The organism is Myxococcus sp. CA023, from assembly GCF_010998615.1.
In the GTDB taxonomy this organism is placed as follows: Bacteria; Myxococcota; Myxococcia; order Myxococcales; family Myxococcaceae; genus Myxococcus.
Genome location: NZ_JAAEAH010000018.1, coordinates 1 through 56,976 on the forward strand (window position 1 = coordinate 1; position 56,976 = coordinate 56,976).

A 56,976-nucleotide genomic window follows, 5' to 3' on the forward strand; every position below is an offset into this window, starting at 1 on the left:
CATGTCCCCCACTCCCCTGGCCGGAGCGGCCTCCACCGAGGCCCCCCTCTCCGCGACTCCACCCGGCGTCTCCGCGCCCCGGCATGCGTTCGCGCTGGCCGGGCTCACGGGGGTGGCGCTGGTGGCGCTCCTCGGCGTCGAGGGACCGGTGGCCACGCGCACGGTGCTCATCGGCGGTGCCTGTCTGGTGCTCTGGCTGACGGAGGTGGTGCCCTCGTTCGTGCCCACGCTGTTGCTGCTGGGCGCCACGCCCGTCCTCCTGGGGCCGCTGGACCGTGCCTATCAGCTGCCGTCGGTGCTCGCGTGGTGCGCGGACCCGGTGCTCGTCCTGTTCCTGGGTGGCTTCACGCTGGAAGTGGCCGCCATGCGGCACGGACTGGATGCCTCGGTGGCGCGGCACGTGATGCGGCTGTCGGGTGGACGGCCGCGGCGGCTGGTGTTGCTGGTGATGGCGGGCGTCGCCTTCCTCTCCATGTGGATGTCCAACGTGGCCGCGGCGGCGATGATGCTGGCCGCGCTGCGTCCCCTGCTCCAGGCCATGCCCGCGGGCGCGCCGCTGCGGCCCGCGCTGCTGCTGGGCGTGGCCCTGGGCGCCAACGTCGGCGGCATCGCCACGCCCGTGGGCAGCGGTCCCAATGCGCTCGCCGTATCCGCCGCGTCCGAGCATGCGCAAGTCACCTTCGCGAAGTGGATGTCCTTCGCCCTGCCGCTCACGCTGCTCCTGCTGCTGGCGGGATTCGGTCTGGTGCTGCTGCGCTTCCGCGTGGGCGGCAGGCTGACGCTGCCCACCGAAGCACCCGTGTCCCTGGCGCGCTCGGGACGCCGCGTGCTCTGGGTGAGCGCGGCGTGCGTGGTTGCCTGGCTGTCGGAGCCGCTCCACGGTGTGCCCGCGCCCGTGGTGGCGCTGGCCGCCACCGCGCTGCTCTTCGGCAGCGGCCTGCTGAAGCGCGAGGACCTGGGACGGTTGGACTGGGCCACGCTGCTGCTCATCGCCGGCGGCATCGCCCTGGGCCGGCTGCTGGAACACTCCGGGCTCATCGCTCGCGCACTTGCCGGCGCGGACCTCGCGGGCTGGCCGGTGACGGTGCAACTGGGGGTATTGGTGGCCGTCGCGGCGGTGCTGTCCGCGCTGATGAGCAACACCGGGACCGCGGCGCTCCTCATCCCCCTGGCCACACAGCTGCATCCCGCCGCTTCGACGCCCATTCTCGTGGCCCTGGGATGCTCGCTGGGCATGCCCTTCGTCATCAGCACCCCGCCCAATGCGATGACGGTGGGCGAAGGGCTGGCCTCCTCCGAGCTGATGAAGTTGGGGGTTCCCCTGATGTTGGGCGGCTGTCTGCTGGTTAGCCTCTCGGGACCTGCCGTGCTGCGCCTCTTTGGGTTGCCATGAGTTTCTCTCCCCGCCTGCGCGGCACCACGGTACGAACGCGGCGTCCCGGAAGAAGCAGTCGCGCGGCATGCGCGTTGAAGGGGCACTGCTTGCTCAGGCTTCGGCGGAGGTGAGCCCGTGACGAACGTGACCATCACTGAGTATGAAACGCGCCTCTACTGGCAGGGGGAGCGCGGCGCCGTGCTGACGAGCGACCGTGCGCCGCCCGTGCCCATTGGCCAGCCGCTGACCGGGCAGGACACCGTGGCCGTGGGCCCATGGTCCCCGGAGGCCCTGCTCGTGGGCGCGGTGGAGGGACGCACCCTGCTGGCGTTCCTGGAGCAGGCGCGGGAAGCGGACGTGCGCGTGCTCTTCTACCAAAGCTCCGCGGTGGCCCGCGTGGTGTGTGGCGCGGACCAGCCGCCGCACCTCACGGACCTCATCGTGCGCCCACACGTGGCCGTGGCCACCGAGGCCGACGCGGAGGCCGTCCGGCTCATCTTCACCGAGCTCCCCGCTCAATGCTTCCCCAGCTCCGTCGTCAACATCACTCCGCGCATCGAACCGGTGGTCGAGACGTGGCACGCTCGTAGCAGTGGTCGAAGCGTACCCGCCGCGATTGCCCCCGCATCCTGACCTGACAGCAAAGGCTCCACCCCTCCATGTCCCCACAGCGCATCCTGGTCGTCGACGATGAGGACAATGCCCGCCGGGCAATTGCCACCATCCTGAATGAGGAAGGCTACGAAGTGGCCGAGGCCGCCAACGGCGCCGAGGCCCTGGCTCGCATCGGCGAGTTCTCCCCCGCGGTGGTGCTCACCGACGTGCGCATGCCGCAGATGGACGGCCTCACGCTGCTGAAGACGGCCCGCGAGCAGGGCAGCGACGCCACCTTCGTGATGATGACGGCGTTCGCCAGCGTGGAGACGGCCGTGGAGGCCATGAAGTCCGGCGCGGACAACTTCCTGCTCAAGCCGTTGGACGCGGACCAGGTGCTCGTCACCCTGGGCAAGGTGCTGGAGAAGCGCAGCCTGCGCCAGGAGGCCGAGGCGCTGCGGGATCAGGTGCGCTCGCGCGTCCGCCGCTTCCACGACATCATCGGCGAATCGCCCCAGCTCCAGGGCATCTACGACGTCATCCGGAGGGCGGCGGGCACGCGCGCCACGGTGCTCATCCTGGGCGAATCGGGCACGGGCAAGGAGTTGATTGCCCAGGCCCTGCACCAGGAGTCGCCACGCAAGGACAAGCCCTTCATCCGTGTGCACTGCGCGGCCCTGTCCGAGAACCTGCTGGAGAGCGAGCTGTTCGGCCACGAGAAGGGCTCATTCACGGGAGCGCTGGCCCGGAAGGAAGGCCGCTTCGAGCTGGCGGACGGCGGCACGCTGTTCCTGGACGAGATTGGCGAAATCTCTCCCGCCGTGCAGGTGAAGCTGCTGCGCGTCCTCCAGCAGCGTGAGTTCGAGCGCGTGGGTGGCACCCAGACGCTGAAGGTGGACGTGCGCATCGTCGCGGCCACGCACCGGGACCTGGTGGCCGAGGTGAAGGCGGGGCGGTTCCGCGAGGACCTCTACTACCGGCTCAACGTGGTGAGCGTGACGCTACCGCCGCTGAGGGACCGCAAGAGCGACGTCCCCGCGCTGGTGAACCACTTCCTGGAGAAGTACAGCGATTCATACGGCAAGCAGGTGCGAGGACTGGCGCCCGGGACGCTCCAGGCGCTGCTGTCCCATGACTGGCCGGGCAACATCCGCGAGTTGGAGAACGCCATCGAGCGCGCGGTGGTGCTGGCGCAGGGACAGGAGCTGACCACCGATGACCTGCCGCCCGTGCTGCGCGGCCCCCGGCCGCATGGGACGTCCACGGGCGCGCTCATCCCGGGAGCCACGCTGGCAGCCATTGAGCGTGAGGCCATCCTGCGCACGCTGGAGATGGTGCAGGGCTCCACGTCCCGGGCCGCCGAGGTGCTGGGCATCAGCGTGCGGAAGATTCAGTACCGGCTCAAGGAGTACAGCTCGCCGGATGGCGCGCCGCTGAAGGTCGTGGCCGACGAGGCGGATGACCTGGCCGCGGAGTCGTAGCGGTTTGATGGGTGGGCTGGGGCACTGCTACCGTGCCCTGGATGAGATGGCGTTCGAGGCGAGCCTCGGTTCACCGGGGCAACGTGCTGCTGCGGGTCCTGGTCTGGGGTGCGAGCGGAATCCTGCTGCTCGCCATGTTGGCCCTCGCGGCCTTCCACGTCTGGTCTCACCGCCAATATGGCCCCGCCATCGGGCAGTTCCGGGCCGACGTCACGGCGCAGGTGGAGTTCTTCTGCGAACAACAGGCGCTGGTGGGCGCGGAGCCGTGGTTCCACGAACCGCGGGGCTCGGGCGATGCGGGCCCGCTGCTCAACGATTGGCTCCGCGTGGCTTCCGGCCCGCCCGGTCTGGAAGAGTCACCCCTTCGACTCCCGGCACACCTTCTGTTGCTCCAGAAGGCCGAGAGCATGGAGGACTGGATAACGGCGGACCTGGACCTCTCCAGCCTGGACTTCGGCTGGATGCGCCAGATGCATGCGTTCGACCACTGGAATGCCATTCCCCGTGCGTCCATCGCACCGGGCAAGCCTTTCGACTTGATGTCCGCGTCCTTTCCGGAGTTCTCGCGCCTGGTGCTCTGGTCGAAGTTGCGGCTCCGGCATGCGATTGAACAGGGGACGCCGCTGGAAGCCGTGCGCGACGTGAGGCAGCTCGCGTGGCTGGCCTACCGCACGGACACGCTGTTGGGCGGCATGGTCGCCCTCTCATTGCTCACCGTCGAACACAGGATCCACGCCACCTTGGAGAATCCCCCGCCTGACTGGCGGCCCATGAGCCTCGAACAACAGAGGCGCTTCAAGGCCGTGCTGTGGTCCGCCTCTGCCTTTTCGAGCATCGCTTCTCCCGTGGAGGTCAGCGAGAAGGCACGCGCGTGTGAGCCGGCGATTGGCCGCTGTATTGGCCTGGTGGAAGCCGCCCTTCGCGGCCGTTACCTGGAACCCTATGCGAAAGGCACGCACCAGCAGGCGTACCTGGAACTCAAGACAGCCAGCGCGGCGGGCCACTGCCCCACGCAACTGCTGGCGTCCATCTGGGAGCAAGGGTTCACGGTGACGGATGACGATACAGGGCTGGGTGTAGGGGACGAGCGTCCCCTGGCGGCGCGGCTGATTCCCACGAGCGCCCTCAGGGGCCCCTTCGCACTCCAAATCCTGGCATCCTCGCTGACCACCCTCGACCCGCTCCGCGAGCTCAAAGCCCTGTCCCCCGCCCCATAGCAAGGGCAATGCCTCCAGGGACGGACATCTACGACGGGCGTCGTTGACTCTTACGACGGCCGTCGTAATACTCCGCGAGATGACCACCCACGCCCTCCCGCAGCCGACGCGTGCCGAGCTGGCCATCCTCCGCGTGCTCTGGAAGCAGGGCCCCAGCACCGTCCGGCAGGTGCACGAGCTGCTCCGGGGCACCCAGGACAAGGACACCGGCTACACCACGGTCCTCAAGCTCCTCCAGAACATGACGGAGAAAGGCATCGTCCAGCGTGACGAGAGCGAGCGGACCCATGTCTATGAAGCCGCCATCAGCGAGACGCGCACCCAGCGCGACCTCCTGCGCGACTTGATGGACCGGGCCTTCGGGGGGTCCGCCACGTCGGTCGTGGCCCAAGCGTTGTCCATGAAGCGCGCGTCCGCCGAGGAGCTGGCGGAGATTCGCAGGCTGCTCGACGCACACGAAAAGCGGGGGAAGTGATGGACGCGCGTTATCTCCACGCCCTGGAACAGGCCCTGCTCGGCTTCCTGTGGCAGGGCGCGGTGGTGGCCCTGGCTGTCGCGGGTATCCTGTCCCTGACGCCGCAGCGCGCCGCGCGGACGCGTTACGCCACCGCGTGTCTGGGGATGGTGGCCATGGCCGTGTTGCCCGTGGTGACGTTCCTGACCGCGCTGGCGGAGGCCTCGCGCGCCGTGACGTTCGGCGCCTTCGAGTCCCTGACCCAGTCCAGCATGCTGACCGTAGTCACGACGGAGACCGCGTTCCTGGCGGATCCGCACTGGACGGAGGTGCTCCGGCCCTGGCTGCTGCCGGCATGGTGCTGCGGTGTGCTCCTCCTGTCGGCCCGGACCGTGGCCGCATGGATCATCACCCACCGGATGGCCCGGCAGGAGACGCAAGCCCCCTCGGCCCCCTGGCGAGAGGCGCTGACCCGTGCGTTGCGCCACGTCCGCCTGTCCCGGCCCGTGCGCCTGCTGGCCTCCGCCCGCGTCGACGTGCCCATGGTCATTGGCCTGTGGCGCCCCCTCATCCTGGTGCCAGCGGGTGCCATCACCGGGCTGTCCGCCGCGCAGTTGGAGGCCATCCTCGCCCACGAGTTGGGCCACATCCGGCGCCACGACTACGTGGTCAACCTCCTCCAGTCCTTCGTGGAGACCCTCCTGTTCTACCACCCGGCCGTCTGGTGGCTGTCTCACCGCATCCGCGAGGAGCGTGAGCACTGCGCGGATGACCTGGCCGTCCAGTGCTGCGGGGATGCGCTGCTCTACGCCCGCGCCCTGGCCCACATCGAGGAGCTGCGCCTGGCCCCATCACCCCACCCCGCCCTGGGCGTCAGCGATGGCTCGCTGCTGATGCGCGTGCGCCGGCTGCTGTCCGCGTCCGAGGACATGACGCCGCGCAGGTCCTGGCGGCTCGCCAGCGGACTGGGCAGCGCCGTGCTCGCCGTGGCCCTGGGGTCGTCGCAGCTGCCGGAGACGGCCCACGCCACGGAGCCGGTGAGCGCGCCGCCCCTCCACGTGGAGGCCACCTCCGGCACGGTGCAGCGACTGTCCAGCACCACGCCCATGCACCATCTGCTCGTGGCCCCGGCGGCCTTCTCCGCCCAGGCCCGGCAGGCCCCCGCGCCCCTCGAGCGCCCGAAGGCGGCGGCGAAGCCAGCGCGAGCACCCGCGGCGAAGCCCCGTCCCACGCGGCCCGCCCCCCTCCTCATCCCGGACACGGGGACGATTGCCCGCACGGAGCTGTCGCGCGTGCCCTACTCGCTCGACGGTGAGCCCGCCGCGCCCGTCCTGCTCGAGGACACCTCCCAGGAGTCGCCCGAAGCCGCCCTGGCCGAGGCGGCCTCCGCGCACGCCGACGAGCACGCCACCGAGCTGCCCCGGGTGGTCGTCTCCGCGCCGGCGCCCTCGCGAGCCTCCGCGTTCGACGCCGTCTACAAGGCCATGAAAGCGTCGGCTCCCGTCAAGACGCTCCGGCCCGGAATCACCCCGCCCCGGTTCCTCTCGGGCGAGCGCATCCACCTTCCCAATATCGTCTACGGGATTCAGTCCCACTTCGGAGGCTTCCCCAAGGGCGCGGTGGTGGCCCGCTGCATCATCACCGCGCAGGGCTCCGTCACCGATTGCCAGCCCATCCAGGGCCTGCGGGGCCTGGAGGAAGGCGTCATTCGCACGCTCTCCACATGGCGCTACGAGCCCGCCACGCTCAACGGGAAGCCCGTGGCCGTGCGCTACGTCTTCGACATCTGGTTCACGAATGAGCCGGGCGGCGGAACGAACGAGTCCCGGCAGTTCGCGGGCCTCGACCTCTCCGATGTGGTGGGCGCCGCGACCCCAGGGACGTGCGACGACTGCGACGCCTTCGAGTTCCACAGCCCGACGGCGCAGCGGTAGCGCATCCCGCCTTCCGCTGACGGGCCCTACCCCGCCAGCGGCATCCGGAGGATGAAACGAGCGCCCCCACCGGGCGCCGTGTCCACCTCCAGCGAACCGCCATGCTGCGTGACGATGGCATGGACGATGGACAGCCCCAGCCCCGAGCCCTGAGCCTTCGTGGTGAAGAAGGGCTCGAAGATGCGGTCCCGGACCTCCTGGGGAACACCCGGGCCGCTGTCGTCCACGGTGAGCCACACGCGCCCGCCCTCGTGCCCCGCGGACAACGTCACGGTGCCTCCCGCTGGCGTGGCCTCCAGCGCGTTGAGGCACAGGTTGATGAGCACCTGACGCAGCCGCTCCTCCTCGCCCGCCACCGACGGCACCGGCGCCTCGCGTGGCGAGACTTCCAGCGACACCTTGCGGGACGCGGCCTGTCCGCTCAGCAGGTCCACCACCCGCCGCAGCAGCTCGTTCACATCCACGGAGGCGGGACGGAACTCGCGAGGCCGCGCGAACTGGAGGAAGTCCTCCAGGATGTGGTCCAGGCGGCGAATCTCATCGCGCACCAACAGCAGCGGCTCCAGCAAGGGCGCCTGCTGCCCATCCGGAAGACGCCGTAGACGCCGCTCGAGGACGGAGAGCTGGAGCGCCGCCGCGTTCAGCGGGTTGCGGATTTCGTGGGACAGGCCCGCCGTCATCGTCCCCACCGCCGCCAGCTTCTCCGTCATCTGGGCGCGCCGTGCCAGCTCGCGCTTCTCCGCGTGCAGGCGAACCTGCCGCATCGCCTGCTCCAGCGTCAGCAGCAGCTCCTGCGGCGCGCAAGGCTTCATCAGGTACGCACACGCGCCCGCCCGCACCGCGGCCACCGCCGTCTCCAACGTGGCGAAGCCCGTGAGCAACACCACCTCCGAGTCCGGCGACGCGGCCTTCAGCTCGGCGGCCAGCGCCGTCCCATCTCCGTCTGGCAGGCGCAAATCCACCAGCGCCACGTCGAAGCCCTCCCGGACCCGCTCGCGCGCCGCCTTGCAACTGGACGCGCCGCGGACGGCGTAGCCCGCATCCCCGAGCAACTCCTCCAAGTTGTCCAGGAAGGCCGCGTTGTCATCCACCACCAGGACGGACGGAAGGGACGGAGGGGTGGGCTCGCTCATGAGGCGTGGGTGGGGCGCGCCGCGTGCGCCGTTTCCAGCACCTCCATCAGCGCGCCTGGGTCGAAGGGTTTGGAGAAGACGCCCGTGGTCCCGTCAAGCGGGGCCGCGTCGGGATAGGCGGTCATGACGAACGTGGGCAGGTGAGGAAAGCGCGCGCGCAGCCGTCGCAGGGCCTCACCATCCGGCCCACCGGGAACGCGCAGGTCCACCAGCGCGGCGAAGGGCTGCGCGCAGAGGATTCGGTCCGCGTCCAGCACCGAGGCCGCCGTCACACAGGAGAAGCCGCGCCCGCGCAGCAGCTCGGCGATGTTGTCGCTCAGCGCCGGGTCGTCCTCCACCAGCACCACCAGCCCATCCCGGCGAGCACCGGACAGCAGCTCCACCAACGTGGGGATGGGCACGGGCTTGGGCAGCACCGCGAGCAGACCTTCGCGCCGGGCCGTCTCCAAGTCATCCTGGCGTGGGTGCGCGGTGATGACCACCGCGGCCAGGCCCGGGTCCACGCGGCGGAGGTGGTGCACGGCATCCGCGCCGCTCATGCCGGGCATGCGCATGTCGGTCAGCAGGACGTCGAAGCGCGTGGTGCGCGCCAGCCGCACGGCCTCGTCACCGCTCGTGACGACAGTGGCCGCGTCCCCGCCGTCGCGCAGAATCTCCGCGAGGTTCTCCGCGAACGCCAGGTTGTCATCCAGCAGGAGGTACTGGCGCATGCGTCTCCTCCGAAGCGACGAGGGAAAGCCGAATCACGAAGCGCGCTCCCGCTTCGGGACGGGGGACATACGCGATGCTCCCCCCATGCCGCTCCACGATGCGCTTGACCAGCGGGAGCCCGAGCCCGATGCCGCGCGCCTTCGTCGTAATCAGCGGCTCGAAGAGGCGGCGGCGGATGACGTCGCTGACGCCCGGCCCGGAATCCTCCAGCACCAGTTCCACCATCCCCGGCTCGCGCGTGGCGGCGGACAGTGACACCGTCCCGCCCGTCTCCTCCAGAGCCTGGACGGCGTTGTCGAGCAGGTTCACGAACACCTGGCGTAGCTGCCCCGCGTCTCCCTGAACCGCGGGCAATGAGGTCAGTCCCTCCGCGCTCACGGCGACAGTGTCGGGCCGCTGCACGGCCTTGAGCGCTTCCTGCCAGACCTCGTCCAACCAGACCTCCTGCCGGTGCAGGGGCCGGTCCCGAATCATGTCCAGCAGGTCGGAGACGATGCGGTTGGCGATGCCCACCTGGTCGCCAATGCGGTCCAGGTGCTTCGTCGTGCGCTCGTCCACGGCCCCCGGGCGCCCCCGGAGGATGTAGAGCGACGTCTCGATGACGCCCAGCGGATTGCGCAGCTCGTGGCCGATGGAACCCACCAATTGGCCAAAGGTGGACAGCCGCTCGCTGCGCGCCTGCTGCGCCAGCAGATCTTCCCGGTACGTGTGGAGCATGATGGCCAGCTCCAGGTCGAGAATCTTCCCCACCGCGGAGCGGGCCGCGCGGAGCGCCGCGGGCTCCTCCAGGTAGGTGGCGTCGATGTGGCTGTTGAACTCCTGCCGCAGGATGTTCATCGCGCCGAACATGTAGTGCTGCGGCAGGGCGATGCGCACGTGCATGCGGCCAATGCGGCAGCGCAGCGCGTAGTAGGCCTCGTCCCAGGGGCCGCGGAGGAGCTGGTCCATCCACACCTGCAGGGTGCCGCGCAGGTGGCCCACCTGGCTCTCGCCCCCTTCGAGCGCCTGCCGAGCCCCTTCATGCTCCAGGATGCGGTCGTAGAAGACGCGAGCGAAGCGCGCGAAGTGGGGCTTCGCGGTGGCGTGCAAGGTCACGAGAGCCTGCTCGTCCGCCGAGCTGAACCCCACGTACCGCTTCAATTCCTCGAACAAGGTTTCCGCCATGAGTCCTGGGGTAAGAGCCTATCCGCGCTGAACGCATGAGCGCAGGAACTTCCTCCCCCGCTTCGCGCTGGCTCGGCACGCCGCCCAGGGGCCACGGCCCGCGAGTCCAAGGACTCCGCCGGGGACATGACAGGGACCGCCTGTGGCGCACCACGAATGGTCATGTAGGCTCCTGGAGCCCGGCCACTCCGGCCCGGCGAGAACTCTTCAGCAAGCCCCAGGCCAGTGCATGTGCACGGAGGGTAGCCCAAGGAGGCGTGCAGGAAGTGCGCGCATCCCTCCTCCGGATTCAGCAGGCGCAAGGTTTGCACGCGAACATGGGTTCACGGCGAATCCCCACAGCCCCCAGACTGCACTCCGTTCTGGTATCGCGCCTGCTCCCCCATGACACGGGGGTGCCGTCATTCTCCCCCACCGAGCAGGTACTCCAGCAACTCACGAACAGGAGATGACAGGCCGTCCCAGTCCTGGAAACAGACACAGAGTCGGCGCTGGGCCCAGGTCTCCGAAAGGGGCACCTTCCGATAGGCGCCCTCCCGCTGATGCCGATTGGCAACGCGCTCCGGGACGATGCCCAGTCCCACGCCGTGAGACACCATCTCGCACAGCCCCCGGAAGCCCTTCATCCGGACGCGGAAGGACACGTCGAATCCCGCGCGACGTGCGTGCCCGTCAATGTGCTCCTGCAAGGCGCTCTCGGCCGACAGGCCGATGAAGGGCTCCCGATACACATCACGGAGCGCGAGGCTCTTGGATGCAGCCAGCGGGTGCCCGGCGGGGATGATGAGCACCAGCGGGTCGGGCTCCACCGGGCGGACTTGAAGCGTGCCCGTCTCCACGGCGTCCGAAATCAGTCCGGCCTCCGCCAAGCCTGCCTCGACCGCCTTGACGATATCCGCGCTGGTTCGCTCTCTCAGGTCGATGTTCAGCCTCGGGTGCCTGGCAAGCCATGGCGCCAGCTTCTCGGGCAGGTACTCGGTCAGCGCCGCGGTGTTGGCATAGAGGCGAATGGTGCCGCGCCGGCCTGAAACAAACGCATTCAACTCATCCTTCAACAACTCCTGTTGATGCAGGATCAACCGAGCGTGGTGCACGAGTGCGTCACCCGCCTCGGTCGTGACCACGCCCCGAGGCCGCCTCTCGAGCAGCTTGACGCCCACCGCATCCTCGATGCTTCGCAGACGCTCGCTCGCGGATGCCAGCGTCAGGTTCGCGCGTTGGGCACCTTGCGTGATGCTCCCCGCATCCACGATGCAGAGGAACAAGCGAAGATCCGCGAGGTCGAGCCGCATCGCGCCTCCTGCGCACGCTGCCTCCGGCGCGTCCGAAGGGAGTCACGAGACGCTCCGCATTGTGCCAGAGCACGCCGGGTGGTCCAGTCGGCGCACGTCGCGCGCCTGGAGCGCGCCCACTGGAATCGCCATGCCCCAAGACGACGGAAAGCGGGTCGCCAGCATCGCCAGCGCGGTCATGACCTTGCGAGGCGCGCAAGCCGAAGGGCGGTGAAGCGCCTCAACCGGACCCAGGGAGTGAGGTGCACGAAGTCGTCGTATGGCGTGGTTCCGGCCTACCACGGCCATCGAGTAACAATTGCCACATGCCCTTTCCTCGCGCGGTGTTCGTCTCGCTCGCCTTGGTCCTCCTCGGATGCTCCGGGTCGTCGAACGACTTGGAAAGGGAGGCGCCACCGAATGACGCGGAGTCCACAAAGGCGGAAGACGGTCTCGCCGGACTGACTCGCATCGCGACCGCCGAGTACCAGGCGTTCTATCTGGTGGATGGGCAGGTGCTGGGTATCGGCTCCAACCGCGCTGGACAGCTCGGCGTGGGGCATTCCATTCCCGGCAACCACGTGCCCCCCATTCGAATCTCACTTCCGGAGCACCTGCGATTCAAGGACGTCGCGGGCGGTGGGTTCCAGAGTCTGGCGCTCGACACCCAGGGGCGCGTGTGGACGTTCGGCCAGAATCTCTACGGCCAACGCGGGGATGGCACCACGAACGACTACCCCAACACGAGCACGACTCCGAACAACGGCCAGCCCTACCTCATCCTCACCGACGCCACGGGAGCGGTGTTCGACAATGTCGTCGCGGTGCGCAGCGCGATGCTCTTCAACATGGCCTTGAAGGCAGACGGCTCCGTCTGGGTCTGGGGCATGAGCGGCACGGCGATTGGCAACACGCTGGGCATTGCCGGCGATGGCAACACCAGCGCGCGCAACATCACCCGCCCCACACGCGTCCCCCTGCCCCCAGGCGTGCGAATCACCTCATTCACCACCAACGACAACACCCTCTTCGCGACGGATGACGCGGGAACGGTGTGGGCCTGGGGTGGTGGCACCGCCGCGGGGGAGACATTGGGCACGGGCAGGCACAACGACTATGCGCGGCCGAATCCGGTGAACATCCCCGTCAAGGTGACGGAAGTCGCCGCGGGCGGCAGTCGCTGGGTGGTGGCGCTGGACGAGCATGGCGACCTGTGGGGCTGGGGCATCCAGGGCACCTATCTGGGCCTGGGCAATCCCGCGGGCGGCTGGTACCCGGTGGCCACGCCCGTGAAGCTGTCCTTCCCGGCGTTCGGCTCACGCAAGGTCACCCACGTGTCCGCGAACGGCCACGCCACCCACGCCATCCTGGACGACGGCTCGCTGTGGGGCTGGGGCGACAGCGCGATGGGCGAAGTCGGCAACGGGGTGATGCTGGACTTCGCCACCTACCACACGCCCTACCGTTGGGACTGGTCGCAGTATCAGATGATGGTCTTCGACCCCGTGCGGATTGCCCCGGGCGTCACCTTCAGGGCCCTGCACAACACCGCGCAGTCGTTCTACGGCTACGCCACGGCCACGGATGGGACCATCTACTCCTGGGGCCGGAACAAGACGGGTGTGCTGGGCAACGGCGTGCTGCCCACGGGTGACCTGGCCAACCGGCCGGACAGTTGGAACGTGGCAACCGCCACGGCAGTGCCCGCGCACCTGCTCGACTTCGCCATCCCGACGCCGTCGAAGTAGGCCACCGCGGCGCGGCGAGGGGCGCAAGCGCTGCTTCAGCGCTTGCGCTTTGGAGAGGGCGGCGGAATTGAAGCGCCGGGGCCGGCACCGCCTAGTGAGTGAGGGGGCCCCGGGACTCCATCCGCCGGGGCGCGACCTGCTCGCGCGTCACCGTCTCACGGCCGGTGGCCCTTCCCCGCTCCAGCAGCGACTTGAAGCGCAGCAGGTCGTCATCCATCTGCTTCTTCGGGTCCGCGCCCAGCAGCCTCGCGAAGGCATGGCCAATGGCCCCGGCCGGCGGGTTGTAGGACAACCGGATGTCCACCCGAGTGCCGCCGCGCGGCGTGGACTCGAAGTGGATGACGCCCAGGTTCTCCACCGCCGTGCCCTCCACGCTCTTCCAGGCCAGCACCTTGTTGGGCACGAACTTCGTGACGACGGCGTCCCATTCGAAGTGCAGCCCCGCGGGCCCGCGCACCTTCCAGTGCGAGCGGCCCTCGACGCCCGGAATCACTTCATCCACGTGTGTCATGAACCGGGGGAAGTTCTGCATCTCCCGCCAGAAGGCGAACACCTCCTCTACCGGCGCGTTCACGTTGATGTCCTTGTGAAGGGTGATGGCCCGCCGTCCTGCCCCCATCCCCGTGAGCCGCCGCAGCCCCAGGTTCGTGAAGGCCCGCGTGCCCAGCATCATGCCGCCCAGGGCCGCCAGGGTTCCCATCAGGCCCCGGCGCCCCAGCCCCCAGGCCGTCAGCGTCATGCCGCCCAGCGCCCCGAAGAGCCGTTCGGACGGCGACCAGTGCTCCTGGAAGAAGGGCCTCGACTCACCCGAGCGCATGCTGCCTCCTTGCAGCGCCGAGTGCGCTGAGCCCTCCGCATACGGAACAAGCTGGTTGTCCAGCCCATGCACCCCCTGCACCTTGCCGATGCGGGGCAGCACGCGCCGGAGTTCCTCGCGAAGGATGGGGCCTTCCAACCGAACCAGGCCATCCCGAGCCATCACGCGAATCGCCCCGGGATGCGAGCACACCCGGCCCAGGGCCGAGCGCACCCGTTCCTCCAGGACAAGGTCCTCCACCGGTGCCCGGTGCAGCTTGCGCATCGATTCGAAAAAGACGCCGCGCGAGCGCTGCGAAAGGTCCCGGGCGACGACGCCTACCGCGCCTCCCGCCTCATGCGCCGCGTGGACGGCCTTCCCCTGCAGATGGGACCTGCGCCAGCGGCCACTGCGTGGATCCGTCCAGTACATCAGCCCCAGGCCCAGCCCAGCGCCACCGATTCCCCATAGGGCAGCTTTCATCGTCCGCCTCCTTCTGGCTCGTGTCCTTCGCTCCACGGAACGTGAAGGCGGCGATGGCGCGGTGCAGCAGACGGGAAGGGGCTGCCTCGCTCGCGTCCACAGGGGATGCCTGACCACCAACCGGGCGGCCCGGGGCCCGGAGGTCCTCACGTTGACCGGGCAACGAGGAGGTGCCAGCGCGAACGCCCGTCCCGTTCCATGAGGCCACCGGCGTGGCCAGCTTTCTCCTGACGAGCGCCCGTTCCATTCCAGGGAGCGGCGAGGAGTGGCGGCATGCGAGAGCCCGAATTCCAGGACCGCTATGAGGGAGGCCGCGTGCTCGCGGACCACCTGCGGCGCCACGCGCGGCAACCCGGCACCCTGGTGCTGGCGCTGCCACGGGGCGGCGTGCCCGTGGGCGCCGAAGTCGCGCGGAAGCTCGGAGTGCCGCTCGATGTCTTCCTGGTCCGCAAGCTGGGCGCGCCCGGCCATGAGGAGCTGGCCATGGGCGCCATCGCCTCCGGGGGCGTGCGGGTGCTCAACCGCGAGGTCGTGGACGAGCTGAACATCGGCCGCGAACAGATTGAAGCCGCGGCCCGCCGCGAGGCCGTGGAGCTCCAGCGGCGTGAAGAGAGCTACCGGGAAGGCCGGCCGCTCCCCGACGTGCGTGGGCGCACCGTCCTCCTGGTGGATGATGGGCTGGCCACTGGAACGACGATGCGGGCGGCCGTGGCGGCGCTGCGGCTCCTGGAGCCCGCGGCCATCATCGTGGCCGTGCCCGTGGCCGCAGCCGAGTCCTGCGAAAGCCTGGCCCAGGTGGCGGACGAGGTCGTCTGCGTCCGCATGCCCGAGCCCTTCTATTCCGTGGGCCTCTGGTACCGCGACTTCGCGCAGACGGAGGACGACGAGGTGCGCGCCCTGCTCGCCGAGGCAACCCGGGAATGGGCTGCCAGCGAAACACAGCCCTCCGCCTGAGCCTGGCGCCTCGCGGACCTCAGCCGCGCGGAGCCGGCCTCCATGTGCGCATGGACGTCCGCCCCACCATGATGTCCACCAACCGCTTCACGCGGCGGAAGACGCTCTCCTGCGTGTAGGGCACGCCGTGCTTCTCGCACAGCGCCTTCACCTTGGGCTGCGCCTGCCGGTAGCGCGTCATGGGCAGGCTGGGCCAGAGATGGTGCTCGATCTGGTAGTTCAGCCAGCCGTGGAGGAAGTCCACCACGTCGTTGCCGGTGGCGTAGTTCGCCGAGCCCACCACCTGCCGCACGGAGAACTCCGCGCCGCTGCGCGCCCGGCCCTCGAAGCGGTAGAGGTCATCCCCCGCGTGGTTGGGCGCGATCAGCACGAAGCTCTGGATGTTGGTGAGCACTTCCGCGAAGACGCTGTTGGCGAAGACGCTGAGGACGGCCCACGCGCCCAGTGGCGCGAAGAGCGCGGGCAGCAGCACGAAGCGCAGGCCCGCGTAGGGCAGCAGGCACGTCCACCAGAAGGCACGGCCTTCGACGGTGAACGGGTTGAAGGCGGTGATGAGGGGCAGCGTGCCGGATTCGTCCGGTCCTCCCGCGCGCTTGCGTTCGAAGCGCCGCCACTCCAGGAACGTGTTGGGCGCGTAGTACGTCACCTTCCACGTGCAGGCGAAGAACGCGACCAGCGCGTACTTGGCCAGCATGGGCATGCGCGATTGGCGCAGCCACTCCGTGTTCATCTCCACCAGATCCGGGTCCGCCGTCTCACCCGTGTGTCCGTGGTGCAGCACGTTGTGCTCATGCCGCCACGCCTGGGGATGAATCCAGTCCGGCCAGTCCAGGAAGCGGCGCCACCCGGTGGCGAAGCGCTTGCCCGTGTAGTGCGCCGGCACGCCCGGCACCTTGTCGTAGCCCCGGTGCGTGACGTGATGGGCCATCATCGTCCAGCGCGCCGTGTTGCCTTGCGCGATGAGCAGCGCCGACACGAGATTGGGCATCAGCCACGCCGTCGCGTAGCCCAGCGCGGAACAGGCCCGGCCCCAGCGTTCAATCTTCCGCGCGTGCGCCAGGTCCGCCTCGCCGAGTGAAGACTCCAGCTCCTGCTTGAGCGCCTGAAGGTCCTGGGCGAAGGCTTCCGGCTCGGCGAGTACGTGGGGGTGGGAGGTGGGAAGGGACGTCCGCGGCACTTCGTCGACGAGCAGGGGGACTGCCAGGGTCATGATGGGATCGGCATCTCGGTGAGGGCATCCAGGGTGGCGGCCACCAATCGAGTTCCAGTCCCTGATATTCCGGATGGGGAAGTCCATGGGCCTGTTCACTCGCCCGCCACACCACCAGTGCGGCACGCCAATGCCAGACGAGCCACCGTCCGACCGAGGATTGCGGTTAAGCTCCCGAGCTCGCCGCCCACCGCATGCACGAGTTTCCTTCCCGTCGACAGTTGCTGCTGGCCGTCCTGGTGGCCACGATTCTCTCCGCGGCCGTCGAGGGGGTCTGGAGCTCCTCCGGGGCGGTGAGCCCCTCTGCCCGCGTCCTCCTCACCGCCGCGGTGGGGCTGCTCATCAGCGGCACCCTGGCGCTGTTGCTCCTGCGAACCCAGGAGCGCGCTCACCGCGCACGAGACGCCGCCCTGCGCAGCGCGGATGACGCCAGCGCGCTTCGCGAAGCCGTCATGGACGTGACGCCCGTGGGCTTCGCCTTCTTCGACCGCGAGCTGCGTTACGTTCACATCAACACGGCCCTGGCGGCGATGCATGGCCTGCCCGCGGAGCGGCACCTGGGCCGACACGTCACCGAGGTGATGCCCGACCTGGGCAAGCTCATCGCGCCGCGCCTCCAACTGGCGCTCAGCACGGGGGCCTCCATCCAGGACACCCTGCTCCAGGTGGAGACGCCCGCCGCGCCGGGCGAGAGCCGCTTCTGGTTCGGCAGCTATCTGCGCGTGTGCGGCGCGAACGGCGAGGTGCTGGGCGTCATCGCCGCGATGTCCGAGCTCACCGAGCGCATGCGCGCGGAGAAGAGCCTCCAGGAGCATGAGGGCCGGCTGGACGTGCTGACGCGCTCGCTGCCGGACTACCTGTGGGGCGGCAAGCTGCGCGGCGGGAGGCTGCGCGACTTCTACTGCACGCCCGTCATCGAGCGCACCACCGGCTATGCCGCCTCCGCGTTCGTCCAGCCCGCGCCGGATGGCGGACCGCCGCCGCTGTGGGCGGAGATGATCCACCCCGAGGACCGCGCCCGCTACCGGGCCAGCATCGAGGGCCTGGCCCCCGGCGCCGAGGCGGAGCTGGAGCACCGGCTCATCTGCGCCGACGGCCGCGTGCGTTGGGTGCGCAGCCGCGCCGCCGCTTCCGCGTTGGATGCGGAGGCTGAGCTGCATGTCGGCTGCGTCGTCACCGACATCACCGACCGGCGACTCGCGGATGACCTGCGCCAGCGCCTGCATGACAGTTTCCGCCGCTCCGCCCAGGAGTGGCGCCGCACCTTCGACGCGGTGGCCTCGCCGCTGATGGTGTTGGGGGCGGATGGCACCGTCCAGCGTCTCAACGCCGCCGCCATCGCGCTCTTCGGAGGCATGGACCCGTCCGGCCAGCCGCTGTTCACCGCGGCCAGTGCCCCACCCTGGTCGCACGCACTGCCGTTGGTGGAGCAGCTGCGCCGCACCCGCGCCAGCGCCACCCGCGAGCTGAGCGACCCGGGCTCGCGCCGCACGTGGGAGGTGTCCGCCACCTGGGTGGAGGAAGCGGGCGGCGAGGACTCGCGCATCATCCTGGTGGCCACGGAGGTGACGCGTCTCCTGGAGCTCCAGGCCAGCCTGCGACGCAGTGAGACGATGGCCGCCATGGGCGCCATCGTCGCGGGCGTGGCCCACGAGGTCCGCAACCCCCTCTTCTCCATCTCCGCGGTGGTCGACGCGGTGGAGGCGACCTTCGGCGCGCGCGCGGAGCTCCAGCCCTACGTCGACGTGCTGCGCGGCGAGGTGAAGCGCCTCAACCACCTCACGCAGGAGCTCTTCGAGTACGGCCGCCCCACCCGCGGCGAATGGGTGGAAGGCCCCGTGCTCCCGGTGATGGAGGATGCACTCTCCGCGTGCGCCCTGGCCAGTGAGCGAGCCGGTGTGAATGTGAATCGCGAGTTGGCGGCACAGCTGCCCCGCGTTCGCATGGACGCCCGGCGTTTGTTTCACGTGTTTCGCAACGTGGTGGAGAACGCGGTGCAGCATTCACCGGCGGGCAGCGCGGTGCGGGTGACAACGGAAGAAGTGGAAGAGGCGGGCCGGGCCTGGGTGCGGTGCACCGTGCGCGACGGTGGGCCGGGCTTCCGCGCGGAGGACCTGTCCCATGTCTTCGAGCCCTTCTTCAGCAAGCGGCGCGGCGGCACGGGGCTGGGCTTGTCCATCGTCCAACGCATCCTGGAGGAGCACCAGGGTATCATCCGCTTGCGCAATCACCCGGAAGGCGGCGCGGAAGTCACACTGCTGCTTCCTGCTGTTTCTTCGCGTGTATCAACCCAGCACGTAGACTCCCTGACCTCATGACGCGTACCCGAATCCTTCTCGTGGATGACGAGCCCGGCATCCGACTGGGCATGAGAGGCTTCCTCACCGCCCATGGGTTCGACGTGGACGAGGCCACCAGCCTCGCCGAGGCGCAGGAGGCGTTCCGCACCTCGCGTCCGGACGTGGCCGTGGTGGACTACCGGCTCACGGACGGCACCGCGCTGGAGCTGCTGCCGCGCCTCAAGGACATCGACGCCTCGGTGCCCCTGGTGGTGCTCACCGGCCATGGCTCCATCGAACTGGCCGTCCAGGCCGTGAAGGAAGGCGCCGAGCAGTTCCTCACCAAGCCGGTGGAGCTGGCCGTCCTCAAGGTGGTGCTGGACCGGCTGGTGTCGCAGCGCCGCGAGCGGCAGCGGCTGCTGGCGGAGCGTTCGCGCATCGCCCGTGGGACGGTGAACCCCTTCATGGGTGGCAGCGCCGCCATCCGCGCGCTCCAGGCGCAGGCCGAACGCATCATCGAAAGCGACAGCCCGGTGCTCGTCACCGGCGAGACGGGCAGCGGCAAGAGCGTGCTCGCGCGGTGGCTGCATGAAGGCGGCCCGCGCAAGGACGCGCCCTTCGTGGACCTCAACTGCGCGGCGCTCTCCAAGGACTTGCTCGACTCGGAGCTGTTCGGCCACGAGAAGGGCGCCTTCACCGGCGCGGTGGCCGCCAAGCAGGGCCTGCTGGAGGTCGCCGACCGGGGCACTCTCTTCCTGGACGAGATTGGCGACATGGACTCGGCCGTCCAGCCCAAGCTCCTGAAGGTGCTGGAGGAGAAGCGCTTCCGGCGGCTGGGCGACGTGAGGGACCGCCGCGTGGACGTGCGCCTCATCGCGGCCACGCATCAGGACCTGGCCGTGGCCGCCCGGGACAAGCGGTTCCGCAGCGACCTCTACTTCCGCGTCAGCACGCTCATCCTCCATGTCCCCCCGCTGCGTGAGCGGCCCGAGGACATCGTCGGGATGGCGCACCAGTTCCTGGCGGAGCTGGGCGCGGCGCGAGGCCGCGGCGGCGTGGGGCTGCAACCCGACGCGGAGACGGCACTCACCCGCTACGCATGGCCTGGCAACATCCGCGAGCTGCGCAACGTGCTGGAGCGCGCGGTGCTGCTGTCCGGCGGCGGGCCCCTGTCCCGGGGGGACTTGCGCTTCGAGGCCACCGCCGGCGAGCCCGCCTCCGACGCCGACGACCACCTCACCCTCGAGGAGCTGGAGCGCCGCCACATCGAGCGCATCCTCCGCCGCGAGCACGGCCACGTGGAGCGCGCCGCCGCGCGGCTCGGCATCCCCCGGTCGTCCCTTTACGAGCGGCTGAAGCGCCTGGGCATCAACCGGTCCGGATTCCAGAAACCGGATCCGTAGCCTGGACACAGCAAGCAGTTTTGAGCCGGGGCGCGGGAGCAAGCACCGGAACTTACTTGGAACCGAGATATGCCTGTCTCTGGCCCTGAGCTTGCTTGCGGGCCCGCTCCGTGGCCCAGAACATCCTGATCGTCGACGACGAGTCTTCCCTCTGCTGGGTGTTGGGCCAGTTCTTCTCCGGGGCCGGCTACCGCGTGGACTCGGCCGGCGCGCTGGACGAGGCCCTGGACCTGATGACGACGGGCCGCTACGACCTGGTCATCAGCGACCTGCGCCTGAGCGGAACGCTCTCCGAAGAAGGGCTGATGCTGGCGGACTTCGTGCGCCGCTACACGCCCCAGACGCGGGTGGTGCTGCTGACGGCGTTCGCGACCCAAGAGCTCACTGACCGCGCGCAGGCGCTGGGCGTGGACCTGGTGCTTTCCAAGCCGCAGCCGCTGCCCGCGCTGGCCGAGCACGTCTCACGCCTGCTCGCCGCCGCCGCGGTGTAGTTCGCGCCCCCGCCGCCGCGTGCGAGTCCCCCAGGCTCCGCGCGACGACGCGTCATCGAGTTGCATGTCGCCGGGACGGACCCGAACAACTGGGACACCGACGGCTCATCGTTTCTTGAGTCGGTCATCCGCCGGTGAGAACCTTCGCGGCTCCTCGGCGGGGCCTGTCCCAGCCTCGACCATTCATGCACCTTCCTCACTTCACACCGTCCTCACCGCGCAACTTCCTTCGCCGCGTGACACGGCTCGCCGCCCCGTTGTTGCTGGTGGCTTCGGCCACCGCCAGCGCCCAACCCGCGGCGTCGCAGGCCATCGACGTGCAGCAGTACAAGCCGGCTCCGGGTGCCTATGACGTGCTCGGCATGCACGGCGCGCGCATCGCGCCGCACCTTTCCTGGAACCTGGGCGCGTCGCTCAACTACGCGAATGATCCGCTCAACCTCGTGGACCCGCGAGCGGACCGGTTCCTCTACCGCATCGTGGACAGCCAGCTCACGCTGGACCTGATGGGCGCCATCTCCCTGTTCGACCGGGTGGAGATTGGCGTCGCGCTGCCCATCTCCCACACGACGTCGGAACCCGCCGCCGCGGTGGCGCCGGACCTGTCGAACGGCGTGGGGACCACGGGCGTGGGTGACCTGCGGCTGGTGCCGAAGGTCCGCCTGCTCTCCACCGACAGCGGCATCCACCTGGCGGTGACGGCGCCTTTGACGCTGCCCACGGGCGGCGGCTCGAAGTTCCTGGGCTCGGACACGGTGACGTTCCAGCCGCGCTTCGTGGCGGAGTGGGCCACCACCGCCGTCCGCCTGCTGGCCAACGTGGGCTTCAACGTCCGCCGCGAGGAGCAGCTGCGCAACCTCCGCGTGGGCAACGAGTTCGCCTACGCGGTGGGCGCCGAGGTGCCCCTCACGCAGGCCCTCACGGCGCAGGCCACCCTGGCGGGCGCGCTGGGCCTGAAGGAGACGAGCGCCGAGGAGCGGCCCATGGAAGTCCTGGCCGCGCTGAAGTACCGCTTCACTCCGGGGTTGGCCGCGCATGTGGGCGCGGGCCCGGGCCTGTCGCGGGGCTATGGCACCCCGTCCTTCCGCGTGCTCGCGGGTGTGGCCTGGACGCCGTTCGAATCCAAGGGCGGCCCCGCCTCCGCCGCGCCGGTCTGCGACCTGGGGCCCGAGGACTTCGACGGATTCCAGGACGACGACAACTGCCTGGACCCGGACGATGACGGTGACGGCATCCCCGACGTCACCGACGTGTGCCCCACCGAGCCGGAGACCTTCAACGGCTTCCAGGACGAGGACGGCTGCCCGGATGACCCGAACGCCCACCAGCCGCCCACCGAGGCGGGCCAGCCCGCACCGGCCCCGGCGCCCCTGGCGCTGCCGCCCGCGCCGGTGGATACCGACAAGGATGGCGTCGTCGACTCGGAGGACCTGTGCCCGGCCGAGCCGGAGGACATGGACGGCTTCGAGGACGAGGACGGTTGCCCCGACCCCGACAACGACCAGGACGGCATCCCGGACGCCGTGGACCAGTGCCCGCTGGAGGCGGAGACCATCAACGGCGTGAAGGATGACGACGGCTGCCCGGACCAGGGCAAGGCGCAGGTGCGCGTGGAGGGCGCGCGCATCGTCATCCTGGACAAGGTGTACTTCGGCACGGGCCGGGACGTGATTCTGGCCAGGTCCCACGGTCTGCTGCGGCAGGTGGCCTCCACGCTCAAGGCGAACCCGCGGATCCTGGTGGTCCGTGTGGAAGGCCACACGGATGACCAGGGCGACGACACGAAGAACCTGGACCTGTCCCAGCGGCGGGCGAAGAATGTGGTGGCCTTCCTGGTGAAGGAAGGCATCGCGGCGCAGCGGCTGGACGCGGTGGGCTATGGTGAGGCGAAGCCGGTCGACACCAACGAGACGGACAAGGGGCGCGAGAACAACCGGCGCGTCGAGTTCAACATCGTGAAGGTCGCCGAGCCTTCGACGGGAGGAGGCACGCGGTGATGCGGACAGCCCCTTGGATGATGGCGGTGATGCTGGCGAGTCCACCCGCGCTCACCGCGCAGACGCAGGCGCCGTGCGGCGGGCTGCGCTTCGAAAACGGCCGGATGGTGTTCGGCAGGCCGCTGTCGCCCCAGGGCGCGGAGACGGACGCGTGCCTGGCGCACGTGGCCCAAGCGCTCCTGGCGCGCCCCGCCATCCGTTCCGTGACGGTGGCGGCGAAGCTCCCGGACGCGGACCGGCTGGACGGCCGGGGCCTGGCCGCGGCGAAACGGGCCGCGGATGTGCTGGTGGCGGCGGGCGTGCCCCGCACGCGCGTGTCCGCCATGGCGCCGCCGTCCGTGGAAGGCGAGCCCGCACAGCTCCAGCTCGCCTACGTGGAGCGGCCCGCCCAGCCCGCGGTGGCCCGGCTACGGGCGGCCAGCGGCGCGGTGGAGGCCGGCGCGACGGAAGCCCAGCTCCTCGCGCGGACGGTGGGAGACTCGCTCTACCCGGGCGAGCTGCTGCGCACCGGCGCGGACGCCCGGGCGGAGCTGGCCCTGGCGGACGGCAGCACGGTGCGCGTGGTGGAGAACAGTCTCATCAAGGTGGGCGCCATCGAGCTGATGGCGAACCTCCAGCGCAAGGTGCAGTTGGACTTGCTGCGAGGCACCGTGGAGACGGACGCGGCGCCGGGTGGCGCGGGCTCCATCTTCGAGGTCCGCACGCGCGGCGCGGTGGCCGGTGTGCGTGGCACCCGGTTCCGCGTGTCGGCCCAGGACGACGGCACCAGCCGGCTGGAAACACTGGAAGGCAAGGTGGCCCTCATCGCGGAGCAGGCCGAGGTCGAGGTGTCGGGCGGACATGGCTCGCGCGCGAAGCCGGGCTCGCCTCCGGAGCCGCCTCGCCCGCTGCTGCCGGCGCCCACGCTGGTGGGCCCTCGGGGGGGCGCGTTCGCCTCGGCCCCGAAGGTGTCCTGGCGGACGCTGGCGGGCGCCGCGACCTACCGCGTGGAGGTGGCCCGCACGGCCGACTTCGCCGCGAGTGTCCAGACGTATGACAGCGCCAGCGCGGAGCTGGCGATTCCCGGGCCCCGCCAGGGCAAGTGGTTCTGGCGCGTGATGGCCGTGGACGGAGACGGCTTCGTGGGCTTCCCCTCGAAGATCTACGCCTTCGACGTCCAGCCCTGAGACTGTTGCGTTGCGTGCGCCCATGGACTCCAGTCCCGCCGAGCCCCACCGCCGCGACGGCCTCCGTCTGCCCTCGCCCGCCATGTTGCGGGTACTGGGTGCGTGCGTAGGCATCGCGCTGGCGGGGGTGACGGCGGCCACCGGTGGCGCACCGGGATTCCTGGAGCGCTCGCTCTACGACCAGGCGGTGAGCCGGCTGCTGCCCGCCGTGCCGCCGAGCGCGGACCTGGTGCTGGTGGAAGTGGATGACCGCGCCCTCGCGACGCTGAGCGAGCGTTGGCCGCTGTCACGCACCACGTGGGCCCGCGCCTTCCATGCGCTCGCCGCCCAGCGCCCCTCCGCAGTGGCGGTGGACGTCGTCTTCGACCAGCCCGGGCCGCGTGACGCGCTGGAACTGGGTGAGGACATCCTGGAGGCGCTCCGCCGCTCCGGGCTGACGGAGCAGCCCGCGGGTGAAGCCTTGGCGGCGGACCTGGAGGCACGGCTCCGCGCGCGCGACGGCGATGCCCGGCTGGCCGAAGCGATTTCGGAAGGGCACGGTGTCGTCCTGGGAGCCGCGGCGCTCACGGACGACGTCCCGGGGATGGCGCCCCTCCAGGATGGCGTCCTGGGCACGCCGCTGGCCCTGCCCGCCCACGCGCTGCGGCTCCAGGCCCAGGAGGTGGCGGGGAGCATCGCGCCCCTGCGCATGGCGGCTCGGGGCAGTGGAACCCTCAACATGCTGGTGGACGGTGACGGCGTCATCCGTCGATATCCCTACGCCGTGGGCGTGAGCGGACAGGCCTGGCCTTCGCTGGCACTGGCCACCGCGCTGCACCTGACGCCCGAACGGGCGGAGCCTCTGCGCGAGCTGGCGGCATGGGACCGCGGCGCTCCGTTGATGCGGCTGCCCGCGCCCAACTGGCTGCCCCGGGTGAGTCTGGCGGACCTGCTCCACGCGGACCCGCGCTCGGTGGGCTTGGACCTGGCGCTGCGAGGCAAGACGGTCTTCGTGGGTGTCACCGCCACGGGGCTGCATGGCCAGAGCACCCTGCCCGGCCAGGTGGCGGTGCCCGGCGTGGAGATTCACGCCTTCGCCATGGACAACCTGCGGTCGGGCCGGCTGATGCGCTCGTCGGGACTGGTGGCGCTGCTGGGCGTTCTGGAGACCGCGGCGGTGCTCGCGGCCTTCGTCTGGCTCTGCAGGCGCGCGCGCACGTCCGGCGCGGTCCTCCGATGGGCGGTGACGCTGGCGGTCCTGCACACGGCGCTGGTGGCGTGGCTGGCGTCGGACCCGGGCTGGGTCATTCCGCTGGTCCCCGCGTGGGTGGGCCTCATGCTGATGCTGGTGGTGGACGCGGCGTCGCGCGCGCGGGAGATGGGCCGGCAGCGAGGCGCCCTCCGCCGGCTCTTCATCCGCTACCCCCAGGCATCCGTGGAGCCGGCAGCGCCGCAGCCAGACGCCCAGCGCGCCCGCGCCGACGCAATGCACCAGGACTAGCGGACAGCCAAACAACCGCACCGGGCGAACCCACGTCACACGAGGCCTTGAGCCAGGCAGCAGCCGTGGCAGCATCCTCGCTCCTGCATGCGCCGCTACGCCCTCATCGCCGAGCCCGACCCACAGCGAGCCGCTGGCCTCTTGTCCCTGATGACGGAGGAAGGCCTGGAAGGCGTCGTCGCCAAGGATGGAGCGGAAGCCCAAGATGTCGTGCGCCAGCGAGGTGCGCCCCTGCTGCTCGTCACGGACCTGGCGCTGCCCCGGCTGGACGGCTTCGCGTTGCTGACGTGGCTTCGGGAACAGGAGGACTCCGCCGCAACGCAGGTCGTGGTGGTCACTGCCTTCGACGAGCTGCGCGTCCGCGCATGGCAGCTCAAGGAGGCGCTGGGCATCCATGCGTTGCTCAGTCGCCGGGCCTCCTCGGAGGTGATGCGGGACACGCTGCGTCGCGTACTCGCAGGGCAGCTCGCGCCACAGTCGCCTCCGGCGGAGGGGGCCGCGGAGCAGGAGCGGCAACGGCTGGCGAGCATCGCGGCCATGCACCTGGTCGACAACGGACCGCCCGAGGCGGAGCTCCAGCAACTCGTGAAGGAGGTTGCCCAGGCCTTCGGTGTTCCCGTGGCGCTGATGACGCTGGTGCTGGGCGAGCGCCAGTGGTTCAAGGCCCACGTCGGCCTGCCACCCACCCTCGCGAAGGACCGGGGCACGCCGCGCGACTGGGCGTTCTGTCACCACGTGGTGCAGGGGCGCGAGCCGCTCGTCGTACCGGACGCCCGGCGCCATCCCTACTTCCGTGACAACCCGCTGGTGCGCGACGGCATCGTGGGCAGCTACGCGGGCGCGCCGCTGCTGACGTCCACGGGCGAAGTCCTGGGCTCGCTGTGCGTCATCGACACGCGCCCGCTCGTCCTGGGCGCCGAGGACCTGGCCGCGCTGCGGGAGCTCGCGAATCGCGTCGCCGAGGACCTGGAACAACGGGCCCAGGTGAAACAGGCCACCGGGAAGGCCCAGGCGGAGCCCGCGCTCACCGAAGCGTCGGCCCTGGGACTCCTGCGCGATGCGGTGCAGGCCCTCGATGTTGCGGCCCTGCTGGTGGCGCCTGGACGCAAACCCCACGCGTGCAACACCGCGATGACGGACCTGCTGGGCCTGCCGCCGGAGCCCTTCCCGGCCATGACGTTCGAGGCCTTTTGCCAGCACGTCGCGGGCCTCACCGCGGACCCGACGAGCACGCTGCGGCAGCTCGACCTGGCCTCCGAATCGTCCCGAGGCCTCCGCCTGACGCTGGTCCTGGAGCGGCCCCAGCCGCGCCGGCTGCGCTGGGTGGCTCGGCCCTTCCCCTGCCCTGGCGGCATGGCGCAGATGCTGACGCTCGCCGACATCGGACACACCCGGCCAGCCCGTGAGGAGCGGGAGCGGCAGTACCGGGTGGACGCGCTGACCGGACTGGTGTCACGGCGCGCGGGCGAGGAACGGGTGCTGCGCGAGATTGGCCGCTGCCGCAGGGATGGCATGCCCTTCAGCGTGCTGCTCGCGGACCTGGTGGGACTGGGGCGCATCAACGCGACTCGAGGTTTCGACGCGGGGGACGCCACGCTGCGAGACGGCGCCCGCATCACCGAAGCCCTGGGAGGCCCTGGAGGCTTCGCGGTGCGCTGGGAAGGCGGGGCGTTCCTGCTGGCCCTTCCTGGCGTGGACGCGGCGCGGGCCGAAGCACTGCGCCAGAAGCTGCACGACACCCCTGGCGCACCCGATGTGGTGTCCGCCACCGTCACCGTCGCGGGTGAGGAAGACCCTCAGGGAACGCTGGCCCGAGCCCAGGCAGCGCTCATCCGGGCCAAGACAGAGCACCGGCCACTGCGGCTGGAATGAGCCACGCTGGCCCTTTTCACCGCGACGAGGAGCACCGCATGTCGACGCCCGTGCCCGACCGCCTCCGCCTGCCCTTCCACTTCGACGCCGCGCCGCTCCAACAGGAACTCGCGGCATTGCCCGCTGAGGCGTGGGTTCCCCACTTCAACAAGCGCGAATACGAAGGCGAGTGGAGCGGCGTGCCCCTGCGCTCCATTGGCGGAATGGAAGGCCGCATCTATCCAGACCCGACGGGCCGCGAGCGATACGCCGACACGCCCCTGCTGGCGCGCTGCCCCGGGCTCCGCGCCGTGCTCGCCACGTTCCAGTGTCCCATCGGCGCCGCGCGGCTGCTGAAGCTCGCGGCGGGCGCGCGCATCCGCGAGCACACCGATTACAACCTGGGTTACGCGGACGGCGAGGTGCGGCTCCACGTCCCCATCACCACGCACCCCGACGTGGCCTTCTTCCTCGGCGGCGAGCGAGTCGTCCTCCAGCCCGGTGAGTGCTGGTACCTGGACTTCAACCGTCCCCACCGGGTGGACAACCCCAGCGACACCGACCGCGTCCACCTGGTGCTGGACTGCGACGTGAATGACTGGCTGCGAGACGTCTTCACGGGGGCCGTGAATGGGCGCTGAGGCCTTCGAACGATTCCGTCTCCGCGTCCTGGAGGACATCACGCTCCAGGATGCACTGCGCGAGACTCCGGACACCCCGGCCTTCGTGACACGCGCCATCGAACTGGGCGCCGCGCACGACTGTCACTTCAGCGCCGAGGACATCCACGAAGCCCTGCGCGCCGCCCGCCAGGTCTGGAGGGAGCGATGGATATGACACCGCACCTCGATGGCTGGGTGCCCGCACGCATCCACGTGGGCGGCGGACAACCGCGGGTGGACTGGTGCCACATGGGAGGCCAGCGATTCACGGACCCATTCTTCGACGAGACGCTGGAGCGTAGGCTGCGCCACCCATTCGCCCTGCTCTTCCGGCATCAGACGTCCATGGACGCACTGGTGGCACGACAGGCCGAGAAGCCCGGCCTGCCGGTGCGCGGGCTCGTCTTCCACATGTCCCGTTGCGGCTCCACGCTGGTCGCGCAGCTGCTGGCCGCGCTGCCGCGCCACATCGTGCTGTCCGAAGCCGGCCCCGTGGACACGGTGCTGCGCGCGCACCAGTCCTTGCCAGGCGTCACGGACACGCAGCGCATCGAATGGCTGCGCGCGGTGGTGGGAGCCCTCGGACAGCAGCGGCATCCGGAGGAGCACGCGGTGTTCCTCAAGCTGGACGCGTGGCACATCCTGGAGCTCCCGCTGCTCCAGCGCGCCTTCCCCGGTGTGCCGTGGATGTTCCTCTACCGGGACCCCGTCGAGGTCATGGCGTCGCATCAAAATCACCGGGGCGCGCACATGCTTCCGGGACTGCTGAACCCCGCTCACCTGGGCCTGGAGCCCGGGCAACTCGAAGGCATGCCCCTGGACGAGTACGGCGCGCGCGTCCTCGCGGCCATTTGCGACGCGAGCCTGCGAGGCTATCGCGCGCGGACAGCCAAGGCGCGGCTGATGGACTACCGGCAGCTCCAGCCGGAAGGCCTGCGGGTGCTCACGGAGCTTTTCGCTCTCAAGCTGACGGCCGAGGACACCCCGCGCTTGCGCGACGTCTTGGAGCGGAACGCGAAGAACCCGGTGCTGCCCTTCGAGGACGACACGGAGGAGAAGGCTCGCCGCGTCTCACCGCATGGGCGGGCCCTGGCGGAGCAATGGGGCCGTCCCATCCACGACGCGCTGGAAGCCGAACGCCTGCGCGGGAATGTCGGGCCGTAGCGCGAGACACCTACGCCCGGCGCTACCGGGCCTGGGCCGCCTGCGCAGCATTGCCTGTGGTCATCGCCCTGCTCCGGCCGAAGTCCCGAGGCACTCCAACCGCCACGGCGAACTCGCTCAGTGCCGTCCCCGCGCCGCGACGGCGTCCTGGATGAGCCCGGCGAGCAGCATGAGAGACTTCGGGTCCTTGCTCGCGCGCACGCGCCAGGAGCCGGCGCGGGTATGCAGCACCAACCGGTAGGACTCCTCGGCGAGAACGAGCCGCGCGATGCAGCCGAAGATGACCATGACGACGGCGATCAACGCCGCCTCATAGACCCCCTTCGCCGTGCTGCTGGAGACGGACAGCGCGGACAGGGCCGGCAGCCCCACGCTCATGCACAGGCCCAGCATGGCCAACACAGGAACCATGCGAGGCGTGCGCCGCACCGTCTCCACCCGCTGGACGTCCGCGAGCAGCAGCGTCCTGCCCCGGGCGACGACCCGCTCGGTCGTCACACGCAGGCCGGCGTCCTGAAAGAGCGACACTTCGGCAGGAGCGGGCGGCGCAACATGCGGGCGGTCCGGAAACGCGGGAGTGGCGGGCACCGCGGACACGGCGAGAGGCTCAATCATGGGACGACTCGGTGGACGGCGGCACGGCCCCGCCGGGAGAGATGAATACGGAACTCGGATGACCTGGAACGTGAGCCAGCAACACCCGGCGCAGCTCACCGAGTGGCCCGCCCAGCGCGAAACAGTCGCGGGCGCCCAGCCGCAGGGCGAGTCCCATCAGCCGCTCATCGGCGAAGGGCACCAGCACGATGATGGGCCCCTGGGGCGAAAGCTCCCGGGCGCGCTGAAGCCGACGCTGGAGACTCTCACCGCGCTCGACGTGGACGAGCACGAGGTCCGGACACCCACCAGCCGGCGCCCCCGACTCCAGCGCGATGCCCAGCTCGGCCAGCACGTCCATCAGGAGCGAGCTGAGCGACGCATCCCCTCCAAGCAGGAGGGCACGGGCGATGGACGAGGACTTCACGTTGCAACATCAAGCAATGCCCATGCCCGCAGTCCCCGCCCCGAGACACCGGGCAACGTGCAGGCGAACCGTTGCATCACGCCAGACGTCCCTGGCGGATTACCACGGTGTCTCGCGCGCCCCTCTACCCGCGCTCCCGCTCGCGACGATGGATGGTGGACACGTCGATGCCGAGCACCTCTGCGGCGCGCGTCTTGTTCCCGCCGCAGCGTGTCACCATCCACGCGATGTACTCCCCCTCCAGCCGCCGCAGGGGCCACAGCGCGTGCTGCGCCATCACCAAGGGCTGCACCTCCGGCGCCTCGGGTGGCAGGTGTGGGCGCAACTCCTCCAGCCCCACGACTTCGCTCGCCACCATCACCGCCAGCCGCTCTATCAGGTTCTCCAGCTCACGCACGTTTCCCGGCCAAGGCAAGGTCGCGAGCGCGGCCACCGCCTCCGGAGACAGAGACTGCATGCGGGAGCGAGGGTTGCGCGCGCGGGCGCGAGCCGTGAAGTGCTCCACCAACAAGGGGATGTCCTCGCGCCGCTCCGCCAGCGGAGGCAACAGAAGCGTCACGACATTGAGCCGGTAGAACAGGTCCGCGCGGAAGCGGCCCTCGCGCACGCGGGCGTCCAGGTCCTGGTGCGTGGCGGCGACGATGCGCACGTCCACGGTGCGGCTGCCGTCGGCGCCCACCGCGCGCACCTCGCCGTCCTCTAGTACGCGCAGCAGGCGGGCCTGGAGCTCCAGCGGCATGTCACCAATCTCGTCCAGGAACAGCGTGCCCCCATCCGCCTCCACGAAGAGGCCGCGACGGGCGTGGGTAGCGCCGGTGAAGGCCCCCTTGAGGTGACCGAACAGCTCGCTCTCCAGCAAGTCATGTGGCAGCGCCGTGCAGTTGACCGCCACGAAGGGCCCGGAGGCGCGAGGCCCCTGGAAGTGCAGCGCGCGCGCCACCAGTTCCTTGCCCGTGCCGCTCGGGCCTCGCAGCAGCACCGCCGCCTGGGCGTAGGCCACGCGGTCGATGAGCTCGTAGAGGTTCCGCATCGCCGCGCTTCGGCCCACCAGCGCCCCCAGCCCGCTGCGCTCCGCGGCGGCGCGCCGGAGTGCCCGGTTCTCCACCTGGAGCCTGCGCTCCTTCAACGCGCGCTCGAGGAAGAGCAGCACCTCATCCAAGCGGAAGGGCTTGGTGAAGTAGTGGTACGCGCCGCGCTTCATCGCCTCCACCGCGCTCTCCACGCCGCCGAAGGCCGTCATCATCAACACGGGGATGTCCGAGTCGAGCGCCCGCACGGCCTCCAGCACGTCCAGGCCGTCCACCCCTTCCATGCGCAAGTCACACAGCACCGCGTCGTAGGCCTGTGCGCGCGCCATCCGGATGGCCTCTTCGCCGCCCGTGGCCAGATCCACGACGTAGCCCGCGTCCGTGAGGGGCTCCCGCAGCATGAGGCCCATGTCCACGTGGTCATCGACGACCAGGATGCGTCCTTCAACCGACATACCGCTCCTCCGCGCTGGGCTTCGCGATGGGCCAGAGCACGGTGACGCAGGTGCCCCGGCCCTCCTCGCTCTCCAACTCCAGCCGGCCACCATGGTTGCGCACGACGTGAGCCACCATCGTCAGGCCCAGTCCCGTGCCCTGTCCCCGCTTCTTGGTGGTGAAGAAGGGGTCGAATACCTGATTGAGGTGCTCCCGGGGAATGCCGCAGCCGTCGTCGCGGAGGGTGAGCGCCACCAGCCCCCACGGCTCCGCCTCTGGCGCCGCCGCGGACAGCGTCACCTGCCCGCCCTCGCCACACGCGTGGCAGGCGTTGAGCGCCAGATTCACCAGCACCTGCTGGAGCTGGTCCGGGTCCGCGGCCAGTGGAGGCAGCGTCTCCGGAACGGACACCTCGAAGCGAACCCCGCGCCGCTCCACCTCCATGCGCAGCAACTCCTGGACGTCCTGGAGCAGGGAGATGAGCGGCACCGGCCGCACCGCCGTGGGCTGGAGGCGCGAGAAGTCCAGGAGCTGCCGCAGCGTGCGACTCACCCGGTCGATCTGCTCGATGATGACGGCGATGCCAGGCCCCTGCGGGTGTTCCTTGCCCAGCTTGCCCAGCACGTACTCCGCGCGCCCACGCACCACCCCAAGCGGCGTGCCAATCTCATGCGCGATACCGGCGGCGAGCACGCCCACCGTGGCCAGCTTCTCCGCGCGCAGCAACTGCGTCTCCAGCGCGCGCACGTTGCTCAGGTCCTCCACCACCAACAAGGTCTGCACCTCCGGGTGGCGTGCCTCCAGCGGCACCGCGTGGAGATTGAAACGGCCCTCCTCGCCGAAGAGCACCAGCGTCTCCCCCAGGATGCCATGGGCGCGCGACTCGCTCGCGGCGGCCTCCACCAGGGCGCGAATCCGGGACACCACGGGTGCCGGTGCCTGGGGGAACGCCGTCTCCAAGGGCGCGCCAATGGCGTCCGGAGGCATGCGCTCGCGGAGCACCTGGTTCACCGCGCTGATGCGCCCGTCCACGGTGAGCGCCAGCACCCCAGAAGGAATGTGGTCGAGAATCTTCTGCGTCTTGTCGTGCAGGTGCGCCAGTTGGTCCGCGTGCTGACGGCTCTCTCGCAAGGCGGCCGCGCGGCGCTGCGCCAGCACCACGTACACGGCGAACGTCACCAGGAAGAGCGCCACGAGCAGCGCCGCGGCCAGGAGCCGCCAGATGAGGGCTTGCTGATGCGATCGCAGCGTCGCGGTAGACACCAACGTGGCCGCGGCCCAATGGCTGCCACCGCGGACGCGGATGGGCGTGAACACGGCGATGGCCTCCGATCGGCCCAGGCCCAATCGCTCGGCCTCCTCCGCGCGCAGCGGCAACGCGCCGCGCTCCCCCTCGCGCATGCGAGCCGCCAGCGTCGTGAAGCCCGGCACCAATGCGCCCTCCGTCTCCAGCCGCCGGAACCAGTCCGCCAGGGTGGCGTCGCTGGCGGAGGTCGGATGACCATAGGTGCCCAGGAGCAACAGCCGCGCGTCCGGGTCCGACGTCACGATGCGCAGCGGCGTAAAGAAGGACGTCGTGTCGACGAGCACCGCCACCGCGCCCTCGGGCCGGCCTTGCTCATCCACGGGCAGCGCCGTGGCCATGACCCGCAGCGAGTCCAAGCCGTCATCCACCATGGGAGGTGACAGCGTGACGTCCCCCGGCGGGCGCAGCAGGGCCCGCCGGCCCGCCTCCGCCATCTGCGCCAGCACGGGCGCTCGCGCCACCTGCTTGCCCATGCGCCGATCCAACATGCGCAGCCATTCCTTGCCGCTGGCGTCGTAGGCGATGAGGACCTTGTACTGGCCCACCGCCTCCAACAGGGCCCGCATCTCCCGCCGGTGCTCCGCCAACGTGCCGGGCTGGGACATCAACTCCCCGGCGAAGCGCAGGTCCTCCGCCACGTCCTCCAGCGTCTCCGCCACCCCGCGTGTGGCCTCATCCAACTGGGCCTGGCGCTCCACCGCGAACTGGTGCCACTGCGCCTCCCGGTTGCGCTCCAACAGGGTGAACACCCCCACCCCCACCGTCGTGAGGGCGACACAGAGCAACAGGATGGGAACGAGCGCGTACCGCATGGCCCGCGGAGTCTAACCGCCAGCCCCTCCCCAACCCCTTGAAATAGCAGGGAAATCAGGAGGCTCGCCGGCCAGGGGGCCGACTTTGGCGATTGACACTCCGCGTCGGGCGCTGCTACCTACCGGTCGGTAGGTCTCCAGAAGGGAGCAGACGTGACGAACACCGGAGGACGGAAGCCGGACGAGGGCGAGCGCTACCGAGCCATCCTTGAAACGGCGGCGCGGCTCATCTGTGACCGGGGGTACGAGGGCACGTCGATGCAGGAGATCGCCGCCGCGTGCCGGATGACGAAGGCGGGCCTCTACCACCACATCCAGAACAAGGAGCAGTTGCTCTTCGCCATCATGAACTACGGGATGGACCTGTTCGAGGAGCAGGTCCTCTCGCGGGTGCAGGACATCGCGAATCCGGTGGAGCGGCTTCGCGCGTGCATGCGCCACAACATCCTGCTGGTGACGCGGGGGTGGAGCAAGGAGGTCATCATCATCCTCCACGAGCACGCCACGCTCACCGGCGAGACGCGCGCCTTCATCGACGCCCGGAAGAAGAAGTACGTGGACTTCCTGGAGGAGGCCTTTTCGCAGGCCTCGCAGCAGGGCCTCATCCGCCCCGTGGACCCGACGGTGGGCGCCTTCTCGTTCCTGGGAATGGTGCTGTGGATCTACAAGTGGTTCAAGCCGGACGGGCGCCTCACGGACGAGCAGATCGCCGACGGCATGGTGGGCATGTTGTTCCCGCCCTTCGCCGCTGTTGGTGACACCGCAGGACAGGCAGGGCCCTCCCCGCTGCGTATGGTGCCGAGCGTGTCGGCCACCGGCACGGATTCGGAGGACGCATGAAGACGGCGCGCTGGTGCTCGCTGGAGGAGGCGGTGGCCTCCATTCCGGATGGCGCGTCGCTGGCCACCGGTGGCTTCATGCTGGGTCGCGCCCCCATGGCGCTGGTGATGGAGCTCATCGCGCAGGGCAAGCGCGACCTGGGCCTCATCTCCCTCCCCAACCCGCTGCCCGCGGAGTTCCTCGTGGCGGGCGGCTGTCTGGGCAAGCTGGAGATTGCCTTCGGCGCGCTGAGCCTCCAGGGCCGCGTGCGTCCCATGCCCTGCCTCAAACGGGCCATGGAGCAAGGCACCCTCGCCTGGCGCGAACATGATGGCTACCGCGTCGTCCAGCGGCTGCGCGCCGCGTCCATGGGTCTGCCCTTCATCCCCGCGCCGGACGCGGACGTGTCGGGGCTGGCGCGGACGGAGCCGCCTCCCACGGTGGAGGACCCCTTCACCGGCCTGCGCGTGGCGGTGGAGCCTGCCTTCTATCCGGACGTGGCGCTGCTCCACGCGCGCGCCGCGGACGAGCGCGGCAACCTCTACATGGAAGACCCGACTACTGACCTGCTGGTGGCGGGCGCGGCGAAGCGGGTGATTGCCACGGTGGAGGAGCGGGTGGCGAAGCTGCCTCGCGCCACCCTGCCCGGCTTCCAGGTGGACCGCATCGTCCTGGCTCCCGGCGGCGCCCTGCCCACCGGCTGCGCCGGGCTCTACCCGCACGATGACGAGATGCTGGCCCGCTACCTGTCGCTGGCGGAGACGGGCCGTGAAGCGGAGTTCCTGGAAACGTTGCTGACGCGGAGGGCGGCATGAGCGCGACGCTGGACATCACCCCAGCGGAGACCGTGGTCTCCCTGCTGGCGCGGCAGATTGATGACGGCGGCGTGGTGGCCACGGGCGTGGCGTCACCGCTGGCCATCCTGGCCATCGCCGTGGCGCGCGCGACGCATGCGCCGGACCTGACGTACCTGGCCTGCGTGGGCTCGTTGGATCCGGAGATTCCCACGCTGCTGCCCTCCTCCGAGGACCTGGGCTACCTGGATGGCCGGTCCGCGGAAATCACCATTCCGGACCTCTTCGACCACGCGCGGCGCGGCCGGGTGGACACCGTCTTCTTCGGCGCGGCCGAGGTGGATGGCGAGGGCCGCACCAACATGACGGCCAGCGGCAGCCTGGACAAGCCGCGGACGAAGTTCCCCGGTGTGGCGGGCGCCGCGACGCTGCGGCAGTGGGTGCGCCGGCCGGTGCTGCTGGTGCCGCGCCAGTCGCGCCGCAACCTGGTGCCGGAGGTGCAGGTCGCCACCACGAGAGATCCACGCCGGCCGGTGACGCTCATCTCCGACCTGGGCGTGTTCGAACTGGGCGTGTCTGGCGCGCGGCTGCTCGCGCGACACCCCTGGGCCTCGGAAGAGCACATCGCGGAGCGCACGGGCTTCGCCTTCCAGGTCTCCGAAGCGCTGTCCGTCACCTCGCTGCCGGATGCCCGGACGGTGGCGGCCATTCGCGCCATCGACCCGCACGGCTACCGCGACGCGCTCGTCGGCGCCTGAGCAGGGCCGTTCCCCTTCCACGAATTCAGATGCACGGAGGCACCCAGATGAAAGCCGTCGTACTGCGCAGCTTTGGTGAAGCGGGCAACCTGAAGATGGAGACCGTGCCTATGCCCCGTCCCGGGCGTGGCGAGGTCCTCCTGCGCGTGCATGCCTGTGGCGTCTGCTACCACGACGTCATCAACCGCCGAGGCAACCTGCCCCGCACCAGCGTGCCCGCGATTCTTGGCCACGAGGCCGCGGGTGAAGTCATTGAAGTCGGTCCGGACACGCCGGGCTGGAAGACGGGAGACCGCGCCGCGACGCTCCAGCGCATGTCGTGTGGCGACTGTGCCCTGTGCCGCAGCGGCCGCAACAGCCTCTGCAAGACGGACAACCGCTTCTTCGGCGAGGAACTGGCCGGTGGCTACGCCCAGTTCATGGTGGCCCCCGTCGGCGGACTGGGCCGTGTGCCCGCGTCGCTGCCCTGGAACGAGGCTGCCACGGTGTGCTGCACCACCGGCACGGCCGTCCACACGGTGCGCACGCGCGGCAAGGTGCGCGCGGGCGAGACGGTACTCATCACCGGCGCCAGCGGCGGCGTGGGCCTGTCCTCCGTGCAGCTCGCGCGGCTGGACGGCGCGCGCGTCATCGCGGTGACGTCCAGCGAGGCGAAGGTGCAGGCGCTGAAGGAGGCGGGCGCGGACGAGGTCATCGTGTCGCGCGGGCTGGACTTCGCGTCGGACGTCCGCAAGCGCACCCAGGGCGCGGGCGTGGACGTGGCCGTCGAAATCGTCGGCAGCGCCACGTTCGACCAGACGCTGAAGTCCATGGCGCCCGGAGGCCGCGTGGTGGTGGTGGGCAACCTGGAGTCGGGGATGGTGCAGCTCAACCCGGGGCTCGTCATCGTCAAGGAGCTGGAGATCCTGGGGGCCTACGCCACCACGCAGGCGGAGCTGGACGAGGCCCTGCGCCTGACGGCCACCGGCGGAGTGCGGCAGTTCGTGACGGACGCGGTGCCCCTGGCCGAGGCCGCGAAGGCCCACTTCCGGCTGGAGAACCGCGAAGTGGCGGGCCGGCTGGTGCTGGTGCCCCCCGAGGCGTGAGCGAAGCGGCGGCTGGAATCCAGAGCACGACAAGGAATCGAGGAGTCCGATGAAGAAGCGCGTGGGAATCGAAGCGTTGGCGGTCGCGGTGCCGTCCCGGTACGTGGACATCGAAGACCTGGCCCGGGCACGGGGCGTGGACCCGGCCAAGTACACGGCGGGCCTGGGCGCCAAGGAGATGGCCGTCACCGACCCCGGCGAGGACACCGTGGCCCTGGCGGCCACCGCGGCGGCCCGCCTCATCCGTCAGCAGGACGTGGACCCGTCCCGCATCGGCATGCTGGTGGTGGGCACGGAGACGGGCATCGACCACTCGAAGCCCGTCGCCTCGCACGTGCAGGGCCTGCTGAAGCTGCCGCGCACCATGCGGACCTATGACACGCAGCACGCGTGTTACGGCGGCACCGCCGGGTTGATGGCGGCGGTGGAGTGGATTGCGTCCGGCGCGGGCGCGGGCAAGGTGGCCGTGGTGGTGTGTTCCGACATCGCGCGCTACGGGCTGAACACCGCGGGCGAGCCCACCCAGGGCGGCGGCGCGGTGGCGCTGCTGGTCTCCGAGCAACCCGACCTGCTCGCCATGGACGTGGGCCTCAACGGCGTGTGCAGCATGGACGTGTATGACTTCTGGCGGCCCGTGGGCCGGCGGGAGGCGCTGGTGGACGGGCACTACTCCATCACCTGCTACCTGGAGGCCCTGTCCGGCGCTTACCGGGGCTGGCGCGAGAAGGCCCTGGCGGCGGGCCTGGTCCGCTGGTCGGACGCGCTGCCCGGCGAACAGCTGGCGCGCATCGCCTACCACGTGCCCTTCTGCAAGATGGCCCGGAAGGCGCACACCCAGCTGCGCCTGTGCGACCTGGAGGATGCTGCGGGCGCGGCGGCTTCGACGGCAGAGTCGCGGGAGGCGCATGCGAAGTCGGCCGCCAGCTATGACGCCCAGGTGGCGACTTCACTGGGACTCAACTCGCGCATCGGAAACGTGTACACCGCGTCCCTCTACCTGGCGCTGGCGGGCCTGCTGCACCGCGAGGCCGGCGCGCTGGCGGGACAGCGCATTGGCCTGCTGTCCTACGGCAGCGGCTGCGCGGCCGAATTCTACTCCGGCACGGTGGGCGAGAAGGCCGCCGAGCGGATGGCGAAGGCGGACCTGGAGTCGGTGCTGGCCCGGCGCGAGCGCGTCTCCATCGAGGAATACGAGCGCCTGATGGAACTGCCGGCGGATGCGCCCGAGGCCGTGGCCCCGTCGCCCGGTGCCTTCCGGCTGACGGAGATTCGCGACCACCGCCGCCAGTACGCCGAAGGGAACTGACGCAGGGCGCCGGGCGCCCATCCCAGACGCGTGACGAGGCACCGGCAGGCTTCCCGGTGCCTCCCCTTCCGCCGCCGTCTCCCTACCGTGAATCTCGAACCCCTGCCTCGACGAACGGGGCACGGCTGAAAGGAGACGGAATCATGGCGGACCTACCTGCCCGCAGAGGCGGAGGCATGCTGGGAGCCCCGCGCGGCTGGGACCCCTTCGAGCGCATGCAGGAGCTCTTGGGATTCGACCTCGGCCGGATGCTCGGCCCTCAGGGCGCACGGGAAGGCGGCTTCGTGCCCGACTTCGAGGTGAAGGAGACCCAGGATGCCTTCATCTTCAAGGCCGATGTCCCCGGCGTGGAGGAGAAGGACCTGGAAATCACCCTCGCGGAGAACCGGCTGACCATCAGCGGCAAGCGGGAAGAAGAGCGCCGCGACGAAAGCGACCGCTACTACGCCTACGAGCGCACGTATGGCTCGTTCAGCCGCACCTTCACGCTCCCCAGAGGCGTGAATGCCGACAACGTCCAGGCGGACTTCAAGAGTGGCGTCCTCAACGTGCGCATCCCCAAGAAGTCCGAGGAGCAGCCCAAGCGCATCAAGGTCGGCGGCGAACGCGGTGAGAAGGCGAAAGCCTGAGGCACCGAGAGGGGCGCTCGGGAGAAGCCGGCCGTGTTATGGGATTTGGCACGACAACCGGCTTTTCCCGAAAGAAGGCTACCGAATGATGCGCCGCGCCCTTCCCCTTCCCTTCCTGGCCACCCTCCTCCTGCTGGCGTCCGCGTGCGCGACCACCGGCACGACGCCAGCGGAGGCGGACATCCTCCAACTCGTGAGTGATCAGACGGAGGCCTGGAACCGCCAGGACGCGGTGGCCTGGTCCAAGGACTTCGCCCCGGACGCGGCCTTCATCAACATCGTGGGCACCGTCTTCGAAGGCCGCGATGAAATCCAGGAGCGCCACGCGGGCATCTTCGCCACCATCTTCAAGGGCAGCCAGAGCCAGGTCACCGTGCGCAAGGTCCAGTTCATCCAGGAGGACCTGGCCATTGTCGACACCACGCACGAGGTGACGGGCCATCCCGGCCTGCCCCCCGGCATCCAGGACACCGAGCCCGGCCTGCTGCGCACGCAGATGCGGTACGTGATGAAGCACGTGAACGGGCAGTGGCAAATCCTGGCCGGCCAGAACACGGACGTGAAGCCCAGGCCATGAGCAGGCACTTCGGAGCCACTTCCGCTTCTCCGAAGAAACACCTGAGGCCATCCGGCTTCACCTGGCCGTCCAGCCCCTGACGCCACGCGCGTGCGTGGCACCCCAGGCGAACGCTGCCTGGCGGGGAGATGCGTAGACATTCCGCGGCGCGTGCACGGTCACGCCCGCTGCTGTCACGCATTGAAAGGATGGCCTTACTTGAAACCCTACGCTGCCCACTCCGGCCGGAACTTGACGGCAGGCATGCTCACCGCCTGCCTACTCGTCCTCTCCGGGTGTAGCGATGACGAGGAACAGCCTCAACCCCAGGCAGGCCCGGACGCGGGCGTGGACGCGGGCACGGACGCGGGTACGCAAGGCTCGGACGGCCCGGAGGACCAGGGGCCCGACTTCCCGCACCCGGTGGGGGACCCTGCCTCCGGAAAGGATGTCTTCCGCTTCGAGACCTTCGGGAACGAGGGCTTCTGGACGGACGCCATGCGGCTGCCGGAGGGCATCGTCGCCGCGGGATTCACGCCCAAGCAGGCACTGATGGCCGGGTTGAGCGTTGACGTGGAAGCGCTCGACAAAGCCACCCAGACGGCGGTGGCCGCCGAGTTGGCCGCACAGGGAACCGACGGCCCGCTGCTCAATGATCCGGAAACCACCCTGCTGCTGCTCAATGCCAATGCCGTCATCGGCGTGGTGGTGAAGGACACCAACGGGGACGGCACGCTGGATGTCGCCAGTGGAGACAAGGTGGGCATTTCGTGCGCGGCCTGCCATGCCATCACCGATGGCAGCGTGCTCGCGGTGCCCGAAGGAGGCTCCATCGGCAAACGCATCGACGGACCCACGCCGCACACGCTCAACGTCGGGGCCATCCTCGCGCTCGCGGCCAATTCGCGCGCCTACTACCCCCTGTTACAGGTCAAGCTCACAGCGTTGGGAGACACGTCCATCGGCCGCGCACCGCCGGAGATGGGGCTGACGGAAGACTCCACGGAGGAAGAGGTGGATGCCTACCTCTCCAACCCGAATTACTACCCGGTCGGCACCTTCGATGATGCGCCGGACGGAACGGGCGCGCCGCAGCACATCGCGCCCTTCTTCCGCACCGATCTGTCCGCGCCCTTCGGCACGCCGGGTGACGTGGCGGTGCTCGATAACTTCAACAACCTCGTCTACACGGTGCTGCTCGACCCCACCAGCCTGGTCACGGCAGGCGGACGCTCGCTCCTCATGGCGCTGCTCGGCGAGGCCGCTGGCACGGAGATGGCGGACGACTATCTCCAGATTCTCACCGATACGGGCGTCGAGGGCACGGGAGGCGTCGAGGGAGAAGGCTTCCCCTACGTGACAGCCGCCGTGACGGGAACGCCCGGTGAGGAGCCCACCCCGGTGGGCCTCCGCGTGGACGAGCAGAAGCTGAGCGACCTCAACGCGTACACCGACAGCCTGCAAGCCCCCAAGGCCACCGGCTTCGACGCCGAGGCCGCCATGCGGGGGCGCGACGTGTTCCGCGAGGGCGTGTGCGTCCAGTGCCACAACGTGGACCAGGGCCGACGAGTCCCCAGCTTCATCGTGCCCATGGAGCAGCTGCTCCTGGACTACCAGCCCGTCATCCTGGCGGAGCGGCCCGTCCAGCCTCCCTTCCGGCCCGTGGCCTTCTCCCCCATCCAGAACGACACGACCACCATCTTCGATGACAAGACGGTGGTGGTGGACGCCAGTCGCCGAGGCCAGAAACGCGGAAGCGCCCTGCCCTTGCTGCTGGACCTGGCGCGCAAGCCGAACTTCCTCCACGACAGCTCTGTGGCCACGTTGGACTTGCTGCTCGACCCGAGCCGCGGAGAAAGCGCTCCACATGCCTACTACCTCATTGACGTGGCGCAGCGAAGGGACGTGGTGGAGTTCCTGAAGAGCCTCGACACCACGCCGTAGTGTCCTCGGTGCGCCGTGGGCAGGAGACGCCCTGCCCGCGGCACGCATCCTCCCGGACGGCCTCGGGCCCAGCAGCCGTCAGTGCGCTGAAGGCCCGGCGGCCTGCGACTCGCGTGCGGCACTGCGTGCCTGGCGGAACAGCGGGGCCAGCGCGGCAAAGCCCGCCACCACCGTGGAGCCATTGTTCACGACGGCGGCGGCGACCGGCGGGAGCCACCCCATTGAGGCGAGCACCATGGCCGCTGCATTGGGCACCAGCACCAGGCCCAGGCCCAGACGGACACGCACCATGGTGTCGCGACCAGCGTCGAAGGCCAGCACGAGGTCCTCCAGGCTGCCGCGCAACAGCACCACGTCCGCGGTCTCCAGAGCGACGTCCGTGGCCCCGCGCAGGGAGATGCCGACATCGGCGAGCGCGAGCGCGGGCGCGTCGTTGATGCCGTCCCCCACCATGGCCACGATGCGCCCCTGACGCCGGAGCGCGCGCACGTGTGCGGCCTTGTCCTCGGGAAGCAACTCCGCAATGGCCTCGTCCACCCCCAACCGGTTCGCCACCTCGGCCACCCGGGCAGGTGTGTCGCCGGACAGCAGCACGATGCGCCGCCGCCCATGCGACTTCAGGGACTGCACCACGTTCGCGCTCTCCGGGCGAAGCGTCTCCACGTAGGCAATGCCTCCCGCGAACGCGCCATCCACGGTGACCCACAACATGGAGGTATCCCCCTCCACCCGCCGCACCAAAGCCGAGCCCGCGTCCGTCACGTCCACGCCTTGCTGCTGCATCCAACGCGCGCTGCCCACGCAGACGCGGCGCCCGTTCACCTGGGCGCAGACGCCCCGCCCCAGGACGAACTCCTCCAGTCCCGCCTCGGGCTGCGGCACCTCCACGCCTTGCGTCTGGGCATGCCGGCGCACCGCCTCCGCCACGGGATGAGACTGACGCAGCTCGGCAGCGGCGCTCAGCGACAGCACCTCGCGCGCGTCCCAGCCCCGCGCGGGAATGACGTCCACCACTTCCGGGACACCCAACGTCAGCGTGCCCGTCTTGTCGAAGACAATGGTGTCCGCCTGGGCCAGCCGCTCCAGGTACTGCGCCCCCTTGATGAGGATGCCCTGGCGCGCCGCCAGCGTCATCGCCACCAGCGCGCTCGCCGGCACGACGATGCGGACACCCGTCCCGAAATCCGTGATGAGGATGCTGATGGGCCGTGACGCCTCGCGCGTCCACAGCCCTGTCGCCGCGGCGAGCCCGAAGGTCGGCAGCACGACGCCGTTCGCCACCGAGTCCACCTTCGCCTGCAGCGTCATGGGCTTGGCGCCTGCTCCTTCGAGGATGTGGAGAATCTTGGCCGCCGTGGTCTCCACGCCCGCGCGGACCACCCGCACCCGAAGGCTGCCCTCGCCCACCACGGACGCGGCCAGCACGCGGTCTCCCGCCTCGCGGACGCGGGGCTCTGATTCACCCGTGAGCGCCTTCTCATCCACCCACGCAGTGCCGGCCACCACCGTCCCGTCGGCGGGCACGCTCTCCCCCGAGTGCACGACGATGAGGTCGCCCTCCTTGAGCCGGTCCGCCCGGAGCTGCTCCACCTCTCCATCCACCCGCAGCCGCCAGGCGTACAGCACCTCCAGCCGCATCAACCGGGAGATGGCGGACCGGGCGCGGTCCGCGCTGCGCTCAATCAGCAAGTCGCCAATGCCCAGCAGGGAGGTGATGAGCGCCGCGGTCCGCACCTGCCCCGTGGCCAGGGACACCCCCACCGCCACCAGGTCGAGCAGGTCCACGGTGATGCGCCGCTCCGCGACGGACTGGAAGGCGCGCTGTGCCAGCGGCAGGGTCGTCAACGCGACGCCCGCGGTCAACACGGGCATGGGCGCCGCATTCACGACACACGCGGCGAGCACCGCCGAATTGAAGACAGTGGCGGCCCATTCCCGCCGGGGCGGCTCGGGCGCGGCGGGCCAGGTGGACGGATCGCTCGTACGCAGGGCCGCCATCAACTGGCTCGCGTTGAGCATCTCCGGGTCGAAGCTCACCACCAGCGAATGGATGGCCGGCGAGGCGCTCGCCTTGTGCACCCCCGACAGCGTCGCGGCCCAGGCCGCCAGCTTGAGGATGTCGTCGTCCTCGAGCCCTCGGACGCGCAGGCGCACGCGTCCGGGCAGTGCGTGCAGCACCTCCACCTGGAACGGCTTGGGCGGAAGCTGGTGCAACGTGAAGGCGAAGTCCCGCACCCGCAGCGCGAACGCGCCAGGGAAGCGCGAGGCCTCCTGGTAGTGCACCTTGACCAGGCCCGTGCTGCGCTGACACGTGGCCACCTGGACTTCGGGGCGGGACTCCAACCAGCCGAGCAACTGGCGCAGCGTCTTGGAATCCTCCGCTGCGCCTCGGATGAGGAGCCGGCCCGGAGCCACGTCCGTGACGTGGACGGACACGGGCCGCTGATGCCCATCCAGGACATCGTGCGCGCGCCCCTTGAAGCCGCGCGCCATGCCACTCAGGAACTCCACCTCCGCCCGCATGAACGCCCCCCGAGCTGAACGCAGTGCAACCGCGGCCTCACACGTGGGGCCGGGGCCGGAAGGCCACCGTCCCGCTGACGCGCGCGGCGTCTTCCAGCTCCTGCTCTCGCACACCGTCACGGAACACGCTGTAGGCCCAGTACAGCGCGTTGTCCCAGCGAGGCAGCCAGCCCTTCTGCGACGGGTTCGCCACCAGCGAGTAGATGCCCGTGGCCGTCAGCACCACGGGAATCAACTCGTAGAGGCCCGCCCCCGTCAGCTCACGGGCCAGTCCGTCCAGCCACCGGGCGCCACTCACCACGTGCTCAGCCGGGGCCTTCCACGACTTCGCCATGAACTTGGCGTCGACGATGCCGTCCAGGCCCGCCGTGTCGACGATGGCCGCCAGGAGCGATTCCACGTCGGCCGCGTCCGGGCTGTATTCGATGAGCAAGCTGCCCGTGAGTGGAGAATGGACGGTACCGAACACCCCTTGCGTCTCCCCCAGCTCACCGCGCACGCGGTCCGCGACGTCCGAGTCATCTCGGAAGCAGCTCGCGCGCACCCGAAGCCGGCCCGGGGAGTGGTGCACGAGCAACAACCACTCCCCTTCGATGGCGCCCGAGTCCGGGTCGAGCCTCATGCGTGCCCCTCGCGGCTGTCCGCGACGGGCCGGGCGCCACTGTCCGCCGCACGCCGGCGGTGGGCCTGATGGAGGTTCGCCCGCGAGCGCGCCTCCGCCACCAGGTCGGAGAGGTACTCACGCTCGGAGGCGATGACCCGCCGCGTCCACCCCACCAAATCAAACGCCGCCGTCGCCAAGGAGACGACCGCGCCGCGTGAGTTGTCGACGGTGCTCCGGGCCATCCAGCCGGTGGCCACACCCGTCAGGAATGCCACCGCCGTCTTCATAGCGCCCCCGGAGCGGCATGGGCGTCAGCGCCCAGCCCAGCGACGGGAGACGCCGGCATCCGCCCGTCGCGCGGCTCGGACAAGTCGCCTTGCGACGTACGAACGACGCCGTGGGTCCGGAGCTGCTTCAGCAGGGCCTGCACCCGCTCGCGACGCAACGGACGGTTGAGCGCGGCGGCGGCCTGGCGCAGCAGCAACCACTCCGCGTTCGACATGGACAGGTCCACCGCGGCAATCACCTCGAGCGCGTGCAGGAAGGCATCCCGCGCGGGCTCGGGCACCTCGTGGAGACGCTCGACCCACTGCGCCTCGTCTTCGCCCAGGCGCTCCAGCAGCCGCTTGCGCGCCGCGGAAGGGCTGTTGCGCAGCAGATGCGCCAGCATGACCGTCGCCTCGGCCCGCAGCTCCCCATCCGTTCCGAACAGGCACCAGGCGCCTTCGATGAGCAGCTCCACGCACCGCGCGTCCACGGCCCGCACGGCGGAGAACGCATCGTCCAGGGCGCGGCGGTAGCGCGCATACTCCACCGAGGCCTCGCCCAGCCGGCGGGTGTGCCGCCAGCTGGTGACGGAGGAGGTCAGGACGCTGGCGAAGGGAAGGAGGTTTCGCAGCACGCCCTCTCCCATCAAGCGGTTGCCCAGCTTCCGCTCCGCCGCCTCCGTGTCCTCGGTCAGCATCCGGCCTACGAGCCCCGCACCGCCGTGGTCCGCGTCCTCCCACGTCTCCGAGCCCGACGTGAGGGCGTGAAGGTGGAGCAGATCCCACGGGTCATCCGGGTCGATGCTCACACCGAACGCGGACGCCACGTCGCACATCATCCGGGCCTGGATGAGCGAGCACAGCATCGTGTCCAATCCCATGGCGGCTCCTGCCACGGGGACGGCCACGAGCGCCCCCACGAAGCCGGTATCCAGGGTGAACATGGCCGCGCTGGTGGAGATACCCGCGGCGCTTGCCCCCACCAGCGCAGCCTCCTTGCTGGCACGCCGGATGAGGGCATCCGTCTCGGACGCACGGACGGCGGACGCGGTACCGGCGCGCCGCGCCTCGTAGTGACGCACGTAGGCGGTCACCAGCCGGGCGTGCCACGCGCCCGAACGGATGTCCTCGAGGCGCAACTCACGCCCGAGCTTCTCGGCGAAGTCTCGCAGCGGGTGCAGTGCGGCCGCAGGCTTCGCGGCGTCTTCCGGGTGGAATGGAGCGGTTCGTGTCATGGGCATGAGTGCGGAACAGCCGTGCGCGCCAGACCTGGAGGACGCGACACGGCTGGTGGGGGGTGCATCCGATGTGGGCTTCCAGGAATCGGCGCACTCAAGCTAGGGGGATTCGAGGACCGGGAGAACCGGTCCTGCGGGGCAACGCCTACGCCGCCGGGTTGACGGCTGCCTCAGCGGACGGTGATGGCGGCCCGGGCAGTGCGCAGGAGCTCGGTGAGCTCGACACGCGCCCGCGCCTTCGCCGCCGGGTCTTTCACGTCCTGACCTCGCTGCTCCACCAGGGCCGTCACCATGGCGCCCGCGGCGGCCTTGGCGCGGGCCCAGGGATTCGTCTCCGCGTCCGCTTCGTTCGTCGTCACCGCGGCCCAGACTTCACACAGGTGGCTGGCGGCGTCCGCGAACGCGGCGACGGCGGGCTTCTGTTCGAGGATGGACACGTTACGCAGGTCCCCCAACGCCCCCGCGATGACGTGCCCCTGGCGATGTGCCTCACCGCGGGCCTGGGCGAAGAGGTCCGCGGCGGCAGCGGCGCCCTCGACGCGCGTCGCGGCCTGCCGCAGCCACTCCGCACAGATCTGGAAGGCCGTGGGCTCGGGGAACCGCGCCGTCAGCCAGCCCAGCAAGGGATAGAGGTACTCGGAGCGCTGCCAGGCCTCGTCCACGGAGCCGCAGGTCAGGCCCGACTTCTGGAACATGTCGAGCAGGAACGCATCAGGGGATTCACTCATCACGGCGCCCACTCTCTCCTCGCGGTGGCCCTGGGACAATCCCGAACGTGGCGCTACTGCGCGCCCGTGGGCAGTGACAAGTAGTGCTCACCCAGCTCGGTCAACGTGCCCGCTGCGCCGCTCAGGCTCGCGAAGCACGGGGCGTTCGTCCACCGCCCCGTGAACCACGCGTAGCGGAACACGTCCTCGCGCCGCTCGCAGACGGCCACCCTCTCCGTCACCTAGGAGTTCCGTCGAGAGCGTCCACGGTTTTCTGAGGCGCGCCGGAGCCTCAGGAGCGACAAGCCCTGGAATTCACTTGGCCGCGCGTCGAGCACGCGTCTTGCTTTAGCTCACGGCTCTTCCAGACATCCACGGAGGCCCCATGGCCGTCCCTCGCATCCAAGTCGTCGCGTGTTGCACCGCTGCCCTGCTGCTTGCTGGCTGTGAAAGCACCCCGTGCAGTTCGGCGCCGCCCTCCGCGGCCACCCGCTGCCTTCCCCCGGAACTTGAGCAAGCGCCGGGTGAATACATCACCTCGTCGGCCCCTCGGCATTCGACCCCGACCGCCGCCGACGAAGAGTTGGCGGCCTTCGTCAGCGGCAACACCAGCCTGGGCGTAGCCCTCTATCAGCGCGCCATCCAGGAGAAGCAGAACGTCTTCTTCTCCCCCTACAGCGTCACGCAGGCCCTCTCCACGGTCTATGCCGGGGCTCGCGGGAACACCGCAGCGCAGATGGCCCAGGCCCTGCGCTTCTCCCTGTCCCAGTCGAGACACCACCCCACGGCGAACGCGTTGGAGCGGGCACTGGCGAAGCCCCCGAGCCATCCCCCGGCTTCGGGGACACCGCCGACCTTCCATTCCCTGAACTCGGCGTGGGGTCAGCAGGGCATGACCTTCCATGACGACTTCCTCGACACCCTGGCCCGGCATTACGGCGCCGGCATGCATCTGATGGACTTCGAGAACGATGCGGCCGGTGCGCGCGCGGAAATCAACCGCTGGGTCGAGGTGAACACGAAAGACCGCATCCAGGACCTGGTCGATGAAGAATCCCTCCCGGATGCGACGCGCTTGATGCTCATCAACGCCGTCTATTTCAAGGGCGCGTGGTCGTGGCCGTTCAACGAGCAAGGAACGCGGAACGCGGCCTTCCGGGCCCTGGATGGAACGAGCCACCAGGTCCCGACGATGAGCGGCGGCATGGGGCAGTACATGGAGGGGGATGGCTTCGAAGCCGTCACCCTGGACTATGCCGGAGGCACCTTCCGGATGGTGCTCATCCTCCCGGAGTGGGAGCGCTTCGAGGAGGTGGAATCCCGGCTGTCTCCCGCTTTCTTCGACGAAGTCCGCGCACGGCTCGAGAACCGTCGGCTCGATATCCGGCTGCCGCGCTTCCAGATTGAGTCCGAGCTCCCACTCATCCCTGCCTTGCAAGCGCTGGGCATGGAGGACGCGTTCACGGCGAGCGCTGACTTTTCGGCCATCTCCCCCACGAAGCTCATGATTGCGACCGTGAATCACAAGGCGTTCGTGGCCGTGAACGAGATTGGGACGGAGGCCGCCGCCGCAACGGCCGTGGGTATGGTCCCCGTGTCACTGCCAGAGCCGTTCCACGTCAATCGGCCGTTCATCTTCGTCATCGAACACGTGGCGACACAGAACGTGCTGTTCCTGGGGCGGTTCGTGAAGCCTTGATGCACCCGTGGATTGCTGATTGCCTCCGCACTTGAAACGGGAAAGTGCATTGCGATTCATGAGCGGAGTGGTCGGACTGTTGGGGTGCGGTGGTCCGGAGGTGGAGCGAGACCCGGTCGATACGGTCAGCCGGCTGGACCAGGAGATTGTGGGAGGAGTCGAGGCTCGGCCTCACTCCTCCCGGTCGAATGCCCCGGAGGCGATGAGATGACAGGTTCCGCCCTGCGGCGGAACTAGATGAGGGGCATGAAGACCTTGAACCCGCTGCGGCCGTTGTTGGTCGTGTTGCGCTCGATGAAGTCGCTGGCGGACGAGCGGCCGTCGCCGGTGGTGATGGCCGTGTGGCCGTAGATGCTGCCCAGTCGAGTGGAGGTGCTCTCCCAGGTGAGGACGAGGCCCGGAATCTTCAGCGCCTGCTCAAGCGACATGTTGACCTGCTTGAACTTGTCGCGCGGCAGGTTGTTGTCAATCTGGTTGCCGTTGCCCCAGACCTTGAAGCCGAAGGCGTTCTGAATGGCCCGGCTCACACCCGTGGCGCACAGGCCCTGGCTGTTGTACCCGCCCATGCCCAGCGCGGCCTGGCGGCCCGCCTCGGCGAGCCTGCGCATCGCGGGGGTCGCCTGGCCCGGGGCCACACCGCCGCTCCCGCTGACCGCTCCGCCGCCCGACGCACCGCCGGAGCTCCGTGAACCGCTCTTGCCAGAGTCGAAGGAATCCTTGCCGCTGTGGCCCGTGGCGCGGCCGCCAGCGCTCCCGGGGAGGCGCAGCGTGTCACCCGCGTAGATGAGGTCCGGATTGGCGATCTTGTTGATGCGCGCCAATTCCTTTACCGACGTCTTGAAGCGAGCGGCGAGCTCCGAGAGGGTGTCCCCCTTGCGAATCTTGTAGGAGGAGGATGCTCCCCTGCGGCTCGAATTGATGGACGTGGACATTCAGGTCTCCTGGCTCCCATTGTCGTCACGGCCCTCCCGGAGTTGCGTTTGGTTTCCCAAAATCTTGGAATCCACAAGGAAACCAGGGACTGCAAATCGAGAAAACCCGAGCAAATCCAGGTAACTGGAGGCGCTCGATTGCGATGCGGCCTCCGTGCCGAAGTGAGCCTCACCGTTCCAGGAGAAAAAGCGCTCTAGCCGGCGTCTGGCGGCCGTGCCTTCGCCACGGGCCCTGACGCGAGATGAGCTGAAAGTCGAGCGGCAGGCTCGACGCTCCGGGGCGCCACGCATTTCGCGCACCTCGCACGCCCCGCATGGAATCCCAATCGCCCCGAGGAAGCTGCCCCTCACGGAACTCCAGCGTGGCCAGGGCCCAGAAGCGCTCCCAGCGCTCGAAGAGCTCTCGCCGCACCTCGTCCGTCGCGGGGTAGGAATGGTGCTCGATGGCCCGCTCCACGAGTTGCAATCCATAGAGCACCATCGCGTAGGCCTGGGCCCTGCTGGAGCGAGTCGTCAGCGTGGGCAACCCCCAGAGCCCCACCTGCTGCGAGACATAGTCGAGCGCGAGCGGGTCTTCGGAAGTCAGCTCTGGGTTCTCCGCGGGCGGCGCAACCCAACAGAGGGCATCGACGGGACTCTCCAACGGCGTGAGCATGGGCATGCACGCTCAGGCTCTCATTCCCTTTCGGCGATGGAAAGTCAGGCAACCTACCCCCCGAGGAGTATGTCATGCCGTCCGTCCGGGTGCCCCATCACCCATCCGAATCACCGCAAGCTGAACCAGCGGCCCGCTTCCCAACCTGCGCAGTGTGCCTCGCAGAGCCGATGTAAGGCATTCTGGAGCACGCAGCCCCTCTCACTATCCTGTCACCCTCCTGAATCTCCCGAGGAGCCGTGACATGAAAAGCACTGTCGACCTGCAGGGCAACCCACTGAGCGACATCGCTCTCGCCGCGATGCGGCGATGGCTCCTCGAAACGGATGTGCTGGGCTACCTGCCACAAATTGCCGCCACGGAGTCCGAAGGCCGCCTCTGGACGTACTACGGGTTCGGCATCCGGCGCATCGATGAGCTCGTCCGCGCGAACGGGTACGCGGTCCTCGACGACCCCACCGTCGTCACCGAGGACCTGGACGCCATCGTGGCGCTGCGCGAGTTCATGGCCGCCGCCCCCCCACTCATGGACGGGCACCGGAGGAGCGTGGAGCAGCTTCGCGCATTCGCCGCGGAACGGGATGCGCTGGAACAGGGCCGTCCGCTCACCGCGCGTGAGCTGTTCGCCCTCTGGTACCTGAAGGCCGTGCCGGGCGCCTACATGGCGCAACGACTCCAGCTCTCTGACGTGGACGAAGCCACGGTGCGGCGCATCGCGAAGCTCTCCGCCGTGGGACTGCAGATGTTCGATGACGGGGTGGACCTCCAGGCGGACCTCGACCGGGGACGCCTGTGGTTGAGCGCGGAGGAGCTCGAACTGCTGGGGTTGTCCACGACGCCGCCCGCGACGCTGGCCACCACCGCCGGGGAGCGCATCGTCCGGCTGCGCAAGGCCATCTGCCTCGAGTACTTCCTCGCGGTGTATGACGAGGCCTCTCGCATCACCTCGCCAGAGAGCCGCAAGCGCGCCCAGTCCTTCGCGGAGGGCTGGCTGAGCTTCCTCCAGCAGGGCTACCTCAAGCTCTACACGCCCGGAGGCCCCAAGCCCTGGGACTCCGTGCAGCGCGCCCTGAAGGCGCTGCCGGGCTCGGAAACAGTGAAGCTGCCCGTGCTGCACTCGCTGTTCTCCCTCGTCTCCGCCCTGCCGCTTCCGCCCGTGGACGTGGAGGCCTGCCGGCGGGAGCTGCAACAGCTCGGGGGCTGCCCTCGGGCGCTGGCGCCAGAAGTGGCCCTGGACGCCATGGGTGTCTGCGAGGCGGAGGGAGACGCGGCGAACTTCGACGCGCCCGGGCCGGAGGCCTCCCTACTAGAGCGCGTGCTGCTGGCCTCGCCCGCAAAGCACACGGCGGCGGACTTCGCGCGGCGCTGCCGCGAAGCGACCGAGGGCTCTCCGTCCAACCTGCGCGACCCCAACCTGTCGGAGGTGTTCGCCAGCGGGATCAAGCTCGCGGAGCGCTCCGCGCGGAACTCCGTCACCGCCCGGGAGAACTTCCTCCAGCAGCTTCGCCCGGGCTCAAAGCGGGCCCCGGTGGTGGACGCAGAGCTGGCCGAGCGGTTCTCGCGCGACGGCGCGGACTGGCTCGCGTTGGGAATCGAGGCCCTCGCGGCGACGGCCCGCGGGGTCCGCGACGGCTGCCGTAAATAGGTCCTCTGTCCGTCACCTCATCCATCGTCAATGAATCCTGAATCCAGCATCGCGGCGACCGAGTCTCCCTGGCTCGTCCGCCGCAAACCCCAGGCGTCGCCTCGTCTCCGGCTGTTCTGCTTCCCCTACGCGGGAGCAGGCAGCCTCCCCTACTTCCGTTGGCCCGACCTGCTCCCCGAGGCGGACATCGAGGTGTGTGCCGTGCAGCCGCCCGGCCGGGAGAACCGCCTGCATGAGCCGTCCGTGGAAGAACTGCCACAGCTGCTGGACGCCCTCGTGCGGGAGCTGTCGCCCCTCTTCGATGGCCCCTTTGCCTTCTTCGGCCACAGCCTGGGCGCGCTCATCGCCTTCGAGCTGACGCGCGAGCTCCGCCGCCGGGGCCTGCCGCTGCCTGGCACCCTGCTCGTCTCCGGCTCCGAGGCGCCCTCCCGGCGCAGTGGACTTCCCCCACTGAGCGGCCTGCGGCGAGACGATTTCATCCGCGAGCTGTCCGCTCGCTACGACGGCATTCCGCAGCAGGTCCTGGCGCAGCCGGAGATCCTGGACCTCATCCTCCCCATCCTGCGCGCCGACCTGAAGATTTCAGAGCGCTACACCTACCAGGAGGAGCCTCCGCTTCCGGTGCGGCTGTGTGCCTTCGGTGGCACTCGAGACCCTCGCGTCTCGGAAGACGCGCTCGACACGTGGCGACTGCAAACACAGCAGTCCTTCTCGATGAAGATGTTTCCAGGCGGCCACTTCTTTCTCAACGAGCTGACGGCCCAGGTGGTTCAGGCCGTCCATGCCGAACTCGCAGTCGGAGCAACCCCAGCACCATGAACAGAGACGACCTGCTCGATGTCCTGACCCGCTATGTCACGGATGAACTCCTGGACGGGGACGCGGAGGACCTCGATTCCTCCACGCCCCTGCTGGAGCTCGGCGTGCTGAACTCGCTGGAGACCGCCCGGATGATGGGCTTCGTCCAGAAGAAGTACGGCATCACCATTCCCTCGGAGTCGCTGAAGGTCGAAAACCTCCAGACGATCTCCGCCATCGCCGACCTCGTCTACGACGCGAGGCCCCGGCAGCCGTAGCCGCTCAACGGCTCCGACGCAGCATGGCCTGGACGGCGTCATCGTCCAGGCTGTCTACGTCCGCCAGGAGCGCATCCAGCTCCGCGTCCTCGGGAGCCTCCTCCACGGGCGCGGCCGCCTCTTCCTTCAGGCCCAGAACCTCGGCCGCCAGGTAGTCCACCAGCCCGTTGACGGTGGGGTTGTCGAAGGCCACTGTCGCGGGCAGCGAGGTGCCCAGGCTCCGCTGCAGGACGTTGCGCAGCTCCACGGACATCAGCGAGTCCATGCCGAACTCGAAGAAGCCCTGGTTCGGGTCCAGTGGCTCCGTCGTGGGACGCCCCAGCACGCCGTTGACCAGCTCGCCCACGTGCGCACGCAAGGCACCGCGCCGCTCCTTGGGCTCGAGCCGCTCCAGCCGCTGACGAATCCCCTCGCTCGCCGCGGGGCTGGCCTTCTCGATGAAGGCCTCGAACAGCGGCGAACGTCCGCGCCGCCCGAGCACAGCCCAGTCCACGGGCAGGACACCGAGCTGACCGCTCAGCCCCAGGGACTGCTCGAACACCTGGAGACCGTCTTCCGGAGGAATCACGCCGAAGCCCAGCTGCTCCATGCGGCGGCGAATCTGCTCCTCCGCGGCCGCGCCCACCTCGGACCAGGCGCCCCAGTTGAGGCTCAGGGCGGGCAGCCCTTCGGCCTGGCGGGAGCGGGCCAGCGCATCCAGGAAGGCATTCGCGGCCACGTAGTTGGCCTGTCCCGCCGAGCCGATGAGCGACGCCGCCGAGGAGAACACGACGAAGAAGTCCAACGCCGTGCCCTGCAACGCACGATGGAGGTTCCACCCACCGGAGACCTTGGGCGCGAAGGCCTTGGCCAGCCGCTCCGGCGTCATCTGCACGAAGAGGCCGTCATCGATGACGCCCGCGGAGTGGATGACGCCGCGCAGGGGCGGCACGCTCCCTGAGAGTCCGGCGAGGACGCGCTCCACGTCGGCGGCCACGGCCACGTCGCCCTGCACGCAGTGGATGGTGACGCCACGCTGCTCCAGCGCTTCAAGACGAGCGCGCGCCTCGGGCCCCGGCTCACGTCGCCCCATCAGGACCAGGTGACGGGCTCCACGCTCCGCCAGCCGCTCCGCGACGATGAGCCCCAGTCCGCCAAGGCCACCCGTAACGAGATAGCTCGCGTCCGGCTTCAGCGCGGCCTCGCCGCTCGCCCCACGGAGCTTCCGGCTGCGCACCAGTCGAGGCACTCGGCGCGTCGTTCCTCTCAGCGCGATTTCGTCCTCGCCGCTGCCACCGAGCAGCTCGGCATGAAGCTGGGCGACTTCGTGCTCGGACGCGCTGGCGTCCAGGTCCACTCGCCGGCAGTGGAGGTCTGGATGCTCGCGGGTGATGGACTTGCCCAGGCCCCAGAGGACCGAACTCCCCAGGTGGGTGATGTGCTCCTTCTCAGAGGTCGCCTGGGCACCGCGTGTCACCAGCCAGAGCGAGGTGCTCTTTCCCTTGGCCTCGACGAGCGCCTGGGCGAGCGCGAGCACACGGGTGCCGTGGCCCAGGGCCTGCACGGGCACGTCGTCCCCACCTCCGTCCAGGCTCCACAGGTCGATCACATGCAGAGGCCCTTGCAGCGCCTCCGGGCGCAGCTGGCCCAGGAGCGCGAGCGCCGAATCGCGGCCATCGACCGTGGCTCGCGCTCCAGCAGGGACCGTCACCACGTGCCAGCCTTGCTTCGTCAGTCGCTCGGCCAGGCGCGCGCCCAGCCCCGCCGCGTCGGCGAGGATGAGGCACTGTGTCCCAGCGTGCGCCGCCTCGGCCCTTACCGCTGGAGCCTCCAGCGGCCGGGGTTGCCACTCCAGATCGTACAGCCAGTTCTGGTAACGCTTGCTCTTCGCGCCCAGGAGTCCCTCCCGGGTGATGCGCCGGAGCAGCAGCTTCTCCACCGTGGCCACGCGCTCCCCATCCGCCGTGAGCAACTGGATGTCGCACACGTAGCCAGGGCCCTTCGGGTCATCACTCCGCGCCAGGGTCGCATGGGCCCACACTTCACCCAGCCCGCCGCGCTGCACCTGCACCTTGCCGACACCCACGGGGAGGTAGGCGGCATCCCCTTCCTCGTCGAGCACGGCGCCCACCATCTGGAAGCACGCATCCAGGAGCGCGGGCTGAAGCTGATACTGCCCCGCGTCCGCCGCCGCGCTGCCTGACAGGGCCAGGCGCCCCAGCACCGCGTTCTCTCCCCGCCAGAGCGACTGGATGCCTCGGAAGCTAGGGCCATACGCGAGCCCCGCCTGCCCCAGCTTCGCGTAGTAGCCCTCCACCGGCACCTCGCGAGTCAGCGAGGCCCGCAGACGCTCCACGTCGACGCGCTCGGCTGGCGCGGCCGTCGTCGCGGAGAGCTTTCCGTGAGCATGGAGGATCCACGCGGGCTCGCCCTCTCCCGTGCGCTCCTCCTGGCTGTGGATTTCGAAGCGCCCGGCGCGCTCGCCTTCCGGCGAGTAGAGCAGGTGCACCCGGCGCGCCCCTTCCTCCGGAAGGAAGAGGGCCTGCGAGAAGGTGATTTCGTCCACCGTCCCGCCCGACGCACCGAAGAGCGAAGCCCCCGCGGCGAGCCCCATCTCCACGTAGGCCGCGCCCGGCATCAATATCTGTCCGTAGACGCCATGGTCCTTCAGGAAGGCGGGCTTCGCGGCGCCCACGGAGGACTCGAACTGCCGCACCTGTGAAGGCGACGCGTGCGGATGGCCCAAGAGGGGATGTCCTCGCGTGGCCCCTGCCTCCGGCGCTGCGCTCACACCCGGGATGTCCCAAGTGGACCCGTTGAGGTCCATCCAGTGATTGCGCCGCTGGAAGGGATAGACGGGCAGCGCGACCTTGTGGCGCTCGCGCCCCTGGTCCACGCCCCGCCAGTCCACCGGCACGCCCGCGACGTGAAGGGCCGCGAGCCCCTCCAGCATCTGCTGCCAGTCCGAGCGCTCCGGCCTCAAGCTGCCCACCCAGAGCGTGTCCTCCTGCGTGATGCAGGACTGGCCCATGGTCACCAGCGTGGGCTTCGGGCCGACTTCGAGGAAGGCCTTCACGCCGGCCTGCTCCAGCGTCTGCATGCCCCGGGCGAACATCACCGGCTCACGAAGATGCTGCACCCAGTACCGAGGCGTCAGGATTTCCTTCCCCGCCTCGTGCCCGCTCAGGTTCGAAATCAGCGGGATGGCCGGAGGCTGGAGCTTCACCTTCGCCACGGCTTTGGAGAACGCGTCGAGGATGGGGTCCATCAACGCGGAGTGGAACGCGTGCGAGACGCGCAGCATCGTGCCGCGCTTGCCCTTCCGCGTCAGCTCGGCCACGCATTCGCTGACGGCGGCCTCGCGCCCCGAAATCACCACGTTGCGGGGGCCGTTGAGCGCCGCGATGGACACCTGCCCGTCATACCGGGAGAGCAGCGCCTCCACCTCCGCGGCATCCGCGGACACGGCGGCCATCGTCCCGCCCGCGGGCAGGGACTGCATCAGCCGGGCGCGCGTGGCGATGAGCTCCAGTCCTTCTTCCAGGGTGAAGACGCCGGCCACGCAGGCCGCCACGAACTCACCCACGGAGTGCCCCATCACGAAGTCCGGGCGGAGGCCCCACTGCATCCACACCTGCGCCAGGGCGTACTCGAGCGCGAACAACGCGGGCTGGGTGAAGCCCGTCTCGTCCAGCCGGGCTCGCGCCTGCGCGTCGCGCTCGGCGGGGTGCAGCAGGTCGATGAGCGACTGGCCCATCAACGGCTTCAGCACCGCGTCGCAACGCAGGAGCGTCTCGCGGAAGGTGGGCTCGGTGCGGAAGAGTTCCTCTCCCATGCCCAGCCACTGCGCGCCCTGCCCGGTGAACAGGAAGGCCAGCCGAGGCTCCCCGTCCGCCTTCCCGCGCAGCACCGATGATGACGTCTGCCCGGCCAGGAAGGACGTCAGCTGCTCCTGCATGGCCTCCTGTGAGCTTCCCAGCACCGCGAGCCGGTGCCGGAAGGCGTCCCGCCCCGTGTTCGCGGTGAAGCAGATGTCCTCCAGCGACTGCGACGCGAGCCCAGGGCCACCGAGCGCCTGCGCATAGCGCTGCGCCAACTCGTTCAGAGCCTGGGGGTTGCGCGCGGACAGCGTCAGGACGTG

Annotated in this window: 49 protein-coding genes (1 of these 49 only partly in view); 30 read left to right on the forward strand and 19 right to left on the reverse strand. The window is 69.8% G+C overall.

Translation table 11 applies throughout. The annotated features are described in order from the left end of the window. The 6 genes from F8M74_RS10165 to F8M74_RS10190 form a co-directional block, all read left to right on the forward strand. Positions 1-1,393 (forward strand): DASS family sodium-coupled anion symporter (locus tag F8M74_RS10165; protein WP_141607757.1); only part of this gene is annotated, 1,393 nt, incomplete at its 5' end. A gap of 117 nt (positions 1,394-1,510) precedes the next feature. Next, entirely contained in the window at positions 1,511-2,008 is a 498-nt protein-coding gene (locus F8M74_RS10170) for an OsmC family protein (RefSeq protein WP_141253034.1), read from the forward strand. Positions 2,009-2,034: 26 nt separating this feature from the next. Next, positions 2,035-3,450, forward strand: a complete 1,416-nt coding sequence (locus F8M74_RS10175) for a sigma-54 dependent transcriptional regulator (RefSeq protein WP_141253035.1) — start codon at positions 2,035-2,037, stop codon at positions 3,448-3,450. 83 nt (positions 3,451-3,533) lie between these two features. Then, positions 3,534-4,667 carry a hypothetical protein gene (locus F8M74_RS10180; RefSeq protein ID WP_141253090.1) on the forward strand — a complete coding sequence of 378 codons (1,134 nt, stop codon included), beginning with the start codon at positions 3,534-3,536 and terminating at the stop codon, positions 4,665-4,667. Positions 4,668-4,746: 79 nt separating this feature from the next. Continuing rightward, the gene (locus tag F8M74_RS10185) at positions 4,747-5,142 is read left to right on the forward strand and encodes a BlaI/MecI/CopY family transcriptional regulator (protein WP_140863658.1); all 396 of its coding nucleotides are present in this window, start codon (positions 4,747-4,749) and stop codon (positions 5,140-5,142) included. After that, positions 5,142-7,055, forward strand: coding sequence for a M56 family metallopeptidase (locus F8M74_RS10190; protein ID WP_216619804.1), 1,914 nt, complete (start codon positions 5,142-5,144; stop codon positions 7,053-7,055). Before F8M74_RS10185 ends, F8M74_RS10190 begins: the two co-directional genes overlap by 1 nt. A gap of 26 nt (positions 7,056-7,081) precedes the next feature. Here F8M74_RS10190 and F8M74_RS10195 read toward each other — a convergent pair whose 3' ends face one another. The 4 genes from F8M74_RS10195 to F8M74_RS10210 all read right to left on the reverse strand — a co-directional run bounded on the left by F8M74_RS10195 (position 7,082) and on the right by F8M74_RS10210 (position 11,355). Further along, entirely contained in the window at positions 7,082-8,188 is a 1,107-nt protein-coding gene (locus F8M74_RS10195; protein WP_141253037.1) for a sensor histidine kinase, read from the reverse strand. Next, positions 8,185-8,898, reverse strand: coding sequence for a response regulator (locus tag F8M74_RS10200; RefSeq protein ID WP_141253038.1), 714 nt, complete (start codon positions 8,896-8,898; stop codon positions 8,185-8,187). Before F8M74_RS10200 ends, F8M74_RS10195 begins: the two co-directional genes overlap by 4 nt. Next, complete coding sequence (locus F8M74_RS10205; protein ID WP_141253039.1) at positions 8,873-10,063, reverse strand: sensor histidine kinase; 1,191 nt, start codon at positions 10,061-10,063, stop codon at positions 8,873-8,875. Before F8M74_RS10205 ends, F8M74_RS10200 begins: the two co-directional genes overlap by 26 nt. Before the next feature lie 401 nt (positions 10,064-10,464). Beyond that, a complete protein-coding gene (locus F8M74_RS10210; RefSeq protein WP_141253040.1) occupies positions 10,465-11,355 on the reverse strand; it encodes a LysR family transcriptional regulator in 891 nt (296 codons plus the stop codon). Between the two features lie 305 nt (positions 11,356-11,660). Between F8M74_RS10210 and F8M74_RS10220 the strand changes: the two genes are divergently transcribed. Beyond that, positions 11,661-13,082: a hypothetical protein gene (locus F8M74_RS10220; RefSeq protein ID WP_141253041.1), complete on the forward strand. Its 1,422-nt coding sequence runs from the start codon at positions 11,661-11,663 to the stop codon at positions 13,080-13,082. Between the two features lie 91 nt (positions 13,083-13,173). On the opposite strand, the gene F8M74_RS10225 is transcribed toward F8M74_RS10220, so the two are convergent. Further along, positions 13,174-14,361, reverse strand: a complete 1,188-nt coding sequence (locus F8M74_RS10225) for an SRPBCC family protein (protein WP_228559672.1) — start codon at positions 14,359-14,361, stop codon at positions 13,174-13,176. 273 nt (positions 14,362-14,634) lie between these two features. Here F8M74_RS10225 and F8M74_RS10230 point away from each other — a divergent pair, with 273 nt between their 5' ends. After that, positions 14,635-15,315: a phosphoribosyltransferase gene (locus tag F8M74_RS10230; protein WP_141253042.1), complete on the forward strand. Its 681-nt coding sequence runs from the start codon at positions 14,635-14,637 to the stop codon at positions 15,313-15,315. Between the two features lie 19 nt (positions 15,316-15,334). Here the strand turns inward: F8M74_RS10230 and F8M74_RS10235 are convergent, their stop codons facing one another. Further along, the gene (locus F8M74_RS10235; RefSeq protein ID WP_141253043.1) at positions 15,335-16,525 is read right to left on the reverse strand and encodes a fatty acid desaturase; all 1,191 of its coding nucleotides are present in this window, start codon (positions 16,523-16,525) and stop codon (positions 15,335-15,337) included. 194 nt (positions 16,526-16,719) lie between these two features. Here F8M74_RS10235 and F8M74_RS10240 point away from each other — a divergent pair, with 194 nt between their 5' ends. From F8M74_RS10240 to F8M74_RS10285, 10 genes are all read left to right on the forward strand, one after another. Next, the gene (locus F8M74_RS10240; protein WP_141253044.1) at positions 16,720-18,843 is read left to right on the forward strand and encodes a PAS domain-containing protein; all 2,124 of its coding nucleotides are present in this window, start codon (positions 16,720-16,722) and stop codon (positions 18,841-18,843) included. Then, the gene (locus F8M74_RS10245) at positions 18,840-20,207 is read left to right on the forward strand and encodes a sigma-54 dependent transcriptional regulator (protein WP_141253045.1); all 1,368 of its coding nucleotides are present in this window, start codon (positions 18,840-18,842) and stop codon (positions 20,205-20,207) included. Before F8M74_RS10240 ends, F8M74_RS10245 begins: the two co-directional genes overlap by 4 nt. A 110-nt stretch (positions 20,208-20,317) precedes the next feature. Continuing rightward, the gene (locus tag F8M74_RS10250) at positions 20,318-20,698 is read left to right on the forward strand and encodes a response regulator (protein ID WP_228559674.1); all 381 of its coding nucleotides are present in this window, start codon (positions 20,318-20,320) and stop codon (positions 20,696-20,698) included. A 185-nt stretch (positions 20,699-20,883) separates the two neighbouring features. After that, on the forward strand, positions 20,884-22,695 hold the full coding sequence (locus F8M74_RS10255) for an OmpA family protein (protein ID WP_216619800.1): 1,812 nt from the start codon (positions 20,884-20,886) through the stop codon (positions 22,693-22,695). Next, positions 22,695-23,861, forward strand: a complete 1,167-nt coding sequence (locus F8M74_RS10260; RefSeq protein ID WP_216619799.1) for a FecR domain-containing protein — start codon at positions 22,695-22,697, stop codon at positions 23,859-23,861. The genes F8M74_RS10255 and F8M74_RS10260 overlap by 1 nt, the downstream gene beginning before the upstream one ends. A gap of 22 nt (positions 23,862-23,883) precedes the next feature. Next, the gene (locus tag F8M74_RS10265) at positions 23,884-25,341 is read left to right on the forward strand and encodes a CHASE2 domain-containing protein (protein ID WP_141253049.1); all 1,458 of its coding nucleotides are present in this window, start codon (positions 23,884-23,886) and stop codon (positions 25,339-25,341) included. 87 nt (positions 25,342-25,428) lie between these two features. Further along, positions 25,429-27,213: a GAF domain-containing protein gene (locus tag F8M74_RS10270; protein WP_141253050.1), complete on the forward strand. Its 1,785-nt coding sequence runs from the start codon at positions 25,429-25,431 to the stop codon at positions 27,211-27,213. A gap of 38 nt (positions 27,214-27,251) precedes the next feature. Continuing rightward, on the forward strand, positions 27,252-27,833 hold the full coding sequence (locus F8M74_RS10275; RefSeq protein ID WP_141253051.1) for an aspartyl/asparaginyl beta-hydroxylase domain-containing protein: 582 nt from the start codon (positions 27,252-27,254) through the stop codon (positions 27,831-27,833). Further along, positions 27,823-28,029 carry a hypothetical protein gene (locus tag F8M74_RS10280; RefSeq protein ID WP_141253052.1) on the forward strand — a complete coding sequence of 69 codons (207 nt, stop codon included), beginning with the start codon at positions 27,823-27,825 and terminating at the stop codon, positions 28,027-28,029. The genes F8M74_RS10275 and F8M74_RS10280 overlap by 11 nt, the downstream gene beginning before the upstream one ends. Further along, positions 28,026-29,018: a sulfotransferase family protein gene (locus F8M74_RS10285; protein ID WP_141253092.1), complete on the forward strand. Its 993-nt coding sequence runs from the start codon at positions 28,026-28,028 to the stop codon at positions 29,016-29,018. The genes F8M74_RS10280 and F8M74_RS10285 overlap by 4 nt, the downstream gene beginning before the upstream one ends. Positions 29,019-29,135: 117 nt before the next feature. On the opposite strand, the gene F8M74_RS10290 is transcribed toward F8M74_RS10285, so the two are convergent. The 4 genes from F8M74_RS10290 to F8M74_RS10305 all read right to left on the reverse strand — a co-directional run bounded on the left by F8M74_RS10290 (position 29,136) and on the right by F8M74_RS10305 (position 33,620). After that, a complete protein-coding gene (locus F8M74_RS10290; RefSeq protein WP_141253053.1) occupies positions 29,136-29,633 on the reverse strand; it encodes a DUF6232 family protein in 498 nt (165 codons plus the stop codon). Further along, positions 29,626-30,039, reverse strand: a complete 414-nt coding sequence (locus F8M74_RS10295) for a DNA-binding response regulator (RefSeq protein ID WP_141253054.1) — start codon at positions 30,037-30,039, stop codon at positions 29,626-29,628. Before F8M74_RS10295 ends, F8M74_RS10290 begins: the two co-directional genes overlap by 8 nt. A 124-nt stretch (positions 30,040-30,163) precedes the next feature. Next, positions 30,164-31,522: a sigma-54 dependent transcriptional regulator gene (locus F8M74_RS10300; RefSeq protein WP_141253055.1), complete on the reverse strand. Its 1,359-nt coding sequence runs from the start codon at positions 31,520-31,522 to the stop codon at positions 30,164-30,166. Beyond that, entirely contained in the window at positions 31,512-33,620 is a 2,109-nt protein-coding gene (locus F8M74_RS10305) for a nitrogen regulation protein NR(II) (protein ID WP_141253056.1), read from the reverse strand. The genes F8M74_RS10300 and F8M74_RS10305 overlap by 11 nt, the downstream gene beginning before the upstream one ends. A gap of 153 nt (positions 33,621-33,773) precedes the next feature. On the opposite strand from F8M74_RS10305, the gene F8M74_RS10310 reads away from it, so the two are divergent. The 8 genes from F8M74_RS10310 to F8M74_RS10345 all read left to right on the forward strand — a co-directional run bounded on the left by F8M74_RS10310 (position 33,774) and on the right by F8M74_RS10345 (position 41,511). Continuing rightward, the gene (locus tag F8M74_RS10310; protein WP_141253057.1) at positions 33,774-34,460 is read left to right on the forward strand and encodes a TetR/AcrR family transcriptional regulator; all 687 of its coding nucleotides are present in this window, start codon (positions 33,774-33,776) and stop codon (positions 34,458-34,460) included. Continuing rightward, entirely contained in the window at positions 34,457-35,254 is a 798-nt protein-coding gene (locus F8M74_RS10315) for a CoA transferase subunit A (RefSeq protein ID WP_141253058.1), read from the forward strand. Before F8M74_RS10310 ends, F8M74_RS10315 begins: the two co-directional genes overlap by 4 nt. Further along, complete coding sequence (locus F8M74_RS10320; RefSeq protein WP_141253059.1) at positions 35,251-35,991, forward strand: CoA-transferase subunit beta; 741 nt, start codon at positions 35,251-35,253, stop codon at positions 35,989-35,991. Before F8M74_RS10315 ends, F8M74_RS10320 begins: the two co-directional genes overlap by 4 nt. A gap of 47 nt (positions 35,992-36,038) precedes the next feature. Next, positions 36,039-37,076, forward strand: a complete 1,038-nt coding sequence (locus tag F8M74_RS10325) for an alcohol dehydrogenase catalytic domain-containing protein (RefSeq protein ID WP_140792741.1) — start codon at positions 36,039-36,041, stop codon at positions 37,074-37,076. A gap of 49 nt (positions 37,077-37,125) precedes the next feature. Then, on the forward strand, positions 37,126-38,382 hold the full coding sequence (locus F8M74_RS10330; protein ID WP_141253060.1) for a hydroxymethylglutaryl-CoA synthase family protein: 1,257 nt from the start codon (positions 37,126-37,128) through the stop codon (positions 38,380-38,382). Positions 38,383-38,525: 143 nt separating this feature from the next. Further along, entirely contained in the window at positions 38,526-39,011 is a 486-nt protein-coding gene (locus tag F8M74_RS10335) for an Hsp20/alpha crystallin family protein (protein ID WP_141253061.1), read from the forward strand. Between the two features lie 85 nt (positions 39,012-39,096). Then, on the forward strand, positions 39,097-39,588 hold the full coding sequence (locus tag F8M74_RS10340; protein ID WP_141253062.1) for an SgcJ/EcaC family oxidoreductase: 492 nt from the start codon (positions 39,097-39,099) through the stop codon (positions 39,586-39,588). 243 nt (positions 39,589-39,831) lie between these two features. Next, positions 39,832-41,511: a hypothetical protein gene (locus tag F8M74_RS10345; protein WP_216619798.1), complete on the forward strand. Its 1,680-nt coding sequence runs from the start codon at positions 39,832-39,834 to the stop codon at positions 41,509-41,511. A 78-nt stretch (positions 41,512-41,589) separates the two neighbouring features. On the opposite strand, the gene F8M74_RS10350 is transcribed toward F8M74_RS10345, so the two are convergent. The 6 genes from F8M74_RS10350 to F8M74_RS10375 all read right to left on the reverse strand — a co-directional run bounded on the left by F8M74_RS10350 (position 41,590) and on the right by F8M74_RS10375 (position 47,091). Then, positions 41,590-44,034 carry a cation-translocating P-type ATPase gene (locus F8M74_RS10350; RefSeq protein ID WP_141253063.1) on the reverse strand — a complete coding sequence of 815 codons (2,445 nt, stop codon included), beginning with the start codon at positions 44,032-44,034 and terminating at the stop codon, positions 41,590-41,592. Between the two features lie 37 nt (positions 44,035-44,071). Continuing rightward, positions 44,072-44,656 (reverse strand): HMA2 domain-containing protein, encoded by a 585-nt coding sequence (locus tag F8M74_RS10355; RefSeq protein WP_141253064.1) that lies wholly within the window; start codon positions 44,654-44,656, stop codon positions 44,072-44,074. Next, positions 44,653-44,913 (reverse strand): hypothetical protein, encoded by a 261-nt coding sequence (locus F8M74_RS10360; RefSeq protein WP_228559676.1) that lies wholly within the window; start codon positions 44,911-44,913, stop codon positions 44,653-44,655. The genes F8M74_RS10355 and F8M74_RS10360 overlap by 4 nt, the downstream gene beginning before the upstream one ends. Positions 44,914-44,921: 8 nt before the next feature. Beyond that, complete coding sequence (locus F8M74_RS10365) at positions 44,922-46,139, reverse strand: hypothetical protein (RefSeq protein ID WP_141253066.1); 1,218 nt, start codon at positions 46,137-46,139, stop codon at positions 44,922-44,924. 173 nt (positions 46,140-46,312) lie between these two features. Further along, positions 46,313-46,870 (reverse strand): hypothetical protein, encoded by a 558-nt coding sequence (locus F8M74_RS10370; protein WP_141253067.1) that lies wholly within the window; start codon positions 46,868-46,870, stop codon positions 46,313-46,315. A gap of 53 nt (positions 46,871-46,923) precedes the next feature. After that, complete coding sequence (locus tag F8M74_RS10375) at positions 46,924-47,091, reverse strand: glycosyl hydrolase (protein ID WP_228559678.1); 168 nt, start codon at positions 47,089-47,091, stop codon at positions 46,924-46,926. Between the two features lie 143 nt (positions 47,092-47,234). Between F8M74_RS10375 and F8M74_RS10380 the strand changes: the two genes are divergently transcribed. Continuing rightward, positions 47,235-48,548 (forward strand): serpin family protein, encoded by a 1,314-nt coding sequence (locus tag F8M74_RS10380; RefSeq protein WP_141253068.1) that lies wholly within the window; start codon positions 47,235-47,237, stop codon positions 48,546-48,548. 233 nt (positions 48,549-48,781) lie between these two features. On the opposite strand, the gene F8M74_RS10385 is transcribed toward F8M74_RS10380, so the two are convergent. Together F8M74_RS10385 and F8M74_RS10390 are read right to left on the reverse strand one after the other, a co-directional pair. Next, complete coding sequence (locus tag F8M74_RS10385; RefSeq protein WP_141253069.1) at positions 48,782-49,480, reverse strand: LysM domain-containing protein; 699 nt, start codon at positions 49,478-49,480, stop codon at positions 48,782-48,784. Between the two features lie 169 nt (positions 49,481-49,649). Beyond that, a complete protein-coding gene (locus F8M74_RS10390; RefSeq protein WP_228559682.1) occupies positions 49,650-50,141 on the reverse strand; it encodes a hypothetical protein in 492 nt (163 codons plus the stop codon). Between the two features lie 238 nt (positions 50,142-50,379). Here F8M74_RS10390 and F8M74_RS10395 point away from each other — a divergent pair, with 238 nt between their 5' ends. Genes F8M74_RS10395 through F8M74_RS10405 form a run of 3 tightly spaced genes read left to right on the forward strand, consistent with a single transcriptional unit; the run spans position 50,380 to position 52,856 of the window. Next, complete coding sequence (locus F8M74_RS10395) at positions 50,380-51,780, forward strand: hypothetical protein (protein WP_228559684.1); 1,401 nt, start codon at positions 50,380-50,382, stop codon at positions 51,778-51,780. Positions 51,781-51,810: 30 nt separating this feature from the next. Next, entirely contained in the window at positions 51,811-52,599 is a 789-nt protein-coding gene (locus tag F8M74_RS10400) for a thioesterase II family protein (RefSeq protein ID WP_141253071.1), read from the forward strand. Beyond that, the gene (locus F8M74_RS10405; RefSeq protein ID WP_141253072.1) at positions 52,596-52,856 is read left to right on the forward strand and encodes an acyl carrier protein; all 261 of its coding nucleotides are present in this window, start codon (positions 52,596-52,598) and stop codon (positions 52,854-52,856) included. The genes F8M74_RS10400 and F8M74_RS10405 overlap by 4 nt, the downstream gene beginning before the upstream one ends. Positions 52,857-52,860: 4 nt before the next feature. On the opposite strand, the gene F8M74_RS10410 is transcribed toward F8M74_RS10405, so the two are convergent. Then, positions 52,861-56,976, reverse strand: partial view of a type I polyketide synthase gene (locus F8M74_RS10410; RefSeq protein ID WP_163884371.1) — the 3' portion only. The gene runs 1,443 nt beyond the window's last position; the window shows 4,116 of its 5,559 coding nt (coding positions 1,444-5,559); its start codon lies beyond the right edge, outside the window; the stop codon is at positions 52,861-52,863.

What these genes read in the sequence shown, in the direction of transcription:
- F8M74_RS10175 (WP_141253035.1), top strand. Translation starts at nt 2,035, where the DNA reads ATGTCCCCACAGCGCATCCTGGTCGTCGACGATGAGGACAATGCCCGC.
- F8M74_RS10185 (WP_140863658.1), top strand. Translation starts at nt 4,747, where the DNA reads ATGACCACCCACGCCCTCCCGCAGCCGACGCGTGCCGAGCTGGCCATC.
- F8M74_RS10190 (WP_216619804.1), top strand. Translation starts at nt 5,142, where the DNA reads ATGGACGCGCGTTATCTCCACGCCCTGGAACAGGCCCTGCTCGGCTTC.
- F8M74_RS10195 (WP_141253037.1), bottom strand. Translation starts at nt 8,188, where the DNA reads ATGAGCGAGCCCACCCCTCCGTCCCTTCCGTCCGTCCTGGTGGTGGAT.
- F8M74_RS10200 (WP_141253038.1), bottom strand. Translation starts at nt 8,898, where the DNA reads ATGCGCCAGTACCTCCTGCTGGATGACAACCTGGCGTTCGCGGAGAAC.
- F8M74_RS10205 (WP_141253039.1), bottom strand. Translation starts at nt 10,063, where the DNA reads ATGGCGGAAACCTTGTTCGAGGAATTGAAGCGGTACGTGGGGTTCAGC.
- F8M74_RS10210 (WP_141253040.1), bottom strand. Translation starts at nt 11,355, where the DNA reads ATGCGGCTCGACCTCGCGGATCTTCGCTTGTTCCTCTGCATCGTGGAT.
- F8M74_RS10220 (WP_141253041.1), top strand. Translation starts at nt 11,661, where the DNA reads ATGCCCTTTCCTCGCGCGGTGTTCGTCTCGCTCGCCTTGGTCCTCCTC.
- F8M74_RS10225 (WP_228559672.1), bottom strand. Translation starts at nt 14,361, where the DNA reads ATGAAAGCTGCCCTATGGGGAATCGGTGGCGCTGGGCTGGGCCTGGGG.
- F8M74_RS10230 (WP_141253042.1), top strand. Translation starts at nt 14,635, where the DNA reads ATGCGAGAGCCCGAATTCCAGGACCGCTATGAGGGAGGCCGCGTGCTC.
- F8M74_RS10235 (WP_141253043.1), bottom strand. Translation starts at nt 16,525, where the DNA reads ATGACCCTGGCAGTCCCCCTGCTCGTCGACGAAGTGCCGCGGACGTCC.
- F8M74_RS10240 (WP_141253044.1), top strand. Translation starts at nt 16,720, where the DNA reads ATGCACGAGTTTCCTTCCCGTCGACAGTTGCTGCTGGCCGTCCTGGTG.
- F8M74_RS10245 (WP_141253045.1), top strand. Translation starts at nt 18,840, where the DNA reads ATGACGCGTACCCGAATCCTTCTCGTGGATGACGAGCCCGGCATCCGA.
- F8M74_RS10255 (WP_216619800.1), top strand. Translation starts at nt 20,884, where the DNA reads ATGCACCTTCCTCACTTCACACCGTCCTCACCGCGCAACTTCCTTCGC.
- F8M74_RS10260 (WP_216619799.1), top strand. Translation starts at nt 22,695, where the DNA reads ATGCGGACAGCCCCTTGGATGATGGCGGTGATGCTGGCGAGTCCACCC.
- F8M74_RS10265 (WP_141253049.1), top strand. Translation starts at nt 23,884, where the DNA reads ATGGACTCCAGTCCCGCCGAGCCCCACCGCCGCGACGGCCTCCGTCTG.
- F8M74_RS10270 (WP_141253050.1), top strand. Translation starts at nt 25,429, where the DNA reads ATGCGCCGCTACGCCCTCATCGCCGAGCCCGACCCACAGCGAGCCGCT.
- F8M74_RS10275 (WP_141253051.1), top strand. Translation starts at nt 27,252, where the DNA reads ATGTCGACGCCCGTGCCCGACCGCCTCCGCCTGCCCTTCCACTTCGAC.
- F8M74_RS10280 (WP_141253052.1), top strand. Translation starts at nt 27,823, where the DNA reads ATGGGCGCTGAGGCCTTCGAACGATTCCGTCTCCGCGTCCTGGAGGAC.
- F8M74_RS10285 (WP_141253092.1), top strand. Translation starts at nt 28,026, where the DNA reads ATGACACCGCACCTCGATGGCTGGGTGCCCGCACGCATCCACGTGGGC.
- F8M74_RS10290 (WP_141253053.1), bottom strand. Translation starts at nt 29,633, where the DNA reads ATGATTGAGCCTCTCGCCGTGTCCGCGGTGCCCGCCACTCCCGCGTTT.
- F8M74_RS10300 (WP_141253055.1), bottom strand. Translation starts at nt 31,522, where the DNA reads ATGTCGGTTGAAGGACGCATCCTGGTCGTCGATGACCACGTGGACATG.
- F8M74_RS10305 (WP_141253056.1), bottom strand. Translation starts at nt 33,620, where the DNA reads ATGCGGTACGCGCTCGTTCCCATCCTGTTGCTCTGTGTCGCCCTCACG.
- F8M74_RS10315 (WP_141253058.1), top strand. Translation starts at nt 34,457, where the DNA reads ATGAAGACGGCGCGCTGGTGCTCGCTGGAGGAGGCGGTGGCCTCCATT.
- F8M74_RS10320 (WP_141253059.1), top strand. Translation starts at nt 35,251, where the DNA reads ATGAGCGCGACGCTGGACATCACCCCAGCGGAGACCGTGGTCTCCCTG.
- F8M74_RS10325 (WP_140792741.1), top strand. Translation starts at nt 36,039, where the DNA reads ATGAAAGCCGTCGTACTGCGCAGCTTTGGTGAAGCGGGCAACCTGAAG.
- F8M74_RS10330 (WP_141253060.1), top strand. Translation starts at nt 37,126, where the DNA reads ATGAAGAAGCGCGTGGGAATCGAAGCGTTGGCGGTCGCGGTGCCGTCC.
- F8M74_RS10335 (WP_141253061.1), top strand. Translation starts at nt 38,526, where the DNA reads ATGGCGGACCTACCTGCCCGCAGAGGCGGAGGCATGCTGGGAGCCCCG.
- F8M74_RS10340 (WP_141253062.1), top strand. Translation starts at nt 39,097, where the DNA reads ATGATGCGCCGCGCCCTTCCCCTTCCCTTCCTGGCCACCCTCCTCCTG.
- F8M74_RS10345 (WP_216619798.1), top strand. Translation starts at nt 39,832, where the DNA reads ATGCTCACCGCCTGCCTACTCGTCCTCTCCGGGTGTAGCGATGACGAG.
- F8M74_RS10350 (WP_141253063.1), bottom strand. Translation starts at nt 44,034, where the DNA reads ATGCGGGCGGAGGTGGAGTTCCTGAGTGGCATGGCGCGCGGCTTCAAG.
- F8M74_RS10355 (WP_141253064.1), bottom strand. Translation starts at nt 44,656, where the DNA reads ATGAGGCTCGACCCGGACTCGGGCGCCATCGAAGGGGAGTGGTTGTTG.
- F8M74_RS10365 (WP_141253066.1), bottom strand. Translation starts at nt 46,139, where the DNA reads ATGACACGAACCGCTCCATTCCACCCGGAAGACGCCGCGAAGCCTGCG.
- F8M74_RS10370 (WP_141253067.1), bottom strand. Translation starts at nt 46,870, where the DNA reads ATGAGTGAATCCCCTGATGCGTTCCTGCTCGACATGTTCCAGAAGTCG.
- F8M74_RS10380 (WP_141253068.1), top strand. Translation starts at nt 47,235, where the DNA reads ATGGCCGTCCCTCGCATCCAAGTCGTCGCGTGTTGCACCGCTGCCCTG.
- F8M74_RS10385 (WP_141253069.1), bottom strand. Translation starts at nt 49,480, where the DNA reads ATGTCCACGTCCATCAATTCGAGCCGCAGGGGAGCATCCTCCTCCTAC.
- F8M74_RS10390 (WP_228559682.1), bottom strand. Translation starts at nt 50,141, where the DNA reads ATGCCCATGCTCACGCCGTTGGAGAGTCCCGTCGATGCCCTCTGTTGG.
- F8M74_RS10395 (WP_228559684.1), top strand. Translation starts at nt 50,380, where the DNA reads ATGAAAAGCACTGTCGACCTGCAGGGCAACCCACTGAGCGACATCGCT.
- F8M74_RS10400 (WP_141253071.1), top strand. Translation starts at nt 51,811, where the DNA reads ATGAATCCTGAATCCAGCATCGCGGCGACCGAGTCTCCCTGGCTCGTC.
- F8M74_RS10405 (WP_141253072.1), top strand. Translation starts at nt 52,596, where the DNA reads ATGAACAGAGACGACCTGCTCGATGTCCTGACCCGCTATGTCACGGAT.